This window comes from Pseudomonas sp. D(2018), from assembly GCF_005502555.1.
In the GTDB taxonomy this organism is placed as follows: domain Bacteria; phylum Pseudomonadota; class Gammaproteobacteria; order Pseudomonadales; family Pseudomonadaceae; genus Metapseudomonas; species Metapseudomonas resinovorans.
In genome coordinates this window covers 1-57,671 of record NZ_SCOK01000011.1, presented here as the reverse complement: position 1 = coordinate 57,671, position 57,671 = coordinate 1, and the positions used below count along the sequence as shown (strand labels likewise).

The 57,671-nt window shown below is 64.9% G+C and carries 46 protein-coding genes and 2 pseudogenes (1 of these 48 running past the window's edge); 9 read left to right on the top strand and 39 right to left on the bottom strand.

Going from position 1 to position 57,671, the window contains the following annotated elements; translation table 11 throughout:
• Nucleotides 1-504 carry the 5' portion of an SDR family NAD(P)-dependent oxidoreductase gene (locus FFS60_RS09940; protein WP_137821876.1) on the bottom strand. Its footprint begins 276 nt before the window's first position, so 504 of the gene's 780 nt are visible here — the first part of the coding sequence; its start codon is at nt 502-504; its stop codon lies off the left edge, out of view.
• 95 nt (nt 505-599) lie between these two features.
• Between FFS60_RS09940 and FFS60_RS09935 the strand changes: the two genes are divergently transcribed.
• The gene (locus FFS60_RS09935; RefSeq protein ID WP_137821875.1) at nt 600-1,502 is read left to right on the top strand and encodes a LysR family transcriptional regulator; all 903 of its coding nucleotides are present in this window, start codon (nt 600-602) and stop codon (nt 1,500-1,502) included.
• 19 nt (nt 1,503-1,521) lie between these two features.
• Here the strand turns inward: FFS60_RS09935 and FFS60_RS09930 are convergent, their stop codons facing one another.
• The 3 genes from FFS60_RS09930 to FFS60_RS09920 all read right to left on the bottom strand — a co-directional run bounded on the left by FFS60_RS09930 (nt 1,522) and on the right by FFS60_RS09920 (nt 4,733).
• Nucleotides 1,522-3,051 (bottom strand): NAD(P)/FAD-dependent oxidoreductase, encoded by a 1,530-nt coding sequence (locus FFS60_RS09930; RefSeq protein ID WP_137821874.1) that lies wholly within the window; start codon nt 3,049-3,051, stop codon nt 1,522-1,524.
• A 150-nt stretch (nt 3,052-3,201) separates the two neighbouring features.
• Nucleotides 3,202-3,444, bottom strand: coding sequence for a hypothetical protein (locus tag FFS60_RS09925; RefSeq protein WP_137821873.1), 243 nt, complete (start codon nt 3,442-3,444; stop codon nt 3,202-3,204).
• A gap of 86 nt (nt 3,445-3,530) precedes the next feature.
• Nucleotides 3,531-4,733: an NAD(P)/FAD-dependent oxidoreductase gene (locus FFS60_RS09920; RefSeq protein WP_028627911.1), complete on the bottom strand. Its 1,203-nt coding sequence runs from the start codon at nt 4,731-4,733 to the stop codon at nt 3,531-3,533.
• A gap of 328 nt (nt 4,734-5,061) precedes the next feature.
• Here FFS60_RS09920 and FFS60_RS09915 point away from each other — a divergent pair, with 328 nt between their 5' ends.
• Nucleotides 5,062-5,595: an Rrf2 family transcriptional regulator gene (locus tag FFS60_RS09915; RefSeq protein WP_028627912.1), complete on the top strand. Its 534-nt coding sequence runs from the start codon at nt 5,062-5,064 to the stop codon at nt 5,593-5,595.
• Between the two features lie 406 nt (nt 5,596-6,001).
• Here FFS60_RS09915 and phnX read toward each other — a convergent pair.
• From phnX to phnD, 5 genes and pseudogenes are all read right to left on the bottom strand, one after another.
• Nucleotides 6,002-6,829 (bottom strand): annotated as a pseudogene (phnX, locus tag FFS60_RS09910) (phosphonoacetaldehyde hydrolase).
• Nucleotides 6,830-6,858: 29 nt separating this feature from the next.
• Entirely contained in the window at nt 6,859-7,950 is a 1,092-nt protein-coding gene (gene psrA, locus FFS60_RS09905) for an iron-containing alcohol dehydrogenase PsrA (RefSeq protein WP_137821872.1), read from the bottom strand.
• Between the two features lie 167 nt (nt 7,951-8,117).
• Nucleotides 8,118-8,936 carry a phosphonate ABC transporter, permease protein PhnE gene (gene phnE, locus FFS60_RS09900; protein WP_028627915.1) on the bottom strand — a complete coding sequence of 273 codons (819 nt, stop codon included), beginning with the start codon at nt 8,934-8,936 and terminating at the stop codon, nt 8,118-8,120.
• A gap of 2 nt (nt 8,937-8,938) precedes the next feature.
• A complete protein-coding gene (gene phnC, locus FFS60_RS09895) occupies nt 8,939-9,736 on the bottom strand; it encodes a phosphonate ABC transporter ATP-binding protein (protein ID WP_028627916.1) in 798 nt (265 codons plus the stop codon).
• Nucleotides 9,733-10,602 carry a phosphonate ABC transporter substrate-binding protein gene (gene phnD, locus FFS60_RS09890; RefSeq protein ID WP_028627917.1) on the bottom strand — a complete coding sequence of 290 codons (870 nt, stop codon included), beginning with the start codon at nt 10,600-10,602 and terminating at the stop codon, nt 9,733-9,735. Before phnD ends, phnC begins: the two co-directional genes overlap by 4 nt.
• 111 nt (nt 10,603-10,713) lie before the next feature.
• On the opposite strand from phnD, the gene FFS60_RS09885 reads away from it, so the two are divergent.
• Nucleotides 10,714-11,592, top strand: a complete 879-nt coding sequence (locus FFS60_RS09885) for a LysR substrate-binding domain-containing protein (protein WP_137821871.1) — start codon at nt 10,714-10,716, stop codon at nt 11,590-11,592.
• 311 nt (nt 11,593-11,903) lie between these two features.
• Here the strand turns inward: FFS60_RS09885 and FFS60_RS09880 are convergent, their stop codons facing one another.
• The 4 genes from FFS60_RS09880 to FFS60_RS09865 all read right to left on the bottom strand — a co-directional run bounded on the left by FFS60_RS09880 (nt 11,904) and on the right by FFS60_RS09865 (nt 27,419).
• Nucleotides 11,904-13,292 carry an aspartate aminotransferase family protein gene (locus FFS60_RS09880; protein WP_137821870.1) on the bottom strand — a complete coding sequence of 463 codons (1,389 nt, stop codon included), beginning with the start codon at nt 13,290-13,292 and terminating at the stop codon, nt 11,904-11,906.
• A gap of 107 nt (nt 13,293-13,399) precedes the next feature.
• Complete coding sequence (locus FFS60_RS09875; RefSeq protein ID WP_137821869.1) at nt 13,400-26,371, bottom strand: non-ribosomal peptide synthase/polyketide synthase; 12,972 nt, start codon at nt 26,369-26,371, stop codon at nt 13,400-13,402.
• A 57-nt stretch (nt 26,372-26,428) separates the two neighbouring features.
• Entirely contained in the window at nt 26,429-27,199 is a 771-nt protein-coding gene (locus FFS60_RS09870) for a thioesterase II family protein (protein ID WP_137821868.1), read from the bottom strand.
• Between the two features lie 10 nt (nt 27,200-27,209).
• Nucleotides 27,210-27,419 carry an MbtH family protein gene (locus FFS60_RS09865; protein WP_028627922.1) on the bottom strand — a complete coding sequence of 70 codons (210 nt, stop codon included), beginning with the start codon at nt 27,417-27,419 and terminating at the stop codon, nt 27,210-27,212.
• Between the two features lie 334 nt (nt 27,420-27,753).
• Between FFS60_RS09865 and FFS60_RS09860 the strand changes: the two genes are divergently transcribed.
• On the top strand, nt 27,754-28,320 hold the full coding sequence (locus tag FFS60_RS09860) for an RNA polymerase factor sigma-70 (RefSeq protein ID WP_137821867.1): 567 nt from the start codon (nt 27,754-27,756) through the stop codon (nt 28,318-28,320).
• 264 nt (nt 28,321-28,584) lie between these two features.
• On the opposite strand, the gene FFS60_RS09855 is transcribed toward FFS60_RS09860, so the two are convergent.
• Together FFS60_RS09855 and FFS60_RS09850 are read right to left on the bottom strand one after the other, a co-directional pair.
• Nucleotides 28,585-29,601 carry a GNAT family N-acetyltransferase gene (locus tag FFS60_RS09855; protein ID WP_137821866.1) on the bottom strand — a complete coding sequence of 339 codons (1,017 nt, stop codon included), beginning with the start codon at nt 29,599-29,601 and terminating at the stop codon, nt 28,585-28,587.
• A 123-nt stretch (nt 29,602-29,724) separates the two neighbouring features.
• Nucleotides 29,725-30,303 carry an ABATE domain-containing protein gene (locus FFS60_RS09850; RefSeq protein WP_137821865.1) on the bottom strand — a complete coding sequence of 193 codons (579 nt, stop codon included), beginning with the start codon at nt 30,301-30,303 and terminating at the stop codon, nt 29,725-29,727.
• A gap of 176 nt (nt 30,304-30,479) precedes the next feature.
• Here FFS60_RS09850 and FFS60_RS09845 point away from each other — a divergent pair, with 176 nt between their 5' ends.
• The 3 genes from FFS60_RS09845 to FFS60_RS09835 all read left to right on the top strand — a co-directional run bounded on the left by FFS60_RS09845 (nt 30,480) and on the right by FFS60_RS09835 (nt 33,252).
• On the top strand, nt 30,480-31,367 hold the full coding sequence (locus FFS60_RS09845; protein ID WP_137821864.1) for an alpha/beta fold hydrolase: 888 nt from the start codon (nt 30,480-30,482) through the stop codon (nt 31,365-31,367).
• A gap of 204 nt (nt 31,368-31,571) precedes the next feature.
• Nucleotides 31,572-32,204: a TetR/AcrR family transcriptional regulator gene (locus FFS60_RS09840; RefSeq protein WP_137821863.1), complete on the top strand. Its 633-nt coding sequence runs from the start codon at nt 31,572-31,574 to the stop codon at nt 32,202-32,204.
• 64 nt (nt 32,205-32,268) lie between these two features.
• Nucleotides 32,269-33,252: an MDR family oxidoreductase gene (locus tag FFS60_RS09835; RefSeq protein ID WP_137821862.1), complete on the top strand. Its 984-nt coding sequence runs from the start codon at nt 32,269-32,271 to the stop codon at nt 33,250-33,252.
• Nucleotides 33,253-33,268: 16 nt separating this feature from the next.
• On the opposite strand, the pseudogene FFS60_RS29425 reads toward FFS60_RS09835, so the two are convergent.
• The 20 genes and pseudogenes from FFS60_RS29425 to FFS60_RS09735 all read right to left on the bottom strand — a co-directional run.
• Nucleotides 33,269-33,679, bottom strand: a pseudogene (locus tag FFS60_RS29425) (methyl-accepting chemotaxis protein); the annotation flags it as partial.
• Between the two features lie 523 nt (nt 33,680-34,202).
• Nucleotides 34,203-35,462, bottom strand: coding sequence for an OprD family porin (locus tag FFS60_RS09825; RefSeq protein WP_137821860.1), 1,260 nt, complete (start codon nt 35,460-35,462; stop codon nt 34,203-34,205).
• Between the two features lie 139 nt (nt 35,463-35,601).
• Nucleotides 35,602-36,816 (bottom strand): benzoate/H(+) symporter BenE family transporter, encoded by a 1,215-nt coding sequence (locus FFS60_RS09820; RefSeq protein ID WP_028627931.1) that lies wholly within the window; start codon nt 36,814-36,816, stop codon nt 35,602-35,604.
• 37 nt (nt 36,817-36,853) lie between these two features.
• A complete protein-coding gene (locus FFS60_RS09815) occupies nt 36,854-38,185 on the bottom strand; it encodes an MFS transporter (protein WP_137821859.1) in 1,332 nt (443 codons plus the stop codon).
• A 103-nt stretch (nt 38,186-38,288) separates the two neighbouring features.
• Entirely contained in the window at nt 38,289-39,065 is a 777-nt protein-coding gene (locus FFS60_RS09810) for a 1,6-dihydroxycyclohexa-2,4-diene-1-carboxylate dehydrogenase (RefSeq protein WP_137821858.1), read from the bottom strand.
• A 144-nt stretch (nt 39,066-39,209) separates the two neighbouring features.
• Entirely contained in the window at nt 39,210-40,223 is a 1,014-nt protein-coding gene (gene benC, locus FFS60_RS09805; protein ID WP_137821857.1) for a benzoate 1,2-dioxygenase electron transfer component BenC, read from the bottom strand.
• A gap of 10 nt (nt 40,224-40,233) precedes the next feature.
• Nucleotides 40,234-40,722, bottom strand: a complete 489-nt coding sequence (benB, locus tag FFS60_RS09800; protein ID WP_028627935.1) for a benzoate 1,2-dioxygenase small subunit — start codon at nt 40,720-40,722, stop codon at nt 40,234-40,236.
• Nucleotides 40,719-42,077 (bottom strand): benzoate 1,2-dioxygenase large subunit, encoded by a 1,359-nt coding sequence (benA, locus tag FFS60_RS09795; RefSeq protein WP_028627936.1) that lies wholly within the window; start codon nt 42,075-42,077, stop codon nt 40,719-40,721. Before benA ends, benB begins: the two co-directional genes overlap by 4 nt.
• Nucleotides 42,078-42,268: 191 nt before the next feature.
• Nucleotides 42,269-43,228 carry an AraC family transcriptional regulator gene (locus tag FFS60_RS09790; RefSeq protein ID WP_137821856.1) on the bottom strand — a complete coding sequence of 320 codons (960 nt, stop codon included), beginning with the start codon at nt 43,226-43,228 and terminating at the stop codon, nt 42,269-42,271.
• A 142-nt stretch (nt 43,229-43,370) separates the two neighbouring features.
• Nucleotides 43,371-44,720 (bottom strand): MFS transporter, encoded by a 1,350-nt coding sequence (locus FFS60_RS09785; protein ID WP_028627938.1) that lies wholly within the window; start codon nt 44,718-44,720, stop codon nt 43,371-43,373.
• Nucleotides 44,721-45,086: 366 nt separating this feature from the next.
• Complete coding sequence (locus tag FFS60_RS09780) at nt 45,087-45,929, bottom strand: IclR family transcriptional regulator C-terminal domain-containing protein (protein WP_028627939.1); 843 nt, start codon at nt 45,927-45,929, stop codon at nt 45,087-45,089.
• Nucleotides 45,930-46,265: 336 nt separating this feature from the next.
• The gene (locus FFS60_RS09775; protein WP_028627940.1) at nt 46,266-46,898 is read right to left on the bottom strand and encodes a malonic semialdehyde reductase; all 633 of its coding nucleotides are present in this window, start codon (nt 46,896-46,898) and stop codon (nt 46,266-46,268) included.
• 901 nt (nt 46,899-47,799) lie between these two features.
• On the bottom strand, nt 47,800-48,729 hold the full coding sequence (locus FFS60_RS09770) for an AEC family transporter (RefSeq protein ID WP_137821855.1): 930 nt from the start codon (nt 48,727-48,729) through the stop codon (nt 47,800-47,802).
• A 17-nt stretch (nt 48,730-48,746) separates the two neighbouring features.
• Nucleotides 48,747-49,838 carry a cell division protein ZapE gene (gene zapE / locus FFS60_RS09765; RefSeq protein WP_256658059.1) on the bottom strand — a complete coding sequence of 364 codons (1,092 nt, stop codon included), beginning with the start codon at nt 49,836-49,838 and terminating at the stop codon, nt 48,747-48,749.
• Entirely contained in the window at nt 49,828-50,433 is a 606-nt protein-coding gene (gene pcaG, locus FFS60_RS09760; RefSeq protein WP_028627943.1) for a protocatechuate 3,4-dioxygenase subunit alpha, read from the bottom strand. Before pcaG ends, zapE begins: the two co-directional genes overlap by 11 nt.
• 12 nt (nt 50,434-50,445) lie before the next feature.
• On the bottom strand, nt 50,446-51,165 hold the full coding sequence (pcaH, locus tag FFS60_RS09755; protein WP_137821853.1) for a protocatechuate 3,4-dioxygenase subunit beta: 720 nt from the start codon (nt 51,163-51,165) through the stop codon (nt 50,446-50,448).
• Between the two features lie 152 nt (nt 51,166-51,317).
• Nucleotides 51,318-52,247 (bottom strand): pca operon transcription factor PcaQ, encoded by a 930-nt coding sequence (pcaQ, locus tag FFS60_RS09750; RefSeq protein WP_028627945.1) that lies wholly within the window; start codon nt 52,245-52,247, stop codon nt 51,318-51,320.
• Between the two features lie 93 nt (nt 52,248-52,340).
• Nucleotides 52,341-52,613: a Rho-binding antiterminator gene (locus tag FFS60_RS09745; protein WP_028627946.1), complete on the bottom strand. Its 273-nt coding sequence runs from the start codon at nt 52,611-52,613 to the stop codon at nt 52,341-52,343.
• Between the two features lie 11 nt (nt 52,614-52,624).
• Nucleotides 52,625-52,879, bottom strand: a complete 255-nt coding sequence (locus FFS60_RS09740) for a DUF2024 family protein (protein WP_137821852.1) — start codon at nt 52,877-52,879, stop codon at nt 52,625-52,627.
• Nucleotides 52,880-52,892: 13 nt separating this feature from the next.
• Nucleotides 52,893-53,123, bottom strand: coding sequence for a thioredoxin family protein (locus FFS60_RS09735; RefSeq protein ID WP_028627948.1), 231 nt, complete (start codon nt 53,121-53,123; stop codon nt 52,893-52,895).
• Between the two features lie 106 nt (nt 53,124-53,229).
• Here FFS60_RS09735 and FFS60_RS09730 point away from each other — a divergent pair, with 106 nt between their 5' ends.
• Nucleotides 53,230-53,799, top strand: a complete 570-nt coding sequence (locus FFS60_RS09730; RefSeq protein ID WP_028627949.1) for a MarR family winged helix-turn-helix transcriptional regulator — start codon at nt 53,230-53,232, stop codon at nt 53,797-53,799.
• Here FFS60_RS09730 and FFS60_RS09725 read toward each other — a convergent pair whose 3' ends face one another.
• The 4 genes from FFS60_RS09725 to FFS60_RS09710 all read right to left on the bottom strand — a co-directional run bounded on the left by FFS60_RS09725 (nt 53,800) and on the right by FFS60_RS09710 (nt 57,155).
• Nucleotides 53,800-54,123, bottom strand: a complete 324-nt coding sequence (locus tag FFS60_RS09725; protein WP_137821851.1) for a hypothetical protein — start codon at nt 54,121-54,123, stop codon at nt 53,800-53,802. It lies immediately after the preceding gene.
• Between the two features lie 96 nt (nt 54,124-54,219).
• Nucleotides 54,220-54,480, bottom strand: coding sequence for a hypothetical protein (locus FFS60_RS09720; protein ID WP_137821850.1), 261 nt, complete (start codon nt 54,478-54,480; stop codon nt 54,220-54,222).
• A gap of 453 nt (nt 54,481-54,933) precedes the next feature.
• On the bottom strand, nt 54,934-56,313 hold the full coding sequence (locus FFS60_RS09715; protein ID WP_137821849.1) for an aldehyde dehydrogenase family protein: 1,380 nt from the start codon (nt 56,311-56,313) through the stop codon (nt 54,934-54,936).
• 398 nt (nt 56,314-56,711) lie between these two features.
• The gene (locus FFS60_RS09710) at nt 56,712-57,155 is read right to left on the bottom strand and encodes a hypothetical protein (protein WP_137821848.1); all 444 of its coding nucleotides are present in this window, start codon (nt 57,153-57,155) and stop codon (nt 56,712-56,714) included.
• A gap of 367 nt (nt 57,156-57,522) precedes the next feature.
• Between FFS60_RS09710 and FFS60_RS29420 the strand changes: the two genes are divergently transcribed.
• Nucleotides 57,523-57,671 (top strand): twin-arginine translocation signal domain-containing protein (locus FFS60_RS29420; RefSeq protein WP_137821847.1); only part of this gene is annotated, 149 nt, incomplete at its 3' end.

The following is a 57,671-nucleotide window of genomic DNA, read 5'->3' as shown; positions in this document are numbered from 1 at the left end:
GGCCGCGCTGTAGGCCGCTTCGCCGGGATTGCTGCCACGGGTGCCGGTGGTCGAACTGATGTTCACGATGCGTCCGTAACCCCGCGCCTGCATGCCCGGCAGCACGGCGCGGGTCAGCAGGAACGCCGTGGTCAGGTTGCGGGTGATAGAGAGGTTCCAGGTGTCGAGGTCCATGCTGGCGACCTCGGCGAAGGGTTCGGGGCTGCCCTGCATGGCCATGCCGGCGTTGTTCACCAGGATGTCGACGCGCCCCCAGAGGGACTCGGCCCAGGTCGCGAGGTCGCGCACCTGCTGCTCGTCGGTCAGGTCGGCCGCCCTCCCCTCGGCCTCGAAGCCCTCCGCGCGCAGTTCCGCCACCCGCTGGGCGATTCGGGCGCTGCTCGCGGTGACGATCAATTTCGCCCCGGCGGCCCCAAGCCGGCGGGCTATCGCCATGCCGATGCCCAGTTCGCTGCCCGCGCCGCTGACCAGCGCCACCTGGCCCTGCCAACCTGTGTTGTTCATTTCACGCTCCTGACCGTTGATGTCGATGGAGTAGAAATTAGGTGTTCAGGCCTGATAGAAAAAGACAACAGTTATCAGGAAAACTGACAACCACCATGGCTTTCACCAGCGAATCGCTCAAAGTATTCCTCGCCGTCCTCGAAGCAGGCTCTTTCTCCGCCGCGGCCCGCAAGCTTGGCCGCGTGCCCTCCGCCGTCAGCATGGCGGTATCCCAGCTGGAGGCCGAACTGGATCTGGAACTGTTCGACCGCTCCACCCGCAAGGCCCTTCCCACAGCGGCCGCTCGCGCGCTCGAGCCCCAGGCCCGGCAGGTGGCCAGCCAGTTGAACCTGCTGGATGCCCACGCGCTGCAATTGCATCAAGGTCTGGAAACGCGCCTGGTAGTGGCCATGGCACCGGAACTGCAAACCGGAGCCTGGAGCCGCCCCCTGACAGCCCTGTCCCGTGAGTTTCCGACGCTGCAGATCGAAGTGCGCTCCGCCTCGCAATCGGAGGCCGTGCGCATGCTGCATGAGGGCAGCGTGCAACTGGCGCTGGTCTTCGAGCGTCCGGGGATCGATGAACGCGAGGCCTTTCTCGAAGCCGGCAGCCAGTTACTGGTCGCGGTTGCCGCTCCCGGGTATCCAACCGCCACTGAGGGCATGCCGCTGGGCGAAGCGGAGATGGCCACTATCCGCCAGATCATCGTCGCCTCCGGCGAGCCCACGGCCTCCGACCCGCAGATCGTGCTGTCGCACCGGATCTGGCTCACCGACAGCTACCTGGCCACCCTCGACCTGGTGCAGGCGGGCCTGGGCTGGGCCTACCTGCCACAGCCCCTGATCCAGCCGCTGGTTGCCTCCGGTGCACTGGCCGAAGTCCGCTTCGACAACATGGCCAGCCAGATGCGCCTGTGGGTCGACATCGTCTGGATCAAGAACCGCCCCTTGGGCCTAGGCGCCACGCGCTACCTGGAACTGATGCGCGAGCAACTCAAGCGCGAGCCCGGAAGGGCCTAGCGACGACGCAAGCACCCTGCTATTTCGAGGCCGCGCTTTCACCGCTCGACGCGACCCCGGCAACGGCCTGCTCGGCCGGCGCGGCGGAGAACGTCAGGCAGGCATCGGCCACCGGCCCCTTGCGCAGCAGCTTCACGTCCTTGAAGTAGTCCATGGACATCACCCAGGGCATGCCCGGCCCCTGCCGTGGCAGGTTGGCCAGCACGCGCTGCACATAACCGGCGCCGAAATCCAGTAGCGGCCGGGTCGGCATGCCCGCTGGCGCCTTGGGTTCGCACACGGCGTGGCCGTGGTCATCCATGTAACCCAGCAGACGGCAGAAGTGCTCGCACAGGAGGCTCACCTTGAGCGTCCAGGAGGCGTTGGTGTAGCCCACCGCGAAAGCGAAGTTGGGGATGCCGGACAGCATCATGCCCTTGTAGGCCACCGTCTCGTTCCAGGCGATTGGCTGGCCATCGCGGGACAGCTGCACACCACCGAACACCTGCACGTTGAGCCCGGTGGCGGTGATCACGATGTCCGCCTCCAGCACCACGCCGGACTTCAGGCGCACGCCCTGCTCGGTGAAGCGGTCGATCTGGTCGGTGACGATGGACGCCTTGCCGCTGCCCAGCGCCCGGAACAGGTCGCTGTCCGGCACCACGCACAGACGCTGGTCCCAGGGGTTGTAGGGTGGGTTGAAATGCACGTCTACCGGATAGTCCTTGGGCAGCGCGCGCGCGTTGATGAAGCGGATGATGCGCCGTGCCGCGTTGGGAAAGCGCTGGCAGAAGCGCCACAAGGCCAGCGCGACCCTGGCGTTCTTGTAGCGCACGATGGAATAGGCGGTCTGCTCCGGCAGTAGCTTGCGCAGCAGCAGCGCAATCGGGTCCTTCGCCGGCAGCGGGATCACATAGCTCGGGGTGCGCTGCAGCATGGTCACGTGGGCGGCCTTGTCGGCCATGGCCGGTACCAGGGTCACGGCTGTGGCGCCACTGCCGATCACCAGCACCCGTTTGCCGGCGTAATCCAGGCTTTCCGGCCACCGCTGCGGATGAATCACCTGCCCCTGGAAGCGCTCGATACCGTCGAAGGCCGGGGAGAACCCCTGGTCATAGCGGTAGTAGCCGCCCGCCGAGAACAGCCAGCGGCAGCGCTGGATGCTGCGCTGACCGGTGGCGGCGTCTTCCACCTGCACTTCCCACCACCCGCATTCGCTGCGCCAGTCCGCCGCAATCACGCGCTGGCCGTAACGGATATGCCGGTCGATCTGGTGCTCGGTCACGGTTTCGCGCAGGTAACTCATGATCGCGCTGGCGTCGGCTATCGCCTTCTCGTCCTTCCAGGGCTTGAACTCGAAGCCGAAGGTGTAGAGGTCGGAGTCGGAGCGGATGCCCGGATAGCGGAACAGGTCCCAGGTGCCACCCAGGTCGTTGCGGGCCTCAAGTACCTGGAAGCGCTTGGACGGCTGGTACCGCTTCAGGTAACAGGCGGCGCCGATGCCGGACAGACCGGCACCGACGATCAACACGTCGAGGATGTCCTGCGAGGGGGTCGATTGCGCGGTCACGGCGATTCCTTGTGCTTGTTGTCAGGACCATGCGTGGCAAAGCCATGCTAGAGGCTAGAGCTGGACTATGGTTCCAACAAGCTCCGCTTCGCACTATCCAAAAGCATGGAATCGCGGTGATGGTCGCCCTCCTGGTATTGCGGTAGCCGGTCAGGCGACGATGTCAGGCGCGTCGAAATCCAGTGCCACCAACCAATCGCTCATCATTATTACGTCGAACATTCGCTCCGCCGACGCGGTGCATGCCCCCGCCACCAGTTGCAGTTGCCAGCAGCGCCCGTCTGGCGAACGGGCTTTCAGGGTCCAGCAATCCTGCGATAACCAGCGTGCGAGCAGTTGTTCGATTGATGCTGCGGCCAGCGGTCGGGTGGTGATCATCACCGTCAGGCCCATGGCAACCTCCGGGAGAAAAAGGAGAATCTGATGCCGCGCCGTCGGGAGACGGCGCGGCACAGGTAGTTGGATCGGACTTGCGGGTATCAGGCCACAACCGGGATCAGCGGGTCGGCGGCGGCCAGTGCGGTGGCGCGATCAGCCGCCGGCGGATAGATCCACACGCTGTTGATCTGCTGCTTGAGGGACTTGCCTTCGGCCTTCTCTAACTTGATCTGGCGGTCCCAGCCTTCGGTGAACACCGCACCCCAGGCGCCCAGGTCCAGGCAGGTGACGTACTTGGGCTGGCTGTAGGGGATCGGAGCCACCCCCAGCAGGCTTGCTGCCGCGTTGTTGCCTGCCGAGCGGCCCAGGGCGATGGCGTGCTGGCAGGACATGAGTGCGTAGTTGCCCTGGTCATCGCAAGCGGCTCGGGCCACGTCACCGGTGGCGAACAGACCGTCCTGCCCTGGCACCTGCAGGTTGGCGTCGACGTGCAGACGGCCCTGGCCATCGCGCTCGGCGGCAACCTGCTCGGTCAGCGAGCTGGCGCGTACGCCCACGGTCCACACCACGGTAGCCGCCTCGATGCGCTCACCACTGGCCAGCGTTACGCCACCGGCGTCCACCGACGCCACTGCGCTGTTCAGACGCCACTCCACACCGAGTTGCTCGGAGGCTTCGATGATCGCGCCACGAGGGCCATCACCCAGCGCAGCACCGATTTCGCTGCCACGGTCGACGACTATCACTCGTACATCGGCGTTCTCACCCAGTGCAGCACGCAGGCGGGCTGGCATTTCGGCTGCAGTCTCGATCCCCGTGAAGCCACCACCGGCCACGACCACGGTATTGCGACTGACCGAAGCCGGACGCTCCGCCAGGGACTGGATGTGTTGCTCCAGACGCACGGCTTCTTCGAGCTGGTCGACGTCGAAAGCGTGTTCGACACCGGCCAGCGCCGGGCGTACCACCTGGCTGCCGGTAGCCAGGACCAGACGGTCATAGTCCAGCTCAGCGAACTGACCAGCAGTGGTGCGATAACCGACGCGCTTGCCCTCGGTGTCGATGCGCTCGGCAAAGCCCTGGACGAAGGTCACACCCACCGCGTCGAACAGCTCGCCCAGCGGCGCCACCATCTTGTGTACCTCAGGCTCGTAGAAGCGCGGACGGACGCGCAGTTCGGCCTGGGGCGCGAGCACTACCACTTCGACGTCATCGCGGCCGTGCTGGTCCAGCAGGCGAGTTGCGCTCAGAGCGCTCCACATACCGCCGAAGCCGGCGCCGACGATCAGAATGCGTTGTTTCATGTGTATCTCCAGAAGGCGAAAAGTGAGGTTTTTCCGGGCAGATGCGCCCGACATCTTCATGCCGGGCTGTGAGGTCATCGCCCCGAACCACACCGGCTAACTGCGACTTTCTTGGTCGTAGTTAATTTCGGCAAGCGTTTTTTCTTGCTCGCTGCGCCGCTCGTCGCCATCATCACCTTCAAGTCGCAACAAATCTGGGTAATACGCCCTGCATAGATTAGTATTCGAGGCGTCGGCGTAATCCTGAAGCCTCCATGCAGGGCGCCAATCATTGCGGTACGTGCGAAAACCGCCCTATTAAAGGCGATAGAACTAGTCGGAGTTAAAGATGGCGTTGTATAGCGCGGGCGTGGAGTACGGCATTCACTGCCTCCTCTACCTGGCAGACGAGAAAGGCAACGGCCGCGAAGCGAGCGTGCGTGCCCTTGCCGAACTTCAGGGCGTGCCCCCGGAATTGCTGGCCAAGGTATTCACCCGTCTGGCCAAGGCCGGCCTGGTGGCTGCTACCGAAGGCGTGCGCGGCGGCTTCCGCCTGGCGCGGCCGGCCGACGAGATCACCGTGCTGGACATCGTCCGCGCCATCGATGGCGACAAGCAGATTTTCGAATGCCGGGGCGTGCGCGAGCGTTGCGCGATCTTCGGGAGTGGATGCCCGGCACCGAACTGGGCGGTTGCCGACCCCTGCTCCATCCACGCCGTGATGCTGCAGGCACAGAAGCGCATGGAAGAAGCCCTTGCCCAGCAAACCGTACTGGACCTGGTGCGCCGCGTCGCTCGCAAGGCCCCGCCCGAGTTCGGCGAGCAAGTACTGCGCTGGATGAACGAGCGCCACGACGGCAAGGTGGAAGTCGGCCCGCTCTGAGCCCGCCCAACGGCGGTGATCCCCGTGCGCAGGACCAGATCGTAGGATGGGTAGAGGAACGAAACCCATCGCTTGGGTACGGACGCCGTTGCACTGGGCTTCAACCAGCATGACCCGCCCCCTACTGGAGGCCTGCGGCCTCCTTGGCGAATGAATTCGCCCCCACAATAGAAGCGCCCCTGCGAGTTACAGGCGTTGCACCGCTGCCTTCAGGTCGTAGGATGGGTAGAGGAACGAAACCCATCGCTTGGGTACGGACACCGCTGCACTGGGCTTCAACCAACGTGGCCCGCCCTCTACGGGAGGCCTGCGGCCTCCTTGGCGAATGAATCCGCCCCCACAGGTCGGCGCCCATTTTTCATTGCGGGTGCGGGCATCCTTGCCCGCCGGCTGGCGCCGCTTCCGATCAGCAGGACTGGGGCATCTCGCCGCGGGCCAGGCGCTGGTTGATGTCGTCGATCACTGCCGGCAGGTCGGCGATGGTGTCGATCAGGTAGTGCGGACGGGAGCCTTCGAACAGTTGGCCGATGCGGGCGCGTTCCTGGTCCAGCTAGTCCGCTGGCAAGGCCTTGAATTGCTCATAGGTCAGGCCGAGGGCGTTGCCCGAACAGGTCAGGGCCACGGTCCACATGCCGGCGCTGCGGCCTTCGAGGATACCCGGCCAGGTGTCGTCGATCTTCACGCAGGCGGCGACGTCGTCGACGCCCAGGGCGATCACGTTGGCCAGGGCCTGGGCCGGGTGCGGGCGGCCGTTGGGCACTTCGTCGGTGGCGACCACATGGTCGGCGACGTAGCCGTTCTGGCGCGCCAGCTCCACCACCTTGCTCATGACCACGGCCGGGTAGCCGGAGCAGGAGCCGATCTTCAGGCCCTTCTCACGCAGGGTGGCGATGGCGTCGAGGGCACCGGGGATCAGTGCCGAGTGCAGGGCGATTTTCTCGATCTGCAGCGGCATGAAGCGCTCGTAGATAGCGGTGACGTCGTCGTCCGTGGGCAGGCGGCCGAAGGCGGCACGGTAGCGCTCGCCGATCGCCGGGATGTCGCAGAGGGTGCGGATGTGGTCCCACTTGCCCATGCCCATCGGGCCGCGGGCTTCTTCCAGGGAAACGGCGACGCCGAACTCGGCGAAGGCCTCGACGAAGATCTGGGTCGGCGCGAAGGAACCGAAGTCGACGACGGTACCGGCCCAGTCGAGGATCGCGGCTTTGAGTTGGGTGGGTTGCTGGTAGTGCATGGTCAGTCTCCGGGTAGTGAACGACAGGATCAGTCGGCGCTGGATCCAATGAAGTTGCGGCCACGGGCACCTCGCGCAGCGGTTTCGAGAATGCTCCGGGATTGCTCAGGCGAAAGGCCGTAATCGCCAAACTCGGTCTTCACGTCGAGACTGTGGAGAAACGCCCGCAGGCGCGCCTGAGCCTTGTGCAGATCAGGGCCGAACATCCCTTGCAGGGTGCGATCACGCGCTTCGTCGCGCCCCCACGCCAGTCCCAGCACCAATGGCAGGGTGAAGGAGCAGGCAATGCCATGGGGCAGCCCGTAGCGCAGGGTCATCTCGTAGGAAATGGAATGCGCCAGCGCCGTCTTGGTGTTGGAGAACGCCATGCCGGCCTTGAGCGCAGCCAGCGCCATGCGCGAGCGCAGCTCCTTGTTGCCGGGATCGAGGCGCAACTGCGGCAGGCAATCGAGAATGTCCTCGATGGCGGAGACGGCGAAGGTGTCGGAGATCGGATTGGCGTTGTGGTTCCAGATCGATTCCAGGGCGTGGGACAGCGCATCCAGACCGGTGGAAACGGTGACGCCGGCCGGCACTGTCATCATCAGCTCCGGGTCGACGATGGCCACCTTGGGCCAAGTGCAGTCCAGGTGCAGGGAGTATTTCTTCTGGTTGGCGACATCCCAGAGGGTCGCCCAAGGCGTCACTTCGCTGCCGGTGCCGGCGGTGGTGGGCACCGCGATCAGCGCCTTGGCCCGAGCCGGCACAAAGGCCTGGCCCGTCGCGAGCAGGGTCAGCAGTTCATCGAAGCTGCCGGATGCGGTGCCGACAATCAGTGCCTTGGCGGTGTCGATGGCACTACCGCCGCCGACGGCGATCACGGTCTGGCAGTCACCCGCCTCGCGCCAGAATCGCTCGTAGGTGTCGCGCAACTGCGCGACGTCCGGGTTGGGCTGGACGTCTTCAACCACATGTACCAGGCGTTCGCCCAGCAGCACGTTCAGGCGATCCAGCAAGCCAAGTGCGCGGGCCTCGGGGAAGATCACCAGGGCGACCTTCTGGTTTTCGGTGAGGGACGCAAGCTGGCGAAGGCTGCCACAGCCGAAGCGTGTATCGACTGGATTATGAAAACGGGCAGTCATGACGGCTCCTTTGTTCTTGTTGTCAGAAGGTGGACACCTAGTCAGTGGCCATCGACAACGGCTCAAGTCGATTGTTTGCAGGTCTGCATCGGTACAACCGATACAGGCGCGCAGGCCGCGGCCCGCCGCGCCGGCGTCGAGCCGGGCAGCGGCCTGCGAGGATCAGATCAGTGGGAGGCGCCGCGCTGGATGGCGTTGCGCAGGCGGCTGGAAGCCGTGTCGGCGATGATCACCATCAGGGTGATCACGATGATGCAGGTGGCGGTTTCGGGGTACTTGAACAGCTTCAGGCTGCTGACCAGCTCAAAGCCCAGCCCGCCAGCGCCGACCATGCCGAGCACGGTGGCCGAACGCAGGTTGACCTCGAAGCGGTAGAGCACCACCGCGATCCAGGCGGTAATCACCTGCGGCAGCACACCGAAGACGATCACCTGCAAGGGCCTTGCGCCAGTCGCCTGAAGCGCTTCGATGGGCCCCTGGTCGATCTCCTCGATGCTCTCGGCGAAGAACTTGCCCAGCATGCCCACGCCGTGCAGCGCCAGGGCCAGCACGCCGGGGAACGGCCCCAGCCCCACAGCGGAAACGAACACCAGAGCGAGAATCAGCTCGTTGATGCTGCGGGTCAGGTTCAGGAACTGACGGGTAGCGCCGTAGAGCAGCCGGTTGCGAGTCAGGTTGCGGGCCGCCAGGAACGACAGCGGAACGGCCGCCAAGACGCCGAGCAGCGTGCCCCAGATGGCGATCTGCACGGTTTCCAGTGCGGGCGCGACGAGCCTGGGCAGGATGCTGAAGTCCGGCGGTACGGTGCGGCTGAGGAAGTCGCCGATCTGCGGCAGGCCTGCCGCCAGTTCGCCCAGGCTGAGCTGCGCGCCCTGGGCGCTCCAATGCAGGATCAGCACCACAGCGAGCACCATGGCACCCGTGCCCAGCCAGCCGCGCTGGCCTTGCGGCAGGTCTACCGTCCAGATGAAGTTGCGCGGTTGCATGGTCAGCCCTCCAGTCCCGTGGCGAAGTGCATCGGCACCCGACCGGCCGGACGCAAGTCCTCTGGCTCAGGCGCCTGGCCCGGGTAGATGCGTTGCAGGTCGGCGTCGGTCAGATCCCCACCCGCGCCGTCGAACACCATCCGGCCGTGGGCCAGACCGACGATGCGGTCGCCGAACTCGCGGGCGTAGTCCACCTGGTGCAGGTTGCAGACCACGGTGATACCCAGCTCGCGGGTGGCGTCGCGCAGGTACTGCAGCACCAGGCGCGCAGTCTTGGGATCGAGGCTGGCCACTGGCTCGTCGGCCAGGATCACCTTCGGCCGTTGCGCCAGGGCGCGGGCGATTCCCACCCGCTGCATCTGTCCGCCCGACAGCGAATCGGTCCGTTCATGGGCCTTGTGCGCCAGTTCCACGCGTTCCAGGCACGCCATGGCGAGGGCCACGTCTTCGCGGCGAAACAACTGCAGCACCGAGGTCAGGGTAGAGACCGCGCCAAGGCGACCGGTCAGTACGTTCTTCAGCACCGACAGGCGCGGCACCACATTGTGGTGCTGGAAGATCATCGCCACCTGACGACGCAGCTCGCGGGTGTCGCGGCAGGCCATCGCGTCGATGCCGGCCACTTCGAGACTGCCGGAATCGGCCTGCGCCAAGCGGTTCATGCAACGGAGCAAGGTCGACTTGCCGGCGCCCGACTGCCCGAGCACCACCACGAACTCGCCCGCCCCTATGTCGAGGTCGATGCCACGCAGCACGGCATTGCTGCCGTACTGCTTGGCCAGTTGGCGGACGCTGATCATTTCATGCTCCGCAGATCGAGATCGAGCACCTTGGCGGTGTCGCGGACCACGTCGTAGGCCGAGTCATTGGTGGGCTGGAAGCCGTCCAGCAGGCCCTGGTCGCCCCAGGGTACGTCCTTGATCGCCGCCAGGGCGCTGGCGACCTTCTGCTTCAGCGCCGGATCCATGTCCTTGCGCCAGACCATGGGCGACTCGGGAATCGGACGGGAGGTCCAGACCACCTGGAAGTCCTCCTGCTTCACCAGCCCCTTGGATACGGCATTGGCGAGAATGCGGTCGGCCACGGCGGCGGCGTCCACTTTGCGATTCTCCACCGCGAGGATGCTGGCGTCGTGGGAGCCAGAGAAAATCACCCGCGAGAACAGCTTGTCCGGCTGGTAACCGGCTTGCTCCAGGCCCGCTTTGGGGAACAGGTGGCCAGAAGCCGAGCTGGGATCGACGAAGGCGAAGGTATGGTCCTTGAGGTCGGATAGCTGGCGGATGCCGCTGTCCTTGCGCGCCAGGATCAGGCTCTTGTAAGCGCTCTGGCCGGTCTTCTTGGTCACTGCCACCGAGAAAGCTTCGACATCGGCGACCGTGGTCGCCAGCACGTAGGAGAACGGGCCGAGGTAGGCCACGTCCAGCTTGCCGGCGCGCAGTGCTTCGATGATGCCGTTGTAGTCAGTGGCGACGAAGGGCTCCACCGGCATGCCGAGCTGTTTCTCCAGGCTGTCGAGCACCTGTTTGCTGGTTTCGATCATGGCCTGGGAATCCTCGGAGGGAATCAGGCCAATGGTCAGTTTGTCAGCGGCTTGTGCCTGGCCAGCGGCGATCAGGGGAAGGATGGCGATACCGGCGACGCGGAGGAACTTGGCGAACGTGTGCATGGCATTCCCAGCGGTTGTGGTTGGAATGTGCACAGGCTAGGAACGTCACGTGACAGTCATACGATCAATTCAATATGGGTTCTGCCAACCAAGTATTGATGGAGTCTATGGATGTCCAGCGCCAAGTTGCGGGCCTTCCTGGCCGTCGCCCGGCACGGAAGCTTCAGCGCCGGAGCGCGTGCCCTGGGGCTCAGCCAGCCCACCCTCACGACCCAGGTGCAGAGCCTGGAGCGCCAGCACAATGTCGAGTTGTTCTATCGCCGCGGCCGTCGGATAGAGCTGTCCGAGGTGGGGCAGCAACTACTGCCCATCGCCCAGCGCCTGGCCGCCCTGGAGCTGGAGGCGCACAACCTGCTGCGGGACTCCGGAAGGCTCGACAGCGGCCAGCTCAAGCTGGGCGCCGTGGGGCCCTTCCATGTGATCGAGATGGTGGACAGCTACCGCCAGCGTCACCCTCGCATCGATGTCTCGATCCGCGTGGGCAACTCGGCCCAGGTGCTGGCGGACCTGGAGCAATACGTCACCGACATCGCCGTGCTGGCCGGCCTGCACGACGACCCGAGCCTGTGCGCCGTGCGCTACGCGCGCCACGCGATCATCCTCTTCGCCCGCAATGACCATCCCCTCGCCCGGCGCGGCACCATTGCCCTGGAAGAACTGGAAGGCCAGCGCCTCCTGCAACGCGAGCCCGGCTCGACCACCCGTTCGGCACTTGAAGGGGCACTTGGCGAAGCAGGCGTCACCCCGCGTATCGCCATGGAGATCGGCAGCCGCGAGGCCCTGCGGGAAGCCGTGATGCGCGGGATAGGCCTGGGGGCGGTATCCGAAGCGGAGTTCATCCCGGACCCGCGCATCCAGCCGATTCGCATCGACGGCGACCCGGTGCACACCGAAACCTACCTCTACTGCCTGGCGGAGCGGCGTGGCAGCCGGTTGATCTCGTCCTTCTTCGATGCGGCCCTGGAGTCTAGGGTGAATGTCCAAGCCTAGGGATGGGGCTTGGGATACCCCTCACCAGCGCTGCCCTGGATCAAAGACCGCCACGACGGCAAGGTGGAACTCGGCCCGCTCTGAGGCCATCCGACGGCAGTAATCCCTGTAGGGGCGATTTCAATGGCTATGTCTGCATGACGTGTTGTAGGCAGTTGCATTGCCCGTAGGAGCTGGCTTGCCAGCGAATGGCAGCGTTTCGCTGGCAAGCCAGCTCCTACAAGGCTCTTGGCCCGATGGTGAATTTCTCGCAACAGCTAACGCAGACATAGCCAATAAATTCGCCCCCACAAAAGAGGCACCCCCGCGAGTTACAGGCGTTGCACCGCCGCCTTCAGCGCGCTGGCAAAGCGTTCGGCCACTTCGTCCACCTGCTGGGCGGTGATGATCAGCGGTGGCAGGAAGCGCACCACACAGCCGTGGCGGCCGCCGAGTTCGAGGATCAGGCCACGCTTGAGGCACTCGTTCTGGATGAACGAGGCCAGTTTGCCGAACGCTGGCGGATGGCCGAGGTGGTCGGTGTTGCCGGCCGGGTCGACCACTTCCACGCCGAGCATCAAGCCGCGACCACGAATGTCACCCAGCTGCGGGTAGTCGGACTGCAGGTTTTTCAGGTGGCCGCGCAGGCGCTGGCCCATGGCTTCGGCGTGGGTCGGGATGTTTTCCCGGTCGAGGTAGCGGATCACCGCCGAGCCTGCGGCCATGGCCATCTGGTTGCCACGGAAGGTGCCGGCGTGGGCGCCCGGTTGCCACTGATCCAGCCAGTCCAGATAGACCATCACCGACAAAGGCAGGCTGCCGCCGATGGCCTTGGACAGCACCACCACGTCGGGGACGATGCTGGCGTGTTCGAAGGCGAACATCTTGCCGGTGCGGGCGAAGCCGCTCTGGATTTCGTCGATGATCAGGGCGATGCCGAGGCGCGCGGTGAGTTCACGCAGGCCGCGCAGCCAGGCGTCCTGGGCCGGGATAACGCCGCCCTCCCCTTGTACCGCCTCGACGATGATCGCCGCTGGCGGCAGCACACCGCCTTCCGGGTCGGTCAGCAGGTTCTCGATGTAGCGCAGGTTGACCTCAACGCCCGCCGCGCCACCCAGGCCGAAGGGGCAGCGGTAGTCATAGGGGAACGGCAGGAACTGCACGTTGTTGTTGAGCAGCGCGCCGAGGGCCTTCTTCGGCCCCAGGTTGCCCATCAGGCTCAGGGCACCCTGGCTCATGCCGTGGTAACCGCCCTGGAAGGCCAGTACGGTGCTGCGGCCAGTGGCGGTGCGTACCAGTTTCAGCGCGGCTTCCACGGCATCGGTACCGGTGGGGCCGCAGAACTGGATTTTCGCCTTCTGGGCGAAGTTCGTCGGCAGCACGGCGAACAGGTCCTGGACGAAGGCGTCCTTCACCGGGGTGGTGAGGTCCAGGGTGTGCAGCGGCAGTTCGTCCGCCAGCACCTTCTGGATGGCTTCCACCACCACCGGGTGGTTATGACCGAGGGCCAGGGTGCCGGCGCCGGCCAGGCAGTCGATGAAAGTACGGCCTTCGACGTCTTCGACATGGATGCCACGGGCACGCTTGAGGGCCAGGGGAATGCGTCGTGGGTAGCTGCGGGCATTGGATTCCTGCTGCTTCTGGCGTTGCAGCAGCGGGTTTTCCTCGAAGCTGTAGAGGGCTTCGGTTTCGGTGATCAGTTGCTCTGCGGTGGCTTGCATTGTCGATACCCTTGACTCGTGTTGTTTCGATGCGCCGCCGAACTTGTGGTCCGGCGGCGATTGTTCTTCCCCTCACCCCAACCCTCTCCCGCAAGCGGGAGAGGGGGTCAAAGGGCTTCCAGACTCGCCATCAGGTCATCCAGCCGGCTGGCCTTCTGTTCACTGATGGCGCTGTCTTCCAGCGACTCGATGTAGTGCGCCAGCTCCTCGACCGTGGCGCACTCGAACATGGCCCGCAGCGGCACGTTGCGTTGCAGGGTCTTCTGCACGCGGGAGGCGATCTGCGTAGCCAGCAGCGAGTGCCCGCCCAGCTCGAAGAAGTTGTCGGTGACCCCGACTCGCTCCACCTTGAGCACCTCACCCCAGATGCCGGCGAGGGTGCTTTCCAGTTCGCTGCGCGGGGCCTGGAAGGCGCCCTGGGCCTGGCCGATATCCAGTGCCGGGAGGGCCTTGCGGTCGAGCTTGCCGTTGGCGTTGTGCGGCAGCTCGGACAGGTGCAGCCAGTGCAGCGGCACCATGTACTCGGGCAGCGTGGCCTTGAGCGCTTGCTTGACCCGCTCGCGCAGCGCGGCCACGTCCACCTGCGGATCGACCGGCACCAGGTAGCCCACCAGTTGCTTGCCGGTGGCGCCCTCCTGCACCGCTACCGCGCCGTCGCGAACCTCGGGGTGTGTATGCAGCCGCGCCTCGATTTCACCGAGCTCGATACGGAAGCCGCGAATCTTCACCTGGTGATCCACGCGGCCGACATACTCCAGCACGCCATCGAAGCGGCGCCGCGCCAGGTCACCGGTGCGGTACAAGCGTGCCCCCGCTTCACCGAACGGATCAGGCAGGAACACCAGGGCACTGCGAGCCGGGTCACCCACATAGCCGCGGCCGACGCCCGTGCCGGCAACGCAGAGTTCGCCCACCGCACCCATGGCCACCGGTTGCAGCTCGGCGTCCAGCAGGTAGAGGCGGTTGTTGTCCGTGGGCGTGCCGATGGGCAGGTAGGCACCTTCGGTGGAGGCCGGGTCGACGCGGAACAACGCCACGTCGTCCGAGCACTCCGCCGGACCGTAGGCGTTCACCAGGCCGATGGCCGGGTAGCGTTGCAGCCACTGGCGCGCGAGTTCCGGCGGCATGGCTTCGCCGGTGGGCAGCATCCAGCGCAGGCCGGCAAGGTCCATGGCATCGGAGGCGAGCATGCCCTGGATCAGCGACGGCACGCTCTCCAGGACGGTGATGCCGCGTTCGCGCACATGGGTCAGCAGCGCCAGCGGATCGTAGGCGATGGCGTTGGGCACGATGTCCACCTGGGCGCCACAGAGCGGCGCGGTGAGGAACTGCCACACGGAGATATCGAAACTCTGCGACGCCGTCTGGGCGATCACGTCCGCTTCGCTCAGCGACAGGTACGGCACCTTGCTCAACTGGTTGTTGAGCATGCCGGCCTGCTCGACCATCACGCCCTTCGGCTGCCCGGTGGAGCCGGAGGTGAAGATGATGTACGCGAGGTTGCCTGGGCCGCTGTAGATGCCGAGGTCCTGCTCATCGCCCTCGCCCGACTGCAGCGCTTCCCACACCAGCAAACGCGGACGGTGGGCGCAGTTGAGTTCATCCAGCAGCGCGCGGGCCTGGGCCTCGAAGGCACGGGTGCAGACCAGCGCCGGGGCGCGGCTGCGCTCCAGGATATCGACCAGACGCTGTGCCGGATGCGCCGGGTCCAGCGGCAGGTAGCCGCCGCCCGCCTTGAAGGCGCCGATCATCATGCCGAGCAGTTCCAGACTGCGATCGCCCAGCAGTGCCACTGGCTGGTCGAGACGCACCCCGGCCGCCACCAGGGCGTGGCCCAGGCGGTTGGCGCGGCAGTTCAGTTCCCCGTAGTTCCAGGCCTCGCCCTGGCAGGTGGCAACGGTCTTCTGCGGGTGCCCCGCCACCTTCGCCTCGAACAGGCGCACATAGCCCTGGTCCAGCGGGTAGGCGCGTTCGGTGCGGTTGCAGTCTTCGAGCAGGAAGCCTCGCTCCTCCTCACCCAGCAGCGGCAGTTCGGAGAAGTCGCTACCGATGTAGTCGCCCAGGGCCAGCAGCAAGCGCTTGAAGTCGGCCAGCAGCCTGTCGATGGTCGCTTCCTCGAAGAAGCGCTGGTCGTAGGACAGGTGCAGGCCGAGGTCGTCGCCCGGGTAGCAGACCACCGTGAGCGGGAAGTTGGTGTGGGTACGGCCGGACTCCGAGCTGGCGGACAGGCTCTGGGCACGGTCCAGTACCGAGACTTCCACCGGCGCGTTCTCGAACACGAAGAGGCTGTCGAACAGCGGCTGGCCCTTGGGCAGCTCGCTGCATTCCTGCACCTTCACCAGCGGCAGGTACTCGTACTCGCGCAACGCCAGGTTGTGTTCCAGCAGCGATTGCAGCCAGTCGCGCACGCTGCATCGCTCGCCCACGGCTGGCATCGGCACCCGCAGCGGGATGCTGTTGATGAACAGGCCGACGGTGCGCTGCATTTCCGGCATACCCACCGGGCGCCCGGCCACGGTGACGCCGAACAGCACGTCGCGCTCCCCACCGTAGCGGCGCAGCACCAGGGCCCAGGCCGCCTGGGCGAAGGTGTTGATGGTGAGCTGGTGACGCTGGGCCGTCTCGCGCAGGCGTGCACCCTCTTCCACCTGCAGGCGGATGATGCGGTCGCCCACCCGCATGGCGCCGTTGTCACGCAGGAACGGCCGGTCGCTGGGGATGTAGCTGGGCCGCTCGAAGCCGCGCAGGTTGTCACGCCAGAAGTCGGCGGCGGCCTGGGCGTCCTGCTGTTGCAGCCAGCCGATGTAGTCACGGTAGCGCGGTGGAGTTGGCAACTGCGCTTCGCGGCCCTCGCCCAGCGCACCGTAGATTTCCAGGAAGTCGCCCATCAGCAGCGAGCGGCACCAGGCATCGATGAGGATGTGGTGGTTGCTCATGATGAACCAGTGGCGCTCGGCACCCAGGCGGATCAGGCGCAGGCGGAACGGTGCCACCTCCAGCAGATTGAAGCCGGCTTCGCGCTCGGCCTTGAGCAGGTCGCGCAGACGTTGCTCATGATCGTCTTCCGCTTCGGCGCTCCAATCCAGCAGCTCGATGGCAGTGGTGCTGCGGCGATGGATGATCTGCTGCATGTTCTCGCCGCTGTTCCACCAGAACGAGGCACGCAAGGCTTCGTGCCGGTCGACCACGGCGTGCCAGGCGGCGGCGAAGCGCTCGAAGTCGATACCGCTGTTGATGGTGTAGCGGTCCTGCATGAAGTAGATGCCCGAACCCGGCTCCAGCAGGGTGTGCAGCAACAGGCCTTGCTGCATGGGCGTCAACGGGTAGATGTCGGCGATCTCGCTGGGGGCCAGAGTCAGGCCGTCCAACTGATCCTGGGAGAGCCTGGCCAGCGGGAAGTCGGACGGCGTGATGCCAGCGACGCCCTCTTCCAGGCAATGGTGCAGCAGCCCTTCCAGCTCGGCCTGGTAGTCCTCCGCCAGGCGCTCGACGGTGGCCGGGGCGAATACCTGCTCGCTGAAGGTCCAGCGCAGCTGCAACTCGCCGCCGTAGACCTGGCCGTCGATGCTCAGCCAGTTCGGCAGTGGCGCGTCCACGTCATGCTGGGCACCGGCCGGCTCTTCCAGTGGGCGGAACAGCGCATCGGCACCGAAGCTCTGGTCGAACTGACCCAGGTAGTTGAAAGTGACCCGCGCCTGCGGCAGGGCTTGCAGCGCGTGGCGCAAGGGGGCATCGGCCAGGTAGCGCAGCACGCCGTAGCCGAGCCCTTTGTGCGGCACCGCGCGCAGTTGCTCTTTGATCGCCTTGATCGACTCGCCCAGGCCATCAGCCGTAGTCAGGCGCAGCGGGTAGGCGCTGGTGAACCAGCCGACGCTGCGAGTCAGGTCGATCTCGTCGAACAGCGCTTCGCGGCCATGACCTTCCAGCTGTACCAGCGCCGAATCGCTGCCGGTCCAGCGGCAGAGCACACGCGCCAGGGCGGTCAGTAGCAGGTCATTGACCTGGGTGCGATAGGCCGCCGGTGCTTGCTGCAGCAGCGCACGGGTGCGATTCGCGTCCAGCCTCGCGGTTACGCTGCGGACATGCCGCTCGGTATTTGCTCCCTGGGGGTTGTCACGCGGCGGTTCGCCGGCGGCACCCTGCAGGTGCGCCTGCCACCAGGCCTGTTCCTCACGCAGGGACTCGCTGCTGGCGTAGGCCGCCAAGCGCCGGCTCCAGTCGCCCAGGGCGCTGGTCTTGGCGGGCAGGCTCGGTTCGCGATCTTCCGCCAGTTGCCGGTAGAGGCTCTGCAGGTCTTCCAGCAGCACGCGCCAGGACACCCCATCCACCACCAGGTGGTGGATGGCCAGTAGCAGGCGTTGCTGATCGTCCGGCCCTTCCGCCAGCACGGCGCGCAGCAGCGGGCCGTGAGTGATATCCAGACTGCGCTGAGCGCTTTCGAACAGCGCCTGGCGTTCAGCCCCGCCCGCTACCCGGCGGTGCCAGAGCAGCCCTTGCCCTTTTTGCGGAGCGCGGTACTCGGCGCTCCAGGCACCCTCGGTACGGTGGAAGGACAGGCGCAAGGCATCGTGCTGTTCCAGCAGGCACTCCAGCGCGCGGTCCAGCAGCGCCGGGTCGAGCGCCATGCCGGGTTCCAGCAGCAGCGCCTGGTTCCAGTGGTCCAGTCCGCTGTCACGCCCGTCGAAGAACCAGTGCTGGATCGGCGTCAGCCCGGCCGGACCGCTCAGCGGGCCCTGCTCGATGGCGGCCACGTCCTTGCGCGGTCCGTCCTGGGCGGCTTCGGCCAGGCTCTGCACGGTCTGGAAGCGGAACAGGTCCTTGGGTGTGAAATGGATGCCCTGTTGCCGCGCGCGGCTGACCACCTGGATGGAGAGGATGGAGTCGCCACCCAGTTCGAAGAAGTTGTCGTGAATGCCCACCTGGGACAGGTTGAGCACCTCGCGCCAGATCTCTGCCAGTTGCTGTTCACGCGGGTTGCATGGCGCGGCGTAGGCCTGGCGGCCATGCTCCAGGTCCGGCGCCGGCAGGGCCTTGCGGTCCAGCTTGCCGTTGGCGGTCAGCGGCATGCGCTCCAGCAGCACCACGTGCGCGGGCACCATGTAGTCGGGCAGCCGCGCCTTGAGTTGGGTCTTGAGCTGTTCGCGGTACGCGGCCTGGCGTTCGGCGTCTGCGCGGGTGAGGCTCACCTCCTCGGGCAGCACATAGCCCACCAGTTGCTTGCCGCCGCTGGCGTCCAGCGCCAGTACCACGGCTTCACGTACACCCGGCAGGGCTTGCAGGCGGGCTTCGATCTCACCGAGTTCGATGCGGAAGCCGCGAATCTTCACCTGATGGTCGATACGGCCGACGTATTCGATCAGGCCGTCGTTGCGCTGGCGCACCAGGTCGCCGGTGCGGTACAGACGACCGCCCTGGCCCCCGAACGGGTCGGCGACGAAGCGTTCGGCAGTCAGGCCGGCACGCTGGTGGTAACCACGGGCGATGCCGTCGCCACCTACATAGAGCTCACCAGTGGCACCCGGCGGCACCAGGTTGAGGTCGGCATCCAGCACGTAGAGCGCGCGCGCGCCCACCACCTTGCCAATGGGCACGCTGCTGGCGCCCGCCTCCAGTTGTTCCGGCGCCAGGCTGGCGAGCGGCATGACCACGGTTTCGGTGGGGCCGTAGGCGTTGAAGAAGGCTTCCGGGGAGAAGGCCGCACGAATGCCGTGCAGGTACTCCGGGGTAAGCGCCTCGCCACCGGTGATGCACAGCCGCACCGGCAAACGCTCGCCACGAGCGCCCAGCCACTGTGCCAACTGGCAGCCATAGCTCGGGGTGAAACCGAGGATGGTCACACGCTCGTCGCGGATCAGCGCGCAGATCTCTTCCGCGCCCCATTGGCCCTGGGCGCGCAACACCACCCGCGCGCCGCATACCAGCGGCGCCAGCAGGCGTTCGCTCGCAGCGTCGAAGTTGATGGAATAGAAGTGCAGCTCGCAGTCATCGCGGCGCATGCCGAAGTCGGCGACCACGGCCTGCAGGTGCATGGCGATGGCCCCCTGATCCACACCGACGCCCTTCGGCTGGCCGGTGGAGCCGGAGGTGTAGATGACGTAGGCGAGGTTTCCTGGACCGCTGCGCAGCGGCAGGTTGTCAGGGGCGTAACCCGCCAGAGCGGTGCTGTCACGCTCCACGCACCAGCCGCGAACGCCTTTGGGCAGTTCGCCCAGGGCATCCAGCAGGCCGGCCTGGCCCAGCAACAGGGCGATGCCGCTGTCTTCCACCATGTAGCGCAGGCGGTCCAGCGGGTATTCCGGGTCCAGCGGCACATAGGCGCCGCCGGCCTTGAGGATGGCCAAGAGGCCAACGACCATTTCCAGCGAACGCTCCAGGGCCAGGCCCACCCGCACTTCCGGGCCCACGCCCAGTTCCGCCAGGCGTCGAGCCAGCTGGTTGGCGCGGGCATTGAGTTCCGCGTAGCTGAGGTGCTGGCCGGCGAAGGTCAGCGCCGGCGCATCAGGAGTGGCCGCGACCTGGCGCTCGAAGAGTTGCTGCACCGTCGTATTCAGCGGGTAGGCATCCGCCCCCTGACGGTGAGCGGCGACCAGCGCGGCATGTTCTTGCTCAGTGAACAGCGGCAACTCGGACAGGCGCGCATCCGGCGTCTCGATCATCGCCCGCAGCAGGTGTTGCCAATGCTCGGCCATGCGCGCGATGCGCGGGCGGTCGAACAGGTCGCAGCTGTAGGTCAGGCAGCAGCCGAGGCGCTCGTCGAGGTCGGTGACCTCCAGGTTCAGGTCGAACTTGGTGGCGCGGGCGTCGTTGGCGATGTACTCCAGCTTCAGCCCGGCCACTTCGCGGGTCTGCTGGAATTCCCAGCGCTGCACGTTGCACATCACCTGGAACAGGGGGTTGTAGGCGGCGCTGCGCTGGGGTTGCAGGGCTTCTACCAGATGATCGAACGGCAAGTCCTGGTGGGACTGGGCGTCGATGGCCACCTGGCGCACCTGCTCCAGCAATTCACGCGCGCTCATCCGGCCCTCGGGCTGCACGCGCAGCACCTGGGTGTTGAGGAAGGCGCCGATCAGCCCCTCGCTTTCCGGGCGGATGCGGTTGGCCACCGGTGCGCCGATGCGCAGGTCATCCTGGCCGCTGTAGCGATACAGCAGCACGCCCAGTGCGGCGGTCATGGTCATGAACATGGTCAGGCCATGCTCGGCGTTGAAGGCGCGCACGCGCGCAGCCAGGCGGTCGTCCAGGTCGAAGCGGAACAGGTCGCCGGCATGGCTCTGCACCGGCGGGCGCGGACGGTCGCCGGGGATTTCCAGCAGCGGCTGTTCGCCCCCCAGCTGGGCTTTCCAGTAGTCCAGCTGGCGTTGCATCTCGCCGCCTTCCAGCCACTGGCGGTGCCACTGGCTGTAGTCCAGGTACTGCACCGGCAGGGGTGCCAGCTCCGCTTCGCGGCCTTCGAGTTCGGCGGCGTAGAGTTCGGCCAGTTCACGGGCGAAGATGTCCATCGCCCAGCCTTCGGTGACGATGTGGTGCAGGGTCACGACCAGGTAATGCAGCTCGGCCTCGGCCTTGACGAGGCACACCCGCAGCAGCGGACCGCGCTCCAGGTCGAACGGCTGGTGCGCCTCGACATCGGTGAAGGCCTCCAGACGCGGCTGGAACTCATCGACCGGTAATGCCGAGAAATCCTCGCGGCGAATGCGCAAGCCACAGTCCTCGGACACCTGCTGCACCGGCACCCCGCCTTCGCTGGGGAAGGTGGTGCGCAGGGTCTCGTGGCGTTTCACCAGGGCCTGCAGCGCGGCTTCGAAACGGTCGGCCTCCAGCCGGCCGCTCATGCGCGCCACGCCGCCGACGTTGTAGGCCGGGCTGTCCGGTTCCATTTGCCAGAGGAACCACATGCGCTGCTGGGAGTAGGACAGCGGCAGCGGCTGGCTGCGGTCGACACGGGTAATGGCGCCCTGGCTGTCACGCAGGCCGGCGGCCAGGGCCGCTTCCACACGGGTGGCGAAAGCGGACAGGCGGCTGGCGTCGAACAGCGCTCGCAACGGGAGTTCGATATCGAAGGCCTGACGACTGCGGGACACGATCTGGGTAGCCAGCAGGGAGTGACCGCCCAGTTCGAAGAAGTCGTCGTCCAGGCCGACGTTCCCGATGCCCAGCACGTTGCACCAGATGGCAGCCAGGCGCTGCTCGACCGCGGTCTGCGGCGCCACATGCTCGCGCTGGCGCCATTGGGGTTCGGGCAGGGCCTTGCGCTCCAACTTGCCGGCCGGGGACAGCGGCATGGCATCCAGGCGCAGCAGGTGCGCCGGCACCATGTAGTCCGGCAGGGTTTGCTGCAAGGCGTCCTTGAGGCCCGCCAGCAGGTGCGCCTGGTCGTCGGTATCGGCGACCACGTAGCCCACCAATTGCGGTCCGGCCTGACTGTCTCGAAGGACCACAACCGCCTGGCGTACGCCGGGCTGGGCCAGCAGGCAGGCTTCGATTTCTTCCAGTTCGATACGGAAACCACGCAGCTTGACCTGCTGGTCGACGCGGCCGAGGTACTCCAGCACGCCGTCGGCGCGCCAGCGCGCCAGGTCGCCGGTGCGATAGAGGCGCGAACCGCTGCCGTCCGGGTTGGGCACGAAGCGTTCGGCGCTGAGGCCGGCGCGGCCGAGGTAACCACGGGCCAGCCCCACTCCGCCGATGCACAGCTCACCGGCAACACCGGGTGCGGTGGACTCCAGGTTGTCGTCCAGCACCAGGCACTGCACATTGCCCAGCGGACGACCGATGGGCACCGGAGCGCCCTCGCCCGCCTGGCAGTGCCAGTGGGTGACGTTGATGGTGGTTTCGCTGGGGCCGTAGCGGTTGTGCAACTGCACGGCCGGCAATTGCTCGAACACACGGTCGCGAAGCTCCGCCGACAGCGCCTCGCCACCGGAGAACAGCAGGCGCAGGCTCAGGCATTGGGCCAGTTGCGGCTCGTCCACGAAGAGCTGCAGCAGTGCCGGGACGAAATGCAGCACGGTCACGCCGTGCACACGTACCAACTGGACGATGCGCGCCGGGTCGCGGTGTTCGCCAGGCGCAGCCAGTACCAGGCGGCTGCCGCAGAGCAGCGGCAGGAAGCATTCCCAGACGGACACGTCGAAGCTCACCGGCGCCTTCTGCATGAACACGTCATTCGCGCCGAAGCCGTAGGTGTCACGCATCCACAGCAGGCGCTCGGCCAGCGCCGCATGGGTCACGCCGACGCCCTTGGGTTTGCCGGTGGAGCCGGAGGTGTAGATCACATAGGCGAGGTTCTCGCCGTGCAGGTGCAGCGCGGGGACGGTGTCTGACCAGTGGCCCTCATCGGCAACGTCCAGGTCCAGGCGCCGGACGTTGTCCGCCAGCTCGACCACGTCCAGGTGGCTCTGGGTCAGCAGCAGCTGGACTCCGCTGTCGGCGACCATAAAGGCCAGCCGCTCGCGGGGGTAGTCCGGGTCCAGCGGGATATACGCGCCGCCCGCCTTGAGGATCGCCAGCAGGCCCACCAGCAGTTCCGGCGAGCGCTCGGCGCAGATGCCAACCCGCACTTCTGGCGCGACGCCCAGGGCGCGCAGGCGGTTGGCCAGGCGATTGGCACGGGCATTCACTTCACCCAGCGACAGCGCTTGGCTGCCCAGCAGCAAGGGCCGTTCAGGGCTGGCGGCGACCTGCTCGTCGATCAGTTCCGGCAACCAGCGCCGGGCACGTTCACCGGGTGCGCTGCCCCAGAGGGCGAGCCGCGCGCGCTCGGTATCACCCAGCAGTTGCACGTCGCCAATGGCCAGCTCGGGACGTTCCGCCACCTGCCAGAGCAGGCGCTGGAAGTGGGTGGCCAGACGGGCGATGGTGGCTTCGTCGAACAGCTCAAGGGCGTAGTCGAACGACAGGCTGATGCGCCCGCGCTCGTCTTCTTCGCTCTGCAGTTGCAGCTCGAACTTGGCCTCGAGGCTGTTCCAGGGAAGCTCCTCGGCGGACAGGCCGGGCAGGCGTTGCAGCGCACGGTGATCACGCTGCTGGTGGTTGAACAGCACCTGGAACAGGCCACCCTGGGCGCGGGCCTCCGGGAAGGCTTCCAGCAACTGCTCGAAGGGCAGCGCCTGGTGCCCCTGGGCGCCGAGAACGCGCTGACGGGCCTGGGCCAGCAGCGCATCGAACGGCATGCGGCCGTCCAGTTCACCGCGCAGCACCAGGGTATTGATGAAGAAGCCGATCAGCCCCTGGCTTTCCAGGCGCGAGCGGTTGGCACTGGGTACGCCGAGGCGGATGTCCTTCTGCCCGCTGTAGCGGTGCAGCAGCGCTTGCCAACCCGCCAGCAAGAGCATGAACAGGCTCGCGTCGTGGTCGCGGGCGACCTGATTCAGGCGCTCGGCCAGGGCCTTGTCGAGGCGAATGCTGTAGCGCCCGGCACGGTAACGGGCATCCGGCGAGCGCGGCCGGTCGGTGGGCAACAGCAACAGCGGCTGCTCCTCGCCCAGTTGGGCCTTCCACCAGTCGAACTGGCGCTCGCCCTCGCCTGCCGCCAGCCACTGGTTCTGCCAGGCGGCGAAGTCGGCGTACTGCAGCGGCAGCGGTTCCAGCGTCGCGTGGTGGCCGAGGCCAAGGGCGCTGTAGAGCCGGGAAAATTCGTCCAACAGCAGGTTCAGGGACCAGCCGTCGGCAATGATGTGATGCAGCGTCACCAGCAGCAGGTGATCGCGCTCGTCGATGCGCACCAGGCTGACGCGCAGCAGCGGGCCGTTTTCCAGGTCGAAGGGCGTCAGCGCTTCGGACTCACGAATGGTCTGGGCGCGGGCTTCGGCATCGGGCTGGTCTTCGAGGTCGATCAGGCGCAGCTGGAAGCCACCAGCCGGGTGGATGCGCTGCACGGGCTGACCATCCAGCTCATGGAAGGTGGTGCGCAGGGATTCGTGGCGTTCCACCAGCAGTTGGAAGCTCTTCTTCAGTGCGACGTTATCCAGGCTACCGCGCAGGCGCAGCGCACCGGGAATGTTGTAGGCGGCGCTGTGCGGGTCCAGCTGCCAGAGGAACCAGAGGCGGTTCTGGGCGGCGGATTGCGCCAGTGGCTGGCTGCGGTCAAGACGCGCGATTGCCCCTTGCGCCTGTCCTCCCTCCGCTGCGAGACGCTCCACCCGGTTGGAGAACTCACCCAGGGTGGGCGCTTCAAAGAGGTCTCGCATTTCCACGGCAACACCCAGTTCTTCCCGCAGGCGAGCCATGACCTGCACGGCGCGAATGGAGTTGCCGCCCAGGGCGAAGAAGTTGTCAGTAGCGCTCAGCTCCGCCACGCCCAGTTGTTCACGCCAGAGCCGGGCCACCAGGCCGTCGGCGGCCGGGGCGGGTTCATCACCCGGCTGGCGGATCGCTTCGCCCTCGCGGAACAGCGCGTAGTGATCGAGGCTGCCGTCGGCCAGTTGGCTGCGGCAGGCGGAACGCTGCAACTTGCCGCTGGAGGTCTTGGGCAGCGCGCCGGGGTTGAGCAGCACGACAACGGCCGGGCTTTCCTGATGGGCTTCGGCCACGGCCTGGCGGATCATCTTTACCAGCACATCCGGCGGCACCATCTTCTGTACGCGACGACCGATCTCGGCGGCGATGCCGATACCCTCATTGCCCTGGTGCTGCACGGCAAAGGCGGCGACGCGCCCCTTGCGCACCACCTCGACTTCGGTCTCGACGGTGCGCTCGATGTCTTGCGGATAGAGGTTGTGGCCGCGGACGATGAGCATGTCCTTCAGCCGGCCGGTGACGTGCAGCTCGCCTTCCAGCAGGAAGCCCAGGTCGCCGGTGCGCAGCCAGGTACGGCCCTCACGTTCGACGAAGGTGCGCGCGCTGGCTTCCGGGTTGTTCCAATAGCCCAGGGCGACGCTGGCGCCGCTCACCCAGATCTCGCCGACCTGGCCTTCGCCCAGGACGACACCATCCAGCGGGTCCACCAGCTTGAGTTCGTGTTCCGGCTGCGGGTAACCGCAGCTGATGGCGGTAGCGCCCACACCGGTCTCGGCGCGGTTGGCGGCCAGGGCGTCGGTGTCCAGTTCACGGACATTGATGCCCTGGCCACGGCGGGCGCCGGTGACGAAGAGCGTGGCTTCCGCCAGGCCGTAGCAGGCGAACCAGGCCGCCGTGTCAAAGCTGCACGGGCTGAATTTCGCCGCGAACGCGTCCAGGCTGTCCTTGCGGATGGGTTCGGAACCGGAGAACGCCAGACGCCAGCCGGACAGATCGAGTCGCGCCAGGGCCGATTCGCTGATGCGTTCGCAGCACAGGCGATAGGCAAAGTCAGGGCCACCGCTGACGGTACCGCCGAAGCGGCTGATCGCGTCCAGCCAGCGCACCGGGCGTTCGAGGAAATACTGCGGCGACATCAGCACCACCGGCACGCCGCTCCAGATGCCCTGCAGCAGGCCACCGATCAGGCCCATGTCGTGGTAGAGCGGCAACCAGCTGACGATCACATCGTCATCGCAGATGCCGAAGCCCTGGCGGATCAGCTTCTCGTTGGCCACCAGGTTGCCGTGACTCACCTGCACGCCCTTGGGCAGCGAGGTGGAGCCGGAGGTGTATTGCAGGAAGGCGATGTCGGTATCGGCCAGTTCAACGCCCTGGAAGGCATCGGCCAACGACGCGTCCAGGCGGTCGACGCAGAGCAGGCTGCCGGACTCCTCGCCCAGCGCGGCCTGCAACTGGGCCTCCAGGTCGGTGGAGGTCAGCACCAGGCGTGGCTCGGCATCATCGAGGATGGAATGCAGGCGCTGCAGGTGGTGCTGGCGGTTGGATTCCGGCGGGTAGGCCGGCACGGCGATTACACCGGCGTAGAGACAGGCGAAGAAGCTGGCGACGTAGTCCGGGCCACTGTTGAACAACAGCACGGCGCGATCCCCGGCCACGGCGCGCTGCTGCAGGGCTGCCGCAACACGGCGGGCACGCTGGTCCAGTTGGCGGTAGTCGAGCACTTCGCCCGTACCCTGGTCCTCGGTGAGGAAACGCAGGGCCATACGTTCCGGCTCCGCCGCAGCGCGACGCTGCAACGCCTCCACCAGGGTGCCTGGGAGATCGAACACTTCCGTCATTTTTCTTTCCTGCCTGAATACGGCTTGCAATCGGTTTGATCGGGGAGCGCGGGCGGCTCAGCCACCCGCCTGGGAAATCCTGTCCGCCGGGCGGACGTCCGGGGTCCAGCCCCAGCTGGAGCGATAGCGCAGATGCCGCCCCAGGTGCGCCTTGAGGGTGCGCAGCACCCGCGCCTCGTTGTCGTGGATGAAGAAGTGATGCCCCGCGTGCATGTCGAGGGAGAAGCTGGAGGCGGTTTCTTCCTGCCAGGCCAGCAGGTCGTCGACGCTGATGCTGTCGCGGCGGCCGCCGAACACGTGGAGCGGAATCGAGAGCGGCGACCTCGGGCTGTAGCGGTAGTGACCGCACAGCAGAAAGTCGGCACGCAGTACCGGCAGCAGCAGGTCGAGCAATTCTCGATTGGCCAACACCGCCTCGGGCGTGCCACTGAGGCTGCGCAGCGTGGCGATCAGCTCGGCATCGCTCTTGGCGGCGGCGAACTCGGAAAAATCGCGCCGCGCCGGCGCAGCGCTTCCCGATACGAACAAGGCCACCGGCCGGGGCATGTCCAGCTCGCGAAGGGCATGGGCCATCTCGAAGGCCAGCAAGCCACCCAGGCTATGGCCGAACAGCGCATAAGGCTGCTGCGCCTCACCACGGATTTCGTTGGCCAGCCCGCGCGCCAACGCCAGGACATCGGTCGCGAAGGGCTCGCCGTGGCGCGCACCGCGGCCCGGCAGCTCCACCGGGCGAATGGCCAGCCACTGCGGCACCTTGCGGCGCCAGCGGGCGTAAGCCATGGCGCTGGCGCCGGAGTACGGCATGCAGAACAGACGCAGTGCGACCATGTCCGCCCCCTCAGGCCGTCACGCCTTCCATCTGCTGGCGCAGGCTCAGCGGACGCATGTCGGTCCAGACCTGCTCGATGTACTCGAGGCATTCCTTCTTCAGGCCGCTCTTGCCGGCCGCGCGCCAGCCGGCGGGGATGGCCTTGTACTCCGGCCAGATGGAGTACTGCTCTTCGTGGTTCACCACCACTTGGAATATCACGTCGTCACGATCGAACACGGTGTCGCTCTCCTCTGTAGAAACCTGTCTGGAGCAGCTGTCTCCAGCGCTTCCACTGAGAAGAACGGATGAGGATTAGAAGAAATTACTTCGGAATGTTGCTCTCGCCCCTACGGCATGTGTTGCGCTTTCATCGCCTGAATCGGCAAATTCACTCACCTGTCAAGAAAGATTCGTATTCCCAACACGACAATGACAAGCAAGAAAGATTCCGGCACAATTCTCAACAATGATAACGATTCTTATTTGACACTGTGTGTCGTTAGCACTAGTTTTGTGCCCCGCCTCACCCCCAACCAGAAAGCAATACCAAGAAAGCGCACAGGTGAATCCAATGCCAGAACAAGGACCTGTTGACTGCCTTGCCGCCGGTCATCCCCACTCCCCTTCGTTGCAGGCCTTCATCGATCACAGATCCATGATGGTGAAGATCGCCGCACGTATCACCGGCTGTCACTACCGCGCCGAAGACGTGGTGCAGGACGCCTTTTTCAGGCTGCAGTCTGCCCCGCTGCTCAAGCTGTCCTTCAAGGCCCAGCTCAGCTACATGTTCCAGACCGTGCGTAACCTGGCCATCGACCACTACCGCAAGCAAGCCCTGGAACTGCGCCACTCCAGCAGCGAAGAAGAGGGCCTGAACGTGGAACAGCACGCCAGCGCATCCCCCGAAGCCCTGCACCTGCACCAGGAAACCCTGGAGAGGGTCGCCAACGCCCTCGGCCAGCTCCCCGAACGCACCCGTTACGCCTTCGAGATGTACCGCATCCACGGCAAGCCGCAGAAGGAAATTGCCGTGGAACTCGGGGTCTCCCCTACCCTGGTCAACTTCATGATTCGCGACGCCCTGATCCATTGCCGCAAATCCATTGGCACCGAGCGCGAGCTACGCAAGAGCGCGTAACGCCCACGCCGAACTGTTTCCTGTCGGGACGAATTCATTGGCTATGTCTGCATTGCGTGTTGCAAGCACCTGCAGGGCTCTTGGCCCAATGGTAAATCTCTCGCAACAGCTAACGCAGACATAGCCAACTCATTCGCCAAGGGCAGCGCAGCTGCCCACGTGACAGGGCCGAACGGCGAACCTGCGGTCCGCTTGGCGATTGAAATCGCCCCTGCAACGCCACTCCGCCACAACAGCTGACCCCAGGTTCTCGGGGCCAGACGCTCAGCACAATTCACAACGATCGAAGAACCACTCGCGTTCGAGCACCATCAGCGCCGCGCGCTTGTGGGGGAAGTTGAATTCCTTCTCGCGATAGAAGCCTTGCGCCTGCATGTGGGCGATCATCCGCGCGTTGTCGGCGCGGGGTTCGGCCACCACCTTGCGGGTGCGGTTGTCGTCGAGGAACAGGTAGTGGGCCAGGGCGGACAACCAACTCGCCACCTTGTGCGGACCACGGTGCTTTTCCTCGCCTACGAGCATGTGGATGCCCCGGTCGTAGTCGTCCACGGTATAGAACGGCGCAATGCGATCTTCCTTGGCCCAGTAGGCTTCGAAGTAAGCGAAGGGCTCGTCATCGAAGCAGCCGATCAGGGTCAGGGTGTGTGGATCATCCGCCAGCTTCTGCAGGTACTCGCGGTGCTGCTCCAGGCTGCCGCCCTCCTGCCAGAACGCCAGCACGCGGGGGCTGTTCTGCCAACGATTGAAGCGCTCCAGGTCCAGATCGATATCCAGGGTGCGCAGAGAGATCCAGCTGCCCAGGCGTGCATCGAAACGGCGATAGACCTCACCGCTGGCCTTGGGCGCCCGCAGTGGATGGCGACGGCCATTGGCGTTCATCACCATCTGCTGCGGGTAGCCAATGCCCGGGGCACCTCGCAACCAGGGATCGGGCAATTGCCAGAACAGGCCTCGCTCGGCATGCAGCAGGCCGGCATCGGCGGGAATCAGCAGGCCACTGCGCAGGGCGCTGTCCGCTGTAACGTCCAAGCGCCAGGCCAGCCGCTGGTGCTCGGGCGAGCGTGCGAAGTGCCAGTAGCAGAAGGCCTGGATGGCAGCCTGGGCCTCACCGGCTGCGACTTCCTGCAACTGGAACAAAGGCAGCCCGCCCTCCTCGCCGACAGCGACCTGCGCCAGGGACTGGCTGCCGCGCAACAAGCGCAAGCGGCGTGAACTCGCTTCGATGCTGAGGTGCTCGCCGCCTGGCAGCGGCAATCGATGAAGACCTTCGGGATGATTCATGGGGTTCTCTCGCTACGACTGGGTCCGATACCCAGTGAACGTAGCGAGGGGGCAGGAAATTAGGTTCATCCCCAGCACATAGGGAATGCGCCCGCGCTGGACCTGAGCGCAGTCGCCCTCCCCTTACGCCTGCTTGCGCTTGCGGAACTCGGCCACCTTATGCCGGTTCCCGCACAGCGCCATGCTGCACCAGCGGCGACGGTGGGACTTGGTGCGGTCGTAGAACCAGAGCACGCAGTCGGGGTGTTCACAGACCCGCACCAGGTTGAAATCGCCTGCCACCAGCAGCTCCGCCGCCGCTTCCGCCAGCGGCGCCAGGTACTGCTCGGCGGTGCCTGCCGCCCGCACCGTTTCCACACGAGGCTCACCATCGGCGGGCCAATCCAGACGCAGATGGCTGGGCCCGGCGAGGAAACGGTTGAGCACCTCGGGACTCCCCCTACCGCCTGACTTGCGCTGCTCCACCAGCTCGCGCACGGCTTCGCGCAGGGCCAATGCGGCCTGCAGCAATTCGCCCTTGGCGAAGCGCGCTTCCGGCAGGTTCCAACCGGTGCGGGCCAGCCATGCCTGGACGTCCGCATCGCTGTGCCAGAACTCGTACGGAGCGCCATCCACCACCGCCAGGGTGTTGAGCAGGTCGAGCACCGGGTGGTCGGCCAGTACGAAGGGTTCGAGAGGGGCTGGGGACGCGACGGTGGTCATGGCGACACTCCGGTCAGTGAATGCTGGAATTGTAACCCTATAAACACAACATGAACAGTTACGACGAATGGCATATGTAACCTACATTCTTTTAGTTGACAGGTTACTTAGCCGGCTCATACTGCGCCACAGAGTAACCACCATTAACAGTTTTATAAGTTACGGAGTGCCACACCATGACCTCGCCCCTCGTTCATATTCCGGTTCGCCACCAATTCGTCGAAGCCGACGGCGTTCGTGTGTTCTACCGCGAAGCCGGCGATCCCACCGCCCCAACCCTGCTGCTGGTTCACGGCTACCCCAGTTCATCCCACCAGTTCCGCGACCTGATCCCGCTGCTGGCTGACAGATTCCACATCATCGCGCCGGACCTGCCCGGCTTCGGTTTTACCGAGGTGCCGGAAGAGCGCGCCTACCGCTACAGCTTCGATGCCCTGGCCACCACCCTTGGCGCCTTCGTCGACGAGCTGGGACTGAAGCGCTACGCCCTCTACGTATTCGACTACGGCGCGCCCACCGGCCTGCGCCTGGCCCTGGCCCACCCCGAGCGGGTCACCGGCCTGGTGTCGCAGAACGGCAACGCCTACCTGGAGGGTCTGGGTGATGCCTGGGAGCCGATCCGTGCCTACTGGGCAGAGCCGAGCAACGCGGAACGCCGCCAGGTGGTTCACGATGCCGTGCTCAACCTGGACGGCACCCGCTGGCAATACGTGCATGGTGTGAAGGACATCGCGCTGGTCGCCCCGGAATCCTATTACCTCGACGCCCTGCTGCTGGAGCGCCCGGGCAACAAGGACATCCAGCTCGACCTGTTCCTCGACTACGCCAACAACCTGAAGCTTTACCCGGCGTTCCAGGCATTTTTCCGCGATACCCGGTTGCCGTCCCTGGTGATCTGGGGCGAACACGATCCCTTCTTCATCCCGCCGGGCGCCGAAGCCTTCAAGCGTGACAATCCCAATGCGGTGGTGGAGCTGCTGGATACCGGACACTTCGCGCTGGAAACCCATGTCGGTTATATCGCCCAGCGGATTCGGGAGGTGTTGGGCGATAGTCCGGCTTGATGGGCTGAGCGTCTTGCAGGGGTGATTTCATTCGCTATGTCTGCCTTGGCTGTTGCGAGAGATTCACCATTGGGCGAAGAGCCCTGTAGGAGCTGGCTTGCCAGCGAAACGGGGCCATTCGCTACGGGCAGTGCAGCTGCTTGCAACACGTTATGCAGACGCCATGCTTGATCTTCTAGACGATCAGTCTAATATCCCGTCCCCATGACCGACCTGCATCCCAAACCCCGCCGTGGCCGCCCGCCCAAAGTCGACCGCGACTTCGCCGATACACGTGCCGCGCTGATTCGCTGTGGCATGGAGATCCTTACCGAGCAGGGTTTCATGTCCACCGGCATCGACGCGGTGCTCAAGCGTGTGGGCGTGCCGAAGGGCTCCTTCTATCACTACTTCGACAGCAAGGAAGCCTTCGGGCAGGCGGTGCTGGAGAGCTATGCCGGCTACTTCGCCCACAAGCTCGACCGATACCTGCTGCAAGAAGACGTGCCCCCGCTGCAACGCCTCTGCAACTTCGTCGAAGACGCCAAGGCCGGCATGCTCCGCCACGCGTTCTGCCGAGGTTGCCTGGTGGGCAACCTGGGTCAGGAAGTGGCCATCCTGCCAGAAGGTTTCCGCCTGGAACTGGAGGCCATCCTCTGCAGTTGGCAGGACCGTCTGGCCCAATGCCTGCGCGAAGCCTGTGCAGCCGGTGAGTTGTCAGCGAAAGCGGACTGCGAAGGGCTTGCGGCGTTCTTCTGGATTGGCTGGGAAGGCGCCGTGTTGCGTGCCCGGCTGACGCGAGACAACGTTCCACTGGATGTTTTCTTCAAAGGATTCTTGGCCGGACTGCCGCGCTAGCCCGAAAGGGCGCGCGGTTTTTCGGGCCCATTTATAGACGACTGGTCTAATTGGAGGTGTGAGCATGTTCAACGCAATCCTGATCGAGAAGGACGAGGCCGGTTACCGCGCCCGCAATACCCAACTGGATGAAGCGCAACTGCCGGAGGGTGATGTCACCGTTCGCGTGGCCTACAGCACCCTCAACTACAAGGACGGGCTGGCCATTACCGGCAAGAGCCCGGTCGTGCGCCAGTTCCCCATGGTGCCGGGCATCGACCTGGCCGGCACCGTCGAAGCCAGCAGCAACCCGGACTACAAGGTCGGCGACGCGGTACTGCTCAATGGCTGGGGCGTGGGCGAAACCCACTGGGGCGGACTGGCGCAGAAGGCCCGCCTGAAGGGGGACTGGCTGATCCCGCTGCCCAGCGCCTTCACCCCGCGCCAGGCCATGGCCATTGGCACTGCCGGCTACACCGCCATGCTGTGCCTGCTGGCACTGGAGCGCCACGGCCTGAAACCCGGCCAGGGCGACGTGCTGGTCACCGGCGCCAACGGTGGCGTCGGCAGTTTCGCCATCGCCCTGCTCGCCCGTCTTGGCTATCGCGTTGTCGCGGCCACCGGTCGTACCCATGAGGTGGATTACCTGAAGGGCCTGGGTGCCGCCGAGATCATCGACCGCGCTGAACTCTCCGAGCCGGGCCGCCCGCTGGGCAAGGAACGCTGGGTCGCCGCCATCGACTCGGTGGGCAGCCACACCCTGGCGAATGTCTGCGCCGGCTTGCGAGCCGACGGCGCCGTGGCCGCCTGTGGCCTGGCCCAGGGGATGGACTTTCCCTCCAGCGTGGCGCCCTTCATCCTCCGTGGCGTGAGCCTGCTGGGCATCAACAGCGTCACCCGCCCGCGCGCCGAGCGGATCGAAGCCTGGGATCGCCTGGCACGGGACCTGGATCTCGCCCAACTGGACGCCATCACCCACGAAATCGGCCTGGGCGATGCCATTGCCGCAGCCGGCGACCTGCTGGCCGGCAAGGTGCGCGGTCGCGTGGTGGTGAACGTCGACGCGTGACCGGGAGAGGCACCCGTCAGGTGCCTTCCTCCAGCAATCCGACCATCCGTTGCGCCAGCCCTCGCTGCCCCGCGAGGCGCTGGACGATCCGCTCGACGATTTCCACCCGCGCCGCTGCACCGGCGCGCATCTCCCCCATGGCCTGCAGGGCGGCAGCGGATTTCTCCAGGCCGGCGCGGGTAGAACCGCTGACGTGTTCCATCCCCTCCCTCGCATCGACCGCGGCCTTCTGCAGGCCCTCAGCGATCAGGCGGATCTGCCCGCTGGATTCATTGGCCCGCAGCGAGAGATTGCGTACTTCGTCCGCCACCACGGCAAAGCCGCGCCCGTGAGCACCGGCCCGGGCCGCCTCGATGGCGGCATTCAGGGCCAGCAGGTTGGTCTGTTTTGCGATGTCCTGGATGCTGCCGACGATGGCGCCGATGCGCATGGACTGGCTACCCAGCTCGTTGAACACCTGGCCGATGTGGGCCATGTAGGCATCCAGCTCGCCGATGGCCCCGGCGGTGGCCTGCATGCTCTCGGCACCCAGCTGGACCTTCTCGCCGGCGGCACGGGCCAGCGAGTTGGCGTACTGCATGTCCGCTTCGCACTGGAGGATGGCGTCGAGCAGTTCGCTCAATGGCAGTTGCAGGTGGTTATGCGAAACAGGTCGCACCGGCTCCGGTGCCGCTGTCGCATGCACCTGAACGACCGGTTCGCTGACCGGTACCTCTACGCGTACTTCCACCGTTTCAGGTTGCTGGAAGTGATACAGCAGGCCACTGGCACCGATGCCGATCAGCGCCAGGGCCAATAGCCATCCATTGCTCATGTGAAAAGCGATCAAGGCAATCAGGCCGCCACTGCCAAGCAACACTGCGGCCAGGGTTCTGCGGGACATGGATGAAGGCTCCTTCTACATCGCGGGTAAAGCAGGCCGTGCCCATGAAAGGCCACGGCGCTCGGTCTTAGAACAGTGTCCAGGTGTAGGACAGGATCAGCCGGTTCTCGTCGATGTCGGTGCGGTAGTTGGAGCGCGCCATCACGTTGCGCACCCGCACGCCGAGGCCCTTGAGGGCGCCGCTCTGGAAGGCGTAGCTGATGTCCAGGTCGCGCTCCCGGTCCTTGCCCTCGAAGCCCTGGCCGGTATCCACGTTGTCGCCGGTGATGTAGCGGGTGCTGGCCACCAGGCCGGGGATGCCGAGGGCGGCGAAGTCGTAGTCGTAGCGCACCTGCCAGGAACGTTCGTCGGCGAAGGCGAACTCGTAGGTGGGCACTTCGTTACCCAGCGGGCTGACGTTGGCGAATACGCGCGGGAAGGCGCTGTCGCCATACATCGCCTGGTAGCCGACATAGAAGGTATGGCCGCCACGCTTGGCCGACAGCAGGGAGAAGAAAGCCTGGTTGTCGATGTCGCCGATGAGCTTCTTGCCGTCTTCGCTGGAGTCGAAATAGCCGACGTTGGCGCCCAGCACCCAATCCCCCATCGGTTCGCTGTGCTTGAGGCCGAAGAAACGCTGGTCGTAGATGTCTTCCAGCTGCGCATACCAGGCGCTGACTGTGGTGCGGTTAGCGTTGAAGGCGTAGTCGCCGCCGACATAGTTGAAGGCATCGCTGGAGGCCTGGCGCTGCGGCAGGTGGCCAAGCATGGCCTGCAGCTTGTCGTCGCCGGCCTCGTTACGCAGGCTGGTGCTGGTGAGGTGGCCGCCCTGCACGGTCAGCCCGGCGATTTCGTTGGAGGTGATGCTGGCGCCCTGGTAGCTCGGCGGCAGCAAACGGATATCGCTGAACACCAGCACCGGCAGGTTGGGTTGCAGCTCCCCTACTTTCAGCTCGGTCTTCGAGAAACGCATTTTCCCTGCCACGCCCAGGCGGCTGTAGTCATCGGCGGCCTTGCCGTCCTCCTGGACGGGCAGCAGGCCGGTATTGACCCGGTCAGGGCTGCTGTCGAGCTTGATGCCGAGGGTGCCGATGGCGTCGATGCCGAAACCCACCGGCCCCGGCGTGTAGCCGGACTTGAAATTGAGGATGAAGCCCTGGGCCCATTCCTCGGCCTTGGACTGCTGGTTCGGTCCGACGATGTCGGAATAATCACGGCTGAAGTAGTAGTTGCGCGCCTGCAGGGTCGCTGTCGAATCCTCGATGAAGCCGGACTCGGCGGCCTGGGCGAAACCGGCGCTGACGCCGGCGGAAAGCAGTACACACAGTTTGCTTTTGTTGTGGGTCATGTCGTCACTCTTGTTTTTATGGGGACAAAACTCCCCCGCCGGCCCTCTGTCGGAGCCATGCACGCAAGTCGGGGAAGGTGTGGCGATGGCTACGGACAGCTCCCGCAGTAGTTCCATCACCGGGTCAGGTCAGGTCAGGTCAGGGATTGGGTTCGAGCACTTCCTCCCGTTCCGGTGAAGCCTTGGGCACACGGCGCGCCGTCAGCAGCAGGTGGGCGACGATGCCGAAGATCAACCCCCAGAACGCAGCCGACAGCCCGAGGAAGGACATGCCCGACGCCGTAACCAGGAAGGTGATCAACGCGGCCTCGCGGTCCTCCGGCACCGCCATGGAACCGGCCAGCGCACCGGCGATGGCGCCGAACAGCGCGAGCCCTGCCAGTGCCGCGATCAGTTCCTTGGGCAGTGCGGTGAAGATCGATACCAGGGTCGCACCGAAGATGCCCAGCAACAGGTAGAACACCCCGCCCACCACGCCGGAGACGTAGCGTTTCGCCGGGTCTTCATGGGCCTCGCGACCGGTGCAGATTGCCGCGGTAATGGCCGCCAGGGTCAGGCCGTGGCAGCCGAACGGGGCTAGCAGCAGGCTGCCCAGGCCGCTGGCGGAAATGATCGGGCTGGCCGGTGTCCGGTAGCCGGCGTTGCGCAGTACCGCGACGCCGGGGACGAACTGCCCGGTCAGGGCCACCATCACCAGCGGCAGGGCAATGTTGAACAGGCCGTGCCAGGTGAACACCGGCGTGACCCATTCCGGCGTGGCGAAGCCGATCACCAGGGCCGACGTGTTGAGCTGGCCGCTGCCGGCGGCGATGCCGCAGCCCACCAGCAGCACGGCCATCACCGCGTATCGCGGGGACAGTCGCCGCACCACCAGGTAGGTGAGGAACATCGCCATCACCATCGCCGGTTCGTCCTTGAGGGAGGTGAACAGGCGGGTGCCGAAGCTGAACAGGATGCCAGCCAGCATCGCCGCCGAAATGGCCCCCGGCAGCTTGCCGACGATGCGGTCGAAGGCGCCGGACAGCCCCACCAGCAGGATGATGGCGTTGGCCATGACATAAGCGCCTACCGCCTCTTGCGCGCTGATGCCCGGCAGCATGGACACCAGCAACGCGGAACCGGGCGCCGACCAGGCGATGATCACCGGCACCTTGAAGCGCAGGCTGAGGACGATCCCCAGCACCCCGCTGCCGATGGAGATCGCCCATACCCAGGACGACAGCAGTTCGGCCGGCATGCCGCCGCTCTCCGCCGCCTGGAACACGATGACCAGGGGGCCGGCGTAGGAAATCATGGTGGCGATGAATCCCGCCACCACGGCGGACAATGAACAGTCCTTGAACAAGGTGCGCATGCTGCCTCCCGGTCAGTGTTGCGACTCGTGGTCAGGCTTAACCCTGTGCAGCAGTTGCCAGCGGTGCAACCCGGGTTTGCTGCAGATGGACGAAGCACATGGCCAGGGCCGCGATGGCGCCGGGGATGGCGAAGGCCATGAAGTTCAGTTGCAGCGGCAGGTTGATACCCAGCAGCGCACCGCCCAGCAGCGGGCCGACGATGGCGCCGTTGCGGCCGATGCCAGAGGCCCAGCCGAGACCGGTGGAGCGGATCGCCAGGCCATAGAACTGCGCGGCGGTCGCGTACAGCAGGATCTGCGTGCCGATGGTGGTGGCGCCGGCAATGCCGATCAGCAGGTAGAGCACCGGGGTCGGGCTCTTGAAGCCCAGTAGGCTGATGGACACCGCCGCGACGATGAAGAAGGCCGCAACCACCTTCGGCAGGTTGAAGCGGTCGCCGAGGAAGCCGCCGGCGATGGCGCCGAACATGCCGCCGAAGTTCAGGGCCAGCAGGAAGGACAGGCTCGAGCCCAGGCTGTAGCCGGCGTTGGCCATCAGCTTCGGCAGCCAGGAGCTCAGGGCGTAAACCATCAGCAGGCAGCAGAAGAACGCGACCCAGATCATCAGGGTGCGCAGGCCGCGTCCCTCGCGGAACAGTTCCAGTACCGGGGCGCCCTGGGTCTTGGTTTCGGTCAGTTCCAGGAGGTCGTCGTCACGCAGTTCACGCTCGGGGGCAATCCGCTTGAGGATGGCGCGGGCCTGTTCGGTCCGGCCCTGGCGCAGCAGGAAGCCGACGGACTCCGGCAGGTACCAGAGGATCAGCGGCAGCATCAGCAGCGGCACGGCGGCGGCGAAGAACATGGCCTCCCAGCCGAAGCGCGGCAGCATGTAGATACCCACGCCCGCGGACAGCATGCCGCCCAGGGAGTAGCCGCTGAACATGATGGCGACCAGGGTGCTGCGCAGTTTCTTCGGCGCGTATTCGTTCATCAGCGCCACCACGTTGGGCATCAGTCCGCCGATGCCCAGGCCCGCCATGAAGCGACAGATACCGAACTCGGTCGGGGTACTGGTGAAGCCATTGAGCACGGTGAAACCGGAGAAGAGCACGAAGCAGATGGCGATGCCCTTCTTGCGGCCGATCTTGTCGGCCAGGGGCCCGAAGAACAGCGCGCCGAACATCATCCCGAACAGCGCATAGCTGCCCAGGGCGCCGGCTTCCAGCGGGGTCAGGCCCCATTCTTTCATCAGCACCGGCAGGACCACGCCGTAGATGAACAGGTCGTAGCCGTCGAAGATGAGCAGCAGGGCGCACCAGCACATCACCATCCAGTGGAAGGGCGTGAAGCGCGCGTTGTCGATGATCTCGTGTACGTCGAGTTTTCGCATGGCATCTGTCTCTTTTGTTTTTGTTGTGTAGAAACCGCAGGGACGGGCGCGTGACGGTGCCCGGACGGTCATTCCTCGCTATCAACCCATCACCACGGTGTTCTTAGCCCAAGTCACCTCCACCCACCGGCAAGGTCACACCGGTGATGTAGGAGGCATCGTCGGAGGCCAGGAAGAGGATCGCGCCGGCCTGTTCGTCGATGGTGCCGTAGCGTTTCATCAGGCTGCTGTCGACCGTCTGGTCGACGATCTGCTGGTACCAGACTTTCTCCTGCGCGCTCTGCTCGGCGCTGTTGCGCGGAATGCGGCGCGGCGGCGCTTCGGTACCGCCTGGCGCGGTGGCGTTGACGCGAATGCCGCGTTCGGCGTTCTCGAAGGCCAGGCAGGCGGTCAGCGCATTCACCCCACCTTTCGCCGCGCCGTAGGGCACGCGGTTCACGCCACGGGTGGCGATGGAGGACACGTTGACGATGGCACCCGCGCCCTGCTCCAGCATGTAGGGCAGCGCAGCGTGGCAGCACCAGAGTGTCGGGAACAGCGAGCGACGCACTTCAGCCTCGATCTCGTGCTGCTGGTAATGCTCGTAGGGCTTGGCCCAGATGGTCCCGCCCACATTGTTGATGAGGATGTCCAGCCGGCCGAAGCGTTCTACCGCGCAAGCAGCCACGCGATGGCATTCGGCGAATTGTTCGAGGTCGGCGGTCAGGGCGAGTACGTCGACGCCGGGCCCCAGCTCGTCCAGCAGTTCGAACACCAGCTCGGAGCGATCCACGGCAACCACCCGTGCCCCCTCCTCCACCAGCCGCTCGACAACGCGGCGACCGATGCCCTGCGCTGCGCCGGTGACCAGCGCGACCTTGTCCTGGAATCTCTTGTTCATGGCAATGCCCTTTCAGTTCGTAGCCCGGATGCAATCCGGGAGTCCCGCGAGCCGCTGTCCCCGGATTTCATCCGGGCTACGGATCTACGCACTTGGCATCCCTGTAGGAGCGAGCAAGCTCGCTCCTACAGGGGCACATCGTGGTCAGGCAGCGCTGGCGGCGAACTTCTCGTAGTAGAAGTTCGCAGGCGCAATGCCCTGCTCGCGGATGTACTGGCTGACCGCCTCGACCATGGGCGGCGGGCCGCACAGGTAGACATCGACGTCGCCATCGTTGAGGTGCTTGGGCGCGATGTGCTGGGTCACGTAGCCCTTCTGCGGGTAGCTGCTGTCCGGGCTAGCCACGCAAGCGCTGAAGGTGAAGTTGGGGATGCGTGCGGCGAAGGCCTCCAGCTTGTCCATTTCCACCAGATCAAAGTCGTGGGTCACGCCGTAGATCAGGTGCAGCGGGTGCTCGCTGCCCTCTTCCGCGATCTTTTCCAGCATGGCGGTGAAGGGCGCCAGGCCCGTACCGCCAGCCAGCAGCAGCAGCGGACGGCGGATATCCCGCAGGTAGAAGCTGCCCAGGGGCCCGGCCAGGGACAGGCTGTCGCCGGCCTTGGCCAGGCCGGTGAGGAAGCTGCTCATCAGGCCGCCCGGTACGTTGCGGATCAGGAAGCTGACTTCGCCGTCCTTCTGCAGGGAGCTGAAGGAATAGGCACGGGTCTGCTCGCTGCCCGGCACCTTGAGGTTCACGTACTGGCCCGGTAGGAAGGCCAGCTTGCTCAGGGACTCACCCTTGATGGACAGCGCGATGGTGCTGTCGGACAGCTGGCGAACCGCGCTGATGCTCGCCTCGAAGCTGGCCTGCTGGGTCTTGCAGATGTCGGAGGACGCCGGCACGCGCACCACGCAATCGCTCTCGGCGCGCATCTGGCAGGTGAGCACGTAGCCCTGGGCGGCTTCGTCTTCGCTCAGTGCGTCTTCGATGTAGTCCTGGCCCATGTCGTAGCGGCCGGCTTCGGCGAAGCACTTGCAGGTGCCGCAGGCGCCGTCACGGCAGTCCAGCGGGATGTTGATGCCCTGGCGATAGGCCGCATCGGCCACGGTTTCGCTGGGGGTGGCGTCGATGAAACGGGTGACGCCGTCTTCGAAAGTCAGTGCAATTTTATGGGACATGGCAGGCACCCTAGATGTGGTAGACGTCGATGACTTGACGCACGTAATCGTTTTTCAGGACCACCTTCTTCGCCTTGATCTGCGGGCTCTCGCCGCGCACGTCGAGGGTGTAGAAGCTGGTGCCGAAGTAGCTGTCCACGGTCTTGTAGCGGTAGCTCAGGGTGTGCCAGTTGAAGCGCACCTGGCACTGCCCGTCAGCCACGTCGAGGATCTCGATGTTGCTGATGTTGTGGGAGGTGCGGGTGTCCGGCATGGTCGCGCTGGAACGGTCGGTCTTGATGCGGAAGACGCGGTCTTCCAGGCCGCCACGGTTGCCGTACCAGATCAGCGAGATTTCGGTCTGCGGATCTTCGGTCAGCTCGTCGCGGTCGTCCCAGGACGGCATCCAGAAGGTCGCGTCGGCGGCGTACAGCTCCAGCCAGTTGTCCCAGTCCTTGTCGTCGAGGTAGCGCGCTTCGCGGTAGAGGAAGTCGCGCACGGCGTCGTAAGAGATGCTCATTGCACGGCCTCCACGGGGATCAGTTGCTGCTCGGCCGCGGCGGCCTTAAGCATGGTTTCCTGCCAGTACTTGTGTTGCAGCACGAACAGGCCTTCGTCCTCGGTGCGTACGCCGGAGAGCAGCGGATGCAGGTCGATTTCCTGGGCGGCGGCGTCAGCGCCTTCGACCCAGTGCTCGGCGCCGCGGGACATGTCGTTCCAGCCACGGTTGCCCTGGTAGCCCAGCTGGCAGGAGCGGAACTCTTCCAGGTCATCCGGGGTGGCCATGCCGCTGACGTTGAAGAAGTCTTCGTACTGGCGGATGCGCTTGGCACGCGCCTCTGCACTCTCGCCCTTGGGCGCGATGCAGTAGATGGTGATTTCGGTCTGGTTGACGGAGATCGGCCGGGCGATACGGATCTGCGAGCTGAACTGGTCCATCAGGTAGACGTTCGGGTACAGGCAGAGGTTGCGCGAGTTCTCGATCATCCAGTCGGCGCGGGCCTTGCCGAAGTCCTGGGCCAGTTCATCGCGGCGCTCGTAGAGCGGGCGGTCTTCCGGGTTGGCCCAGCGGGTCCAGAGCAGCAGGTGACCGTGATCGAAGGAGTAGAAGCCGCCGCCGTTCTTGGCCCAGCTGCCGGCGCTCATGGTCTTGATCTCTTCGCCGGCCTCGCGCTGCTTGCGCTGGTTCTGGGTGGCGGCGTAGTTCCAGTGCACGGAGCTCACGTGGTAGCCGTCGGCGCCGTTTTCGGCGGTCAGCTTCCAGTTGCCCTCGTAGATATAGCTGCTCGATCCGCGCAGGACTTCCAGGCCCTCAGGGGACTGGTCGACGATCATGTCGATGATCTTGGCGGACTCGCCCAGGTGCTCGACCAGGGGCTTCACGTCGGCATTCAGGCTACCGAAGAGGAAGCCGCGATAGGACTCGAAGCGAGCCACTTTCGTCAGGTCATGGGAGCCTTCGCAGTTGAAGCTGGACGGGTAGCCGGCTTCAGCCGGGTCCTTCACCTTCAGCAGTTTGCCGGAGTTGTTGAAGGTCCAGCCGTGGAAGGGACAGGTATAGGAGGAGCGGTTTCCGCTCTTGTGCCGGCAGAGCTGCGCGCCGCGATGGCTGCAGGCATTGAGGAAGGCGTTGAGCTCACCGTCCTTGTTGCGCGCGATGAAGATCGGCTGGCGCCCCATGGTCAGGGTGAGGTAGTCGTTCTTCTCGGGAATCTGGCTCTCGTGGGCGAGATACAGCCAGTTGCCTTCGAAGATGTGTTTCATCTCCAGATCGAACAGACGCGGGTCAGTGAACATCTCCCGCTTGCAGCGGTAGATGCCCTTCTCCTTGTCTTCCTCAAGCAGGGAATGCAGAAAATCGAATCCCAGGGACATGGCCAGGGCCTCCGTTGTTATTGTTCAGGCCAGGTCAGGTTAGGGATGCGGAGAAATCGGCAATATCCGCTTTTTGCAGATCGCTATCCGTTTTGTGCAAAGCGGTGGTGGTTGTCAGCAAAACCGGATAGGGGCAACGGTTGTAGGGGCGAATGCATTCGCCCCTACAGTCAGAGAACGAGGGATTGGCGTTACAACCCGCGGCGTTTCAGGGTGTCCGAAGGCAGTTCGCCGAACTGGCTCTTGTAGCTCTCGGAGAAGCGCCCCAGGTGCAGGAAGCCGTAGTCCAGGGCCAGCTCGGTGACGTTACGCACGTTGCAGCTCGGGTCGGCCAGGCAGGCGCGGATGCGCTCCAGCTTCTTCTGGCGGATGTAGTGCTTGGGCGTGGTGCCCAGATGGCGCTCGAACAGCGCGTAGAGGGAGCGCAGGCTCATGCTGGCCTGGCGGGCGAGGAATTCGCTGCTGATGTCCTGCTTCAGGTTGTGCTCGATGTAGACCAGGATGCGATCGAACGAAGCTTCCTGGCAGCCCAGGCTCTCGCGGCTGACGTTGGTCTTCATCAGGCTGAGCATCTTGCTCGCAACGATCTGCGCGTAATGCTCCTGCACCCGCGGCAGCACGTCACTGGCCTCGGCTTCCTGGCAGACGATCGCCAGCAGGTTGACGAACCCCTCCAGCTCGTCGAGCCGGTAGTTGTTCTGCAGGAAGCGCACACCGGCGCTGGGCCGGTGCCAGCGCTGCTCGTCACAGATGGATTCGAGCAGCGTGGTCGGCATTTTCAGGATGAACTTTTCGCAGTCGTCCGAGTAGGTCAGGTCAACCGGGTCGTCGGGATTGATCAGCAGCAGCTCGCCGGGAGCCAGGTAGTGCTCCTGCTTGTGGCCGCGCCAGAGGCAGTGTCCGCTGAGGAGAATCTGCAGGTGGTAGATGGTTTCCAGCGCGGGCGAGGTGACGCGGACGGCGCCGCCGTAGCTGATGCGGCAGAGGTCGAGGTTGGCGAACTTGCGGTGGTTGAGGCTGGCTTCGGGGTGGCCGGCGGCGGGCAACCGAATGCAGTGCGAACCGACGTGCTGGTTCACATATCCGGACACTGCGTAGGGGTCCGCACGCTCGAACACCCTACTGCGCTCACTCAGCAGGCGACTATCCATACCAGGCACTCTTGTCGTTGTTATATGCCGCGGGCGTCATGCCATCGCTGGTAAGCACCCGCGGACCGATACCGCGATTCTATGTGAGCCTTTTCCTACACGCCTCAAGTGGAGATAAACGGTTACGAATGCGCCGGCGGAATCAGGTCGCGTCGGCGTGGCTGACAAGTCCCTTGATTACCACGGCGGCCGTGGCAATGGCGGCAGGCACGACCAATGCCGTCAGCACTTGCTCGAAGTTCCAGCCCAGGCCCAGCAGGGTCGCGCCGATCCAGGCACCGAGGATGGCGCCGAAGCGGCCGATGCCGAGCATCCAGGAAACGCCCGTTGCGCGGCCCTGGGTCGGGTAGAAGCGCGCCGCCAGGGACGGCATGGCCGATTGCGCGCCGTTGACACACATGCCGGCCAGCAGGACCAAGGTTGCCAGCAGGGTCACTTCACCGAGGCTCTGGCCGACGAAATAAGCGAAGACGCCGGCCATCAGGTAGAACACGCCAATGACCTTGTGCGGGTTGAAGCGGTCCATGGCCCAGCCCACGCCCACGGCGCTGAGTACACCACCGAACTGGAACAGCGCACCGATGAAGGCGGCCTGTTCCATGCTGGCGCCACTGTCGCGCATCAGGGTGGGCAGCCAGCTGGTGAGCAGGTAGACGATCACCAGTCCCATGAAATAGGTGAGCCAGAGCAGCAGGGTTCCGGCGCTGTAGGTACCGGAGAAGATCACCTTGAAGACGTTGCGGCTCTGCACGGTCTTCTGTTCCGGCACGCTGAAGCCCCGAGCCACGGCTACCTCACCGGGCGCGATGGGCGCGAGCGCCTTGCGGACCTTTTCATCGCCCTTGTTGCGCACCACGAGGAAACGCGCCGATTCGGGCAGCCAGAGCAACAGCACCACGGCCAGGATCAGCGGCAGGATCCCGCCGAGCAGCAGCAGGCTTTGCCAGCCGTAGGCCGGGATCATCGAGGCGGACACGAAGCCGCCGGACGCCATGCCGAGGTTGAAGCCGCAGAACATGCTGGTCACCAGCAGCGACTTGAGGCGTTCCGGGGTGTACTCCGAGAGCAGCGTGGTGGCGTTGGGCATGGCAGCGCCCAGGCCCAGGCCAGTCAGGAAACGAAGGATCAGCAGTTGTTCGAGGTTGGCGCTGAAGGCGGAAATCAGGCTGAACAGCCCGAACAGGAATACCGCCGTCACCAACACCACCTTGCGACCGAAACGGTCGGCCATGGGACCGGAGCCGAGGGCACCGAACACCATGCCGATCAGCGCGGCGCTCATCACCGGGCCGAGGCTGGCGCGGTCGATGCCCCAGTCCTGGGTCAGCGCCGGGGCGATGAAGCCCATGGCGGCGGTATCCAGGCCGTCGAGGAAAACGATGAGGAAACACAACAGCACAACGCGCCATTGATAGGCGGATAGCGGCTGGGCGTTGATGAAGGATTGAACGTCGAGGGTGCCCGTGGCGGGCAAATGGGCTGGGCTGGTCATGCAAGGATTCCTGCGATGGCCCTCCACCGCATGCGGGCCGTTCTATGCGGCCTCTGACGGGGAAGACTCGGACTGGACAGGAATGAGGGTGTGTCCGGCAGTACAGGCCTTCACCGGAACGAACTCTCATTGTTGTTATCGGCCGCGCTGGCTGGTGGCGCGGCTGTGCAGACCTTACGAAGAGTCGCCGGGCGGTTCAATTCGATAATCGGCAAAGCGTTCGATAGTCGAACGCTTTGCAGGACGATGCTCTCGCAGGGGCGAATTCAGTCGCCAAGCAGGCCGAAGGTCTGCCCTCGGAACATGGGGCCGCTTCGCAGCCCTTGGCGATTGAAATCGCCCCTACAGTCGAGTTCGCCGGTCGGTTCAATGAAACAACCGCGTGCTCAGTTCCTTGCTCGCCTCCAGCAGCGCAGGCAGGTAGCGGGTTTCCAGCTCCTGGCGGCTGACGCGGCCGACATGGGTGCCGACGTTCAACGCGGCCAGCACCTGGCCGGCGGAATCACGGACCGGTACCGCCACCGAGCGCAGGCCCATCTCCAGCTCCTGGTCGATGATCACCCAGCCCTGGCGGCGGATTTCCGCGATGCTGGCGCGCAGGCCATCGACGGTGTGCACAGTGCGGCTGGTCTTCACCTGCAGGTCGGCATGTTCGAGGTAGTCGTCCAGCGCGGCATCGTCCAGCGCTGCCAGGAGAATCCGGCCCATGGAGGTGCAATAGGCCGGCAGGCGGCTGCCAACGCTGAGGTCCACCGAGATCAGCCGGTTGGGCGTTGCGGAGCGAGCGATGTAGAGGATCTCCTCGCCTTCCAGGGTGGCCATGGAGCAGGCTTCGTGGAGTTGGTCGCTGAGGCGGTCGAGGATCGGCTGGGCGGTGACCGCCAGCGGCGTCGAGGACAGGTAGGCGTGGCCCAGGGTCAGCACCTTGGGCAGCAGCGAGTAGGTGCGCCCGTCGGTGGTGACATAGCCCAGCTTCATCAGGGTGTGCAGGCAGCGGCGCACGGCAGCACGGGGAATCTCGGTGCGGTGGCTGATCTGGGCGATGGTCAGGTGACGCTTGCGCTCCTGGAACGCATGGATCACCGCCAGGCCGCGGGCCAGCGAGGTCATGAAGTTGGGGTCACCGGTGAAGGCTTCGATCCGCTTGGCCGGCGAGGCGATGATCGGCGGGGCCAGGGGAGGCAGCGGGGCGCGCAGTTCTTCAGTCATTCTTGTTGTCCTTGGTGGATCGCGGTCAGGGCAAGTCCGGCCGATTATCGAACCAAAGTTCGATAATCGCAATTGACCCGAATGCCTTCGGCTCTTACTTTTGCCACCGCCAACCGGCGCCCCGGTTTGATCAGGTACCTCGGCGCCCGGCAACGGCTCCGCTCAAGAGGCGCAGCCGCAATCCCCCCCACCGCGGCAAACGTCACCACCCCGGCGTGCCATGTGGGGGCGAATTCATTCGCCAAGGACAGCACAGCTATCCCTTCAATTCCGAAGGGCAGACCTGTGTTCTGCCCAGCGATTGAAATCGCCCCCACAATTCCTCGGCCCCATTCCCTACAGCAGCTTGCACGCCTCGTCGAAATCCAGGCGCGGCGCACGGGCGTGCAGTTTCGATGGATCGCCATAACCCAGGTTGCAGAGGAAACTCGATTTCACCTGGCTATCCGGGAAGTGCTCCAGCTGGAAGGCGTTGGCGTGGCCATCCGCCGGAAAGAACTCATGGTCCACCATGGCATTGTCGAATCCCGACATGGGCCCGCAGTCCAGCCCGAGGGCCCGGGCCGCGATGATGAAATAGGCCCCTTGCAGCGAGCTGTTGCGCCGCGCGGTAAGCCCCGCCAGCTCCGGTGTATCGGCGAACCAGGCACGTGCATCGGTGTGCGGGAAGAGCTTGGGCAGTTGCTCGTAGAACTTCAGGTCATAGGCAATGATGGCGGTAACCGGCGCCGCCATGGTCTTGTCCACATTGCCCGGCGCCAGGGCCGGCAGCAGGCGGCGTTTGGCCTCGGGCGTACGCAGGAAGAGGATGCGCGCCGGGCAGCAGTTTGCGCTGGTGGGACCCCATTTCATCAGGTCGTAGAGCTGACGCAGGATGTCGTCGCTCACGGGTTTGTCCTGCCAGGCACTGTAGGTCCGTGCCTGGCGAAACAGCAGGTCCAGGCCTTCCTCGCTCAGTTGCTTGCTCATCGCCGCCTCCTCTGATCAGGGTGACCGCACGCGTGTGCGGAAGACCTAGTGAGGATAGTCAGTGCCGAGCACCACTTGTGGGGGCGAATTCATTGGCTATGTCTGCGTTAGCTGTTGCGACGTTGAGAGAAGCGCTCTAGCGCAGGCCTTTTAGGCTTCCGCGCCAGCCTGACAAAACCCTCATCCGAACGCGGCCCGCCCCAGCCCCTCTCCCAGAGGTAGAGGGGTGACTCGCGCCGGCGAGGTACAAACCATCCTGAAGCCCACATGGGCCTGAAACCGGGCTGACGAGGTGGGGCGGCGACTGCGCCCCTTCAGGAGGCCGAGCGGAATCGTTGTGCAGGGGGACGAGCGGCATGGATGCCGCGAGAGGCGTGTGGGGCCATGGATGGCCCCTCTCGCCGGCCCCCCGGACGCTGCTTGCAGCGAACGCACTTCAGTGCGGCCCGAAGGGCGAGCGAAGCGAGTAACAACGATGGAGGGAGGGCAGTCCGGCGAAGCCGGACCCGGATGCAGGGGCAAGCCCTTTGGTTCCTTTCTGGCGTTTGAGAAAGGGACTCGCCTGGGAAGGCGAAACCAGAAACATCCGTAGAACTCGGCAATCAGCTTGGCTCCGGACGGTCTAGCAACACTTAACGCAGACATAGCCAATTCATTCGCCAAGGGTGGCGAAGCCGCCCCCAGGAGATCCCAAGGGCAGACCTGCGGCCTGCTTGGCGATTGAAAAGTCTCTGTCTGTATAACGTGTTGCAAGCAGCTGCATTGCCCGTAGGAGCTGGCTTGCCAGCGAATGACCCCGTTTCGCTGGCAAGCCAGCTCCTACAAGGCTCTTCGCCCGATGAACACAGACATAGCGATTGAAATCGCCCCTACGGTAAGGCGGCACGCTGTAATCGTTGCCTCAAGTCAACACACCGATGAAGCCGCTGATGGTGACGAAAGCCAGCACGGTGCATACCACCAGCGCGGCGGCGCAGCGACCTTCGAGGCCAAAGCGCTGGCCGAGGATCGGGTAGATGCTCATCATCGGCGAACACGCGAAGAGCACACCCGCGACCCGCAACACCGGGTCGACCGGGGGTAGCAACTGGAAGCTGAGCATGACCGCCAGCGGGTGAAGCAGCAGCTTGCCGATACTGAGTTGGGCCACGTCCTTCACCAGGCCGCCGGCTCTGAGGCCGTTCAGGCTGGCACCGATCACGAAGAGTGCCACCGGCGCCGAGGCCATCGCCAGCATCTCTATCACCTTGGCCGGCACACTCGGCAAACGCACGCCAAATAGGGCCAGCGCGAGGCCGATGCTGATGGAGATGATCACCGGGTTACACAGCAGGCGCATGAAGGTATCCAGCAGGGCTGCGCGCAGTCCGCCACCGTTCTGCCGTCCCAACTCGGCGATAGCCAGTGCCAGGGGAATCATCAGCAGGTTTTCCACCAGCATGCCCAGCGCCAGGGCGACAGCAGCCGGTGAGCCGAGCACCATGGCGACGATGGGGTAGCCGATGAATCCGCTGTTGGACACCGACATGCCCAGGCCACTCAGGGCACTGCCGCTCAGGCTGTCCTTGCGTACCAGACGCGCGAACAGGAATCCGCCCCAGAACACCGCCTGGGAACCGATGCCGTAGGCCAGCAGGTAGGTGGCGTCGAACACGTCCTCCAGGGGCTTTTCCAGCAGCGCGCGGATCACCAGGGCCGGCAATGCGAAGCTGATGACGAACTTGCCCATGCCCAACACCTGCTCCGCGCTGACCAGCCGGCCACGAGCCGACAGGTAGCCAATGCCGATAAGGATGAAAATGGGAGCGGTGATACCAAGAATCTGGAGCATTCAGGGCTCTTCAGTAGTCAGTGATCCTCGCGCGGCCGGACCGGTTTGAGCTGTTGCAACCGGCTGCGCGTGCGGGAGAAGTCCATATGGGGTTTGCCCCGACAGAGGTCGTCCAGGCTGGACTCGCTGACCAGTAGCAGGCGCGTACCGGCGTCGTAGGCGATATCGATCAGGTTGACGAAGCGCTGCTGCACGTCGATGGCTTCTTCACCCAGGCAAGGCGCGGTGCTGATGGCGAGATGGCGGAAGCGTCGGCTCAACCAGAGAAAGTCGGCACTGGAATGGGGCCGGCGGCACAGTTCGTCGAAATCCAGCCAGGCGCACTCCCCCTCTACCGCCCGCAGGCGCAAGGGGTGGTGGTTGACGGAAATGACTGCATCACGCTCGGCGGCTGAGGTCAGCCCCAACTGGCGTTCAATCCAGCCCTCTTCAAAGGCCGACGAAGGCCAGCCATAGGAACCCCAGGACTCGAACTCCCCGCGTCGCAGGCGGTAATCCTCCCCGCCATCGAGGTTGAGCACGTCGAAGCGCTTTTCGATCAGCGCGATCGCCGGCTTGAATCGTTCGCGATACAGCGGGTTCGGACAAAGGCCATCCGGGTCATAGTTGGACGTGCAGACCATGCCGACGCCCTCATCTACCAGCACCTTGAGCAGGCGCCCGAGCAGCACGGCGTCGCCGATGTCATGGACGTGGAATTCATCGAAACAGAGCAGTCGAGTCTCCGCCGCCAGCGCCCTGGCAGCGAGGACCAGCGGATCGGGCTGCCCGGCGAAGTTGCGCATGCGTTCCTGCAATTCCTGGAGGAAGGCATGGAAGTGCACGCGGCGCTTGGCGGACAGCGGCGCGGCGCTGAAAAAGGCATCCATCACGAAGCTCTTGCCGCGCCCTACTCCGCCCCAGAGGTAGAGCCCGGCGGAAGGGCGCCTCAGCCAGGACTTTTTGCCAGCCAGAAACGACTCCAGCCATTGGCCGAGGTGGCCAATGGCTGTGCGTTGCGCTGCGTCGGCCCGGTAGCCCCGGGCCTCCAGCAGTGCTTCGAAGTGCCGTTCGATGCGCCGGCCGACGGCTTCGGCCTGCCCATCGAATACGGGCTCCCTAGAAGTCAAAGAACACCGTTTCCCCTTCTCCCTGGATGCGGATGTCAAAGCGATAGGCCAGCTTGCCATCCACCTCGCAGCGGCGCGCCACCAGCGTTTCGCGGCGTTGCGGCTGCTCGATCAGGTTGAGCACCGGATCGGCGGCGTTGGCGGCGGACTCGTCATCGAAATAGAGACGGGTCTGCAGGTGGATGTTGATGCCGCGGGCAAACAGCGACACGTTGATGTGCGGTGCCATGGGCACGCCGGCAGCGTTCTTCACCACGCCCGGCTTGACCGTGTGCAAGGTCCACTCGCCGGCGTCGAAGGTGGTGGCAGTGCGGCCGAAGCAGTTGAACGGCTTCTCCAGGTCGAAGGCGCTGTCGTAGACGCCTTCATGGTTGGCCTGCCAGAACTCCAGGAAGGAGTCCCGCACCAGGTGGCCGTTGCCGTCGTAGACGTTGCCCAGCAACAGGATGTGCTGGCCGGGGGCATCTGCCTTGGCCATCTGGCTCCAGATTTCCTGGTCGCGGGTCGGGTTGCCGGCCGCTTCCAGGGCCAGGCCGATGTGTACGTAGGGGCCGGCGGTCTGCGAGGGGGTTTCCGGCAGCAGTTCGATAGGCATGCGGGCGTCTCCTCAGCGGTTCTCGAAGTGGGTTTTGCGCTGGCCGCGCAGGACGATGTCGAAGCGATAGGCCAGGCAATCCATGGGAATGGCGTTGCTCATGTCGAGCCTGGCGATCAGCGTCTGCACCGCATCGGGGTTGGCGATGCTCTTGACGATGGGGCACATCGGGATCATCGGGTCGCCTTCGAAATACAGCTGGGTGATCAGGCGGGTGGAGATGGACGGCCCGCTGACGGAGAAGTGGATGTGTGCCGGGCGCCAGTCGTTGGGGCCGTTACGCCAGGGGTACGGACCCGGTTTGATGGTGCGGAAGTAGTAATAACCGTCGCTGTCGGTCAGGGCACGGCCGACGCCGCCGAAGTTCGGGTCCAGGGGAGCCAGGTAGCGGTCGTTCTTGTGGCGGTAGCGGCCGCCGGCGTTGGCTTGCCACATTTCCACCAGGGTATGCGGTACCGGCTTGCCATATTGGTCGACAACCCGGCCGGAAACGATGATGCGCTCACCGATGGGCAGCCCGCCGTTGTTGAAGTTGAGCAGCAGGTCGTTGTCGTGCTGGCCCATCTTCAGGTGGGAGAAGTCCGGGCCGCTGGTCTCGGAAACGGACTGCGGGATACTCACCAGCGCCTGGCGCGGGGAGCGGGCAACGGACGTCTTGTAATCGGGCGTGAAGGCTTTCGGGTGCCAGTTTCGGTCACGAATGACGAAACGGCTGTTTTCCGCATCGGACATCACGGTTTCCTCTTTTTTGGATTTGTCGGGCGGCCCATGCAGGTTGTGCGAAAACTACTGCGCTCGGTGATGCTGCAGGCCGTGGAGCGCAGTTTCATCCAGTAGAGGCCAGCGGAAAATTGAAATCCTGCCCTTCATCCATAACCAAATGGTTATGCTAGGCGCCCTTCACGATAGTCCCGAGCCGCCTCACGCAAGGTTTCCACCGCCCACTGCGCGGCCAGCGAGAGGGGCAAGGACGCATTGCTGCAGATCCCCACCGAGCCGCCGGGTTCCTTGAACCCCAGGTCCAATTCCACCAGTTCGCCGCTTGCCAGATCCAGGCGCACGGCGTCCAACGGGGCGATCCACACCGCATCGCCGCTCTGCACGTAACGCCGGCTCAGGGCCAGAGACAGGGTTTCCAGACGCTGGCGCGGCGGACTGATGCCGCTCTGCACGAAGAAGCCATCGGCGTGCTTGCGGATGGTGGTGCCAGCGAGCGGCAGCACCAGGGGGAAGCCGTCCAGCGAGCGGCGGTCAGCACCTTCTTCCAGCAATGGGTGACCGGCCCTGACCACCAGGGTCATGGATTCGCTGTACAGGTGTTCGAAGGTCAGGCCGTGGATCTCGGGGCTGTCGGTCATGCGACCGACCACCAGATCCAGTTCGCCCACACGTAACTGCGACAGCAGATAGGCGCCCGGCCCCGTGAGCACGCTGACCACCAGAGAGGGATGACTCTGGTGCAAACGCTTCACCACCTCGGGAACCAATAGCCCTTCGACGGTGGACAGGACGCCAAGGCGAACTGTGCCGGCGGCGTACTCGCCTTCGCGCAGGCTGTTCACCCCGTCACGCAGGGCCTGCACGCAGGGCCCGGCGTAACGCATGAAAGCCAGCCCCGCCTCGGTCAGGCTGGCGCCGCTTTTGCTGCGGTCGAACAGGCTGGCCTCAAGGACTTCTTCAAGCTCCTTGAGGGTCTTGGAGATGGCCGGCTGGCTCACCGCAAGCTGGTCCGCCGCACGGGCCAGACTGCCCTGGCGGGCCACTTCGAGGAAGCACAGCAGATGGCGGAACTTGATGCGGGTATCGATGTTCAACGGTGGGGTCCCGGTCCTTTGACGTCTTGCTGCGAAGGCTAGCGCAAGGACGGGCTGCTGGGCCATGGCCGATGCGCATAGCGCACGGGGATCTCAGACCGCGCACACCTTCCCGGCCAGTTCCACACGGCCGAAACGTGCGCCCGCTTCCAGCGGAGTGATAGCCAGCAGGCGATCCATGCGCACGGAACAGGGACCATCCTCCACCTCCAGCACGAAGAACTCTTCCTTCTCCGCGCTGGTGTGGGTAGTCAGCGCCCTGGCCTCGAATCCGCCGCCATCCACCAGTTCCACCCGCAGGAGGTAGCGATAGAGGCAGGCGATTTCCAGCAGGTCGTGCAGGTCGCAATCCAGAGGCTGGTACATGGTTGACCTCCTCAGCAGCCTTGCAGCGGGATGATGGAATAGCCCTGCCGGCCGATGACCTCGGCCACCTGCGGATTGGCGATCTCGCTGTGGCAGAACAGGCATTCGCTGGCGGCGATGTCGGCGTCGTGCACGCCCTGGCCGGCCAGCCATTCACTGGCGTACTGGCTGGCCTGGAGCTTGTCGCCGCCGCTGGTGAGCACGTCGAAGTGCAGGTAGCGGCCATCGCGGGTACGAACATGGGTATCGAAGACTTTCACCTGCATGTCGACGCCCTCCTCACTTCAGGTCGGCGATGGCGGCGCCGAAGTTGATGTGCAGCACCTGGCCGTCCACGACCAGGGCGGGTACCGACTGCACACCGGCGGCTTCTGCCTCGGCGACACGTGCGGGGACCTCGCCCAGGTGCACCACTTCCACCTTCACCTCAGGGGCAAGCAGATTGAGCAGGGTCTGTTCAGCGGATACGCAAACCGGGCAGCCGGCGTGGTAGTAGCGAGCGGTAGTCATTTTCGGTCTCCTTGTTAATTTGGTATCGAATCGATACGTTATCCAGATTACCTGCGAACACCCCTTTGTCAATATAGTTTTTACTCGATACTATTTATCGACGGAGGTGAACATGACGACCCTATTCGATCTGTTCGAACGACTGACCAGCCTGATGCGTATCTGGCACCGCGAGCACCCGCTGCTGGCGGACCTGCAGCCCGTGCAACTCAGTGCGCTGGAATACCTGGCGCGTTGCAACCACTACTCGGACACGCCGCTGGCCGTCACCGACTACCTGGGGCTGACCAAGGGCACGGTGTCGCAATCCTTGAAAGCGCTGGAAGCCAAGGGGCTGATCGAGAAACGCCAGGACTTGCAGGACAAGCGCAGCGTGCACCTGGACCTGACGCCTGCGGCGCGGGAGCTGCTGGCAACGGTGACGCCGCCTGCATTTCTGGCCCAGGCCCTGGCTGAGATGGGGCCGAACGCTGCGGCGTTGGAGGCGTTGCTGGGAGAACTGTTGCGAACCGTCCAGCGTCAGGTGGACGTACCGGGCTTCGGTCTGTGCAAGACCTGCCGCTTCCACCAGCAGCGGGATGGGGAACCCTTCTGCGGGCTGACCCGGGAACCCCTGAGCCGCTCGTCCATCGAACTGATTTGCCGCGAGCACCAGCCTTGTGAGGATGCGGCCTGATCAGGCCTTCCGGCTGCCGAGATAGTCCTGCGCCTTGAGGCCGACGAAACGGCGACCGGGGTTATCTCCGGCGGCCCATTCCTGCGGACTGAAAAGCTCGAACAGGCCCACCTTCACCAGCGTCGGTACGGCCAGCTCCAACTCCCGCTCGACCTCGCCCCGCTCACCCTGGTTGTACCGCGCCACGTTCTGCAACATGGCAGCCACGGTACCAGTCTGCACCCGGCTACCGTCCTTTAAGGTCACCGCGGGCAGATGCTCGCCGTCCGCGAGGATGCGGCTGTTGACGCCGACCAGGTCGGGGTCATGGCTGTAATCGGTCATGGCGTTGCTCCTTGCAAGTCGTCCGCGCAGGCATTGCGCCCCTCAGAGATGGGGGCGCAATGGCGTCAGACAAGGGGCCTCCCTGCCCCAGGCGTTTCAGGCGACCTTCGGGAAGAGCTCGCGCCCCTGGTCCAGGTACTGATCCACCAGCCACTTGCCATGGGCGATGGAAGCCTGCTGTGCCTTGTCCAGGTCCGCGAGGAAGGAATACTTCACCGGCAAGGCGATGCGCCGGGTGCTCTGCCCGTCAGGCGCGATGATGTGACAACCGGCAGCCCAGGGCGTGGGAATGCCCGGGTGCTGGAAAACGTCGGCGACGATGGTGTGGTTGCGATGAACGCATTGCAGGGTACTCATGGGGTCTACCTCCGTTGAAGGCCCGGGGCCACGGGGTCGGCAGGCCTCGCGGGCGTGGCGGGAAAGCTCAACTTGAGGTTGGCACGTGCCATGCCTTGCTCACTTCCGGATATAGCACAGCGACCTGACCGGGACGTTTCACCTGACCAAGGGTCACGCGATTGGCCTCCCGGATTCGCGCGAATTGGCTATTTGGGGGCGAATGAATTGGCTCTGCGTTAGCAGTTGCGAGAGATTTACCAGCGCGCCGAGAGCCTTGTAGGAGCTGGCTTGCCAGCGAAACGGGGCCATTCGCTGGCAAGCCAGCTCCTACGGGCAATGCAGCTGCTTGCAACACGCAATGCAGACATAGCCAATGATTTCGCCCCTACACGAGCAGCACCCTGGGTTCCTTTCTCAGAAATGAAAAAGGGGCTGAACAAGTCAGCCCCTTTCTTCATCCGTCCCGGTCGATCAGCCGCGATCGCGCCAGATGGTCTGCACATTGAGGAATTCGCGCAGGCCGAAGTGGGACAATTCGCGACCGTAGCCGCTCTTCTTCACGCCACCAATCGGCACACGCGGGTCGGAGGCGGTGAAGCCGTTGATGAACACGGCACCGCTGACGATGCGACGAGCCAGCTTCTGCGCCTTGGCAGCATCTGTCGTCCAGAGCGCGCCACCCAGGCCGAACTCACTGTCGTTGGCCAGTTCAACTGCATGCTCGGCGTCACGCGCAACGATCAGCGACGCCACCGGGCCGAAGATTTCCTTGCGAAAGGCGGTCATGTCCGGTGTCACATCCGCCAGGACGGTGGGCGCGTAGTAGTTGCCCGTACCTTCCAGTTTGTGGCCGCCCAGCAACAGGGTCGCGCCTTCGGCCAGCGTGGCCTGCACCTGGCCGTCCAGCTCGTCGCGCAGGTCGAAGCGCGCCATGGGGCCGACAAAGGTGGAGTCGGCCTGCGGATCGCCGATCTGCAGTGCCTCGACGGCTGCCACGAAACGCTCGGTAAAGGCTTCGGCGATGGGCGCTTCGAGGATGATGCGCTTGGCCGCGATGCAGACCTGGCCGGCATTGTTGAAGCGGCTGGTGACAGCGGCTTTTACCGCCTGGTCCAGGTCAGCGTCGGCCAGGACGATGAAGGGATCGGAACCGCCCAGCTCCAGTACGCACTTCTTCAGTGCCGCGCCAGCCTGGGAGGCGATGGCGGCACCCGCGCCGACACTGCCGGTCACCGCGACCATGGCGATACGCGGATCGGCAATGGCGACCGATACCAGCGGCGGCTCGACGTTGATCACTTCGAACACGCCTTCCGGCAGGCCGGCTTCGGCCCAGGCAGCCCCGAGCAAGCGGGCACAGCCCATGACGTTGGGTGCATGCTTGAGCACATAGCCGTTGCCGCCGAAGATGATCGGCACCGCGCCGCGCATCACCTGCCACATCGGGAAGTTCCAGGGCATCACCGCCAGCACCGGGCCCAGGGGCATGTAGGCAACCACGGCCTTGTCGTCCTCCACCAGGGTCGGCTCGTCGGCGACCATGGCCGGGCCGTGCTCGGCGTACCACTCGCAGAGCTTGGCGCACTTCTCGATCTCGCCACGGGACTGGCTGATCGGCATGCCCATTTCAGTGGTGGTCATCCGTGCCATGGACTCGGCGTTGTCGCGCAGGGCCTTGGCCATACGCAGCAGGACCGCGCCGCGCGCTTCGACGCTGTACTGGCTCCAGACCGCAAAGCCACGCTCGGCGGACGCCAGGCTGGCCTCCAGGGCGGCGGCATCCTGGTAGGGATAGCGGGCAATTTCTTCGCCAGTGGCGGGGTTACGGGAGATGGCGGCAGGCGTAGTCATGCTGTCCTCGTTGTACGTGAGAGCCGGTCAGGGCTCGCGATCAGTCTTGCGGCGAAAGTAAGGCAGCGACCGATTCACGTAAAACGAATAATCGAGAAGAAATTGTTCACTAAAACAGAACGGCGCCGGGACGCCTCTAGCTTGCTGCACGAGGGCAATCACTGAGCAGGCCGAAGGTCTGCCTGCAAGCCTCCAAGCGGGAAGCTGCACCGCCCTTTGCGAATGAACTGGCTATTTCTGCATTGCGTGTTGCAGGCAGCTGCATTACCCGTAGGAGCTGGCTTGCCAGCGAATGGCCCCGTTTCGCTGGCAAGCCAGCGCCTACAAGGCTCTTGGCCCAATGGTAAATCTCTCGCAACAGCTAACGCAGACATAGCGAATGAATTCGCCGCCACAGTTCACGCCGGATGCAACCGGCCTCTTCCCCCGTGCCCGCGCGTCAACGGCCAGCTGCGGTGCTGTTCGTTAGGCGTTTCGGTGGTGACCACATACACCCGCTGCTCGTGGCCATGACGCAGCAGTACGCATTGCAGCGACTTGCCGTCCTCCACCTCGAACCAGCATGGCTCGCCTTCGTGGGTTATTTCCATGAAACGCGCCACCCGCGCCAGCACCGTGGCCGGACTGAATCGATCCCAGCCTTCGGGCAGCGAACCATCCCCCAACAGACAACCCGTGACCGGCAGCTCGCCGTGCTCCTGACTGCGACGTCCCCAGGGAATCCACACCACGCCACGCAGTGGGTCGTGAATCGGCAACGCAGCATCGGCGTCGGGATAATTGATGAGTTGCCGGCTCCCTTCGGCGGTGTAAAGCCCACTGACCTCAACTGTATGACACATGACTGCCTCCCCTAGCCGAAGCAATTGTCATTGTTGCCAGAGTGATGATTCAGGGCTGTGTGTTGGCGTATCGGTTGTTTTTTCTGGCCCTGCCGCCTCAGTTTTGCGACCTGGGAACAGGAGTCAAGGCGCCGCAATGGCGCCTTTGACAGGAGGGCCAGAGACGCGACGAAGCGCACCGAGGGCCCGATCCATGAGCGGTTCCCGGCCGACCGTCAGCCTTTTGACTCCCTGCAATCTCAGAGTGATATCATTCGCAAGCTGACGATAGTTTGACGAGCAGCCCAACACTCCATGACGGCATGGAGTTACACCTGTGTCGCCCGTGCCCTGCATAACAAGAATCACTTGGGGGAGGAGGCGTCCCATGAACAGGCCCTACCCCATCCATCCTGCGTCCGGTGGTTCCCGCAGGACGTTTCTCAAGCTCGCCACGGCAGCTGCAGCTGCCCCCTTGATAGGGCGCCCACTGGCCAGCCTGGGCAAGGACGACGATGACGAGGATAACCTTCCGGT

Excerpts from the sequence above, each read along its gene's own strand:
- FFS60_RS09935 (WP_137821875.1), top strand. The coding sequence starts at position 600 with ATGGCTTTCACCAGCGAATCGCTCAAAGTATTCCTCGCCGTCCTCGAA.
- FFS60_RS09925 (WP_137821873.1), bottom strand. The coding sequence starts at position 3,444 with ATGGGCCTGACGGTGATGATCACCACCCGACCGCTGGCCGCAGCATCA.
- FFS60_RS09920 (WP_028627911.1), bottom strand. The coding sequence starts at position 4,733 with ATGAAACAACGCATTCTGATCGTCGGCGCCGGCTTCGGCGGTATGTGG.
- FFS60_RS09915 (WP_028627912.1), top strand. The coding sequence starts at position 5,062 with ATGGCGTTGTATAGCGCGGGCGTGGAGTACGGCATTCACTGCCTCCTC.
- psrA (WP_137821872.1), bottom strand. The coding sequence starts at position 7,950 with ATGACTGCCCGTTTTCATAATCCAGTCGATACACGCTTCGGCTGTGGC.
- phnE (WP_028627915.1), bottom strand. The coding sequence starts at position 8,936 with ATGCAACCGCGCAACTTCATCTGGACGGTAGACCTGCCGCAAGGCCAG.
- phnC (WP_028627916.1), bottom strand. The coding sequence starts at position 9,736 with ATGATCAGCGTCCGCCAACTGGCCAAGCAGTACGGCAGCAATGCCGTG.
- phnD (WP_028627917.1), bottom strand. The coding sequence starts at position 10,602 with ATGCACACGTTCGCCAAGTTCCTCCGCGTCGCCGGTATCGCCATCCTT.
- FFS60_RS09885 (WP_137821871.1), top strand. The coding sequence starts at position 10,714 with ATGTCCAGCGCCAAGTTGCGGGCCTTCCTGGCCGTCGCCCGGCACGGA.
- FFS60_RS09880 (WP_137821870.1), bottom strand. The coding sequence starts at position 13,292 with ATGCAAGCCACCGCAGAGCAACTGATCACCGAAACCGAAGCCCTCTAC.
- FFS60_RS09875 (WP_137821869.1), bottom strand. The coding sequence starts at position 26,371 with ATGACGGAAGTGTTCGATCTCCCAGGCACCCTGGTGGAGGCGTTGCAG.
- FFS60_RS09870 (WP_137821868.1), bottom strand. The coding sequence starts at position 27,199 with ATGGTCGCACTGCGTCTGTTCTGCATGCCGTACTCCGGCGCCAGCGCC.
- FFS60_RS09860 (WP_137821867.1), top strand. The coding sequence starts at position 27,754 with ATGCCAGAACAAGGACCTGTTGACTGCCTTGCCGCCGGTCATCCCCAC.
- FFS60_RS09855 (WP_137821866.1), bottom strand. The coding sequence starts at position 29,601 with ATGAATCATCCCGAAGGTCTTCATCGATTGCCGCTGCCAGGCGGCGAG.
- FFS60_RS09850 (WP_137821865.1), bottom strand. The coding sequence starts at position 30,303 with ATGACCACCGTCGCGTCCCCAGCCCCTCTCGAACCCTTCGTACTGGCC.
- FFS60_RS09845 (WP_137821864.1), top strand. The coding sequence starts at position 30,480 with ATGACCTCGCCCCTCGTTCATATTCCGGTTCGCCACCAATTCGTCGAA.
- FFS60_RS09840 (WP_137821863.1), top strand. The coding sequence starts at position 31,572 with ATGACCGACCTGCATCCCAAACCCCGCCGTGGCCGCCCGCCCAAAGTC.
- FFS60_RS09835 (WP_137821862.1), top strand. The coding sequence starts at position 32,269 with ATGTTCAACGCAATCCTGATCGAGAAGGACGAGGCCGGTTACCGCGCC.
- FFS60_RS09825 (WP_137821860.1), bottom strand. The coding sequence starts at position 35,462 with ATGACCCACAACAAAAGCAAACTGTGTGTACTGCTTTCCGCCGGCGTC.
- FFS60_RS09820 (WP_028627931.1), bottom strand. The coding sequence starts at position 36,816 with ATGCGCACCTTGTTCAAGGACTGTTCATTGTCCGCCGTGGTGGCGGGA.
- FFS60_RS09815 (WP_137821859.1), bottom strand. The coding sequence starts at position 38,185 with ATGCGAAAACTCGACGTACACGAGATCATCGACAACGCGCGCTTCACG.
- FFS60_RS09810 (WP_137821858.1), bottom strand. The coding sequence starts at position 39,065 with ATGAACAAGAGATTCCAGGACAAGGTCGCGCTGGTCACCGGCGCAGCG.
- benC (WP_137821857.1), bottom strand. The coding sequence starts at position 40,223 with ATGTCCCATAAAATTGCACTGACTTTCGAAGACGGCGTCACCCGTTTC.
- benB (WP_028627935.1), bottom strand. The coding sequence starts at position 40,722 with ATGAGCATCTCTTACGACGCCGTGCGCGACTTCCTCTACCGCGAAGCG.
- benA (WP_028627936.1), bottom strand. The coding sequence starts at position 42,077 with ATGTCCCTGGGATTCGATTTTCTGCATTCCCTGCTTGAGGAAGACAAG.
- FFS60_RS09790 (WP_137821856.1), bottom strand. The coding sequence starts at position 43,228 with ATGGATAGTCGCCTGCTGAGTGAGCGCAGTAGGGTGTTCGAGCGTGCG.
- FFS60_RS09785 (WP_028627938.1), bottom strand. The coding sequence starts at position 44,720 with ATGACCAGCCCAGCCCATTTGCCCGCCACGGGCACCCTCGACGTTCAA.
- FFS60_RS09780 (WP_028627939.1), bottom strand. The coding sequence starts at position 45,929 with ATGACTGAAGAACTGCGCGCCCCGCTGCCTCCCCTGGCCCCGCCGATC.
- FFS60_RS09775 (WP_028627940.1), bottom strand. The coding sequence starts at position 46,898 with ATGAGCAAGCAACTGAGCGAGGAAGGCCTGGACCTGCTGTTTCGCCAG.
- FFS60_RS09770 (WP_137821855.1), bottom strand. The coding sequence starts at position 48,729 with ATGCTCCAGATTCTTGGTATCACCGCTCCCATTTTCATCCTTATCGGC.
- pcaG (WP_028627943.1), bottom strand. The coding sequence starts at position 50,433 with ATGCCTATCGAACTGCTGCCGGAAACCCCCTCGCAGACCGCCGGCCCC.
- pcaH (WP_137821853.1), bottom strand. The coding sequence starts at position 51,165 with ATGTCCGATGCGGAAAACAGCCGTTTCGTCATTCGTGACCGAAACTGG.
- FFS60_RS09745 (WP_028627946.1), bottom strand. The coding sequence starts at position 52,613 with ATGTACCAGCCTCTGGATTGCGACCTGCACGACCTGCTGGAAATCGCC.
- FFS60_RS09740 (WP_137821852.1), bottom strand. The coding sequence starts at position 52,879 with ATGCAGGTGAAAGTCTTCGATACCCATGTTCGTACCCGCGATGGCCGC.
- FFS60_RS09735 (WP_028627948.1), bottom strand. The coding sequence starts at position 53,123 with ATGACTACCGCTCGCTACTACCACGCCGGCTGCCCGGTTTGCGTATCC.
- FFS60_RS09725 (WP_137821851.1), bottom strand. The coding sequence starts at position 54,123 with ATGACCGATTACAGCCATGACCCCGACCTGGTCGGCGTCAACAGCCGC.
- FFS60_RS09720 (WP_137821850.1), bottom strand. The coding sequence starts at position 54,480 with ATGAGTACCCTGCAATGCGTTCATCGCAACCACACCATCGTCGCCGAC.
- FFS60_RS09715 (WP_137821849.1), bottom strand. The coding sequence starts at position 56,313 with ATGACTACGCCTGCCGCCATCTCCCGTAACCCCGCCACTGGCGAAGAA.
- FFS60_RS09710 (WP_137821848.1), bottom strand. The coding sequence starts at position 57,155 with ATGTGTCATACAGTTGAGGTCAGTGGGCTTTACACCGCCGAAGGGAGC.